Raw genomic sequence first — 57,671 nt, forward strand, 5'->3', positions numbered from 1 at the left:
GTCTGGGCTGGCGTCATCGCTGGCAAGCCAGCTCCCACAATGGATCTTTGTTAATTCACAGTTTTGTGAGCGACATCAAACCCTGTGGGAGCTGGCTTGCCAGCGATCGAGCGCGCAGCGCTCGCATACACGCTACCGCTTGCGTTTATCGTACAACTTGGGCGCCCCCGGAGGCCGCGACTTGAAGCGCCGATGCGCCCACAGGTACTGCTCCGGGCACTCGCTGATCGCCGCCTCGACCCACTGATTGATCCGCAGGCAATCGGCCTCTTCGGTTTCGCCCGGAAAGTTTTCGAGCGGCGCATGGATAACCAAACGATAGCCGCTGCCGTCGGCCAGGCGCTGCTGGGTGAACGGAATTACCCGCGCCTTGCCCAGGCGGGCGAACTTGCTGGTCGCGGTCACCGTCGCCGCCTGGATGCCGAACAGCGGCACGAACAGGCTTTGCTTGGCGCCATAGTCCTGGTCCGGCGCGTACCAGATTGCCCGTCCCGCCCGCAGCAGCTTGAGCATGCCGCGCACATCCTCGCGCTCGACCGCCAGGGATTCGAGGTTGTGCCGCTCGCGGCCCGTGCGCTGGATGTAGTCGAACAGCGGATTCTTGTGCTCGCGGTACATGCCGTCGATGGTGTGCCGCTGGCCAAGCAGGGCCGCACCGATTTCCAGGGTGGTGAAGTGCACGGCCATCAGGATTGCGCCCTGCCCGTCGCGCGCAGCAGCCTGCAGATGCTCGAGCCCTTCGATGTGGGCCAGGCGGGCAAGACGGGCCTTTGGCCACCACCAGCTCATGGCCATTTCAAAGAAGGCAATGCCGGTCGAGGCGAAGTTTTCCTTGAGCAGGCGTTGCCGCTCGACGGACGGTAGCTGCGGGAAACACAACTCCAGATTGCGGGCAGCGATGCGCCGCCGCTCGCCGGCCACGCAAAACATCAGCGCGCCCAGACCACGGCCGATACGCAGCAAAACCCTGTAAGGCAGCTGGACAATCAGCCAAAGCAAGCCCAGCCCCAGCAACAGCGGCCAGAAACGCGGGTGAAGAAATGAACGTTTGAAACGCGGGCGATCCATTACAGATTCCGGACAGACTACTTGGCCGCGCATTCTACATCGGTTCGAGCGGGTTGCGGCTTGAGGGCGTTCTCGTTATAAGTCTCGGCACTTTTTCGTTACAAGCCGCTAGTGCCGACCATGAGCCAAACCGAATCGCTAGACCAAGATCCCGTGTTCCAGCTCAAGGGCAGCATGCTCGCCATTACCGTGCTGGAGCTGGCACGAAACAACCTTGAAGGCCTTGATCGCCAGTTGGCGGCCAAGGTCGCCCAGGCACCGAACTTTTTCAGCAACACCCCGCTGGTGCTGGCGCTGGACAAGCTGCCGGCCAGCGAGGGCGCCATCGATCTGCCCGGCCTGATGCGCGTTTGTCGCCAGCATGGCCTGCGCACCCTGGCGATCCGTGCCAGCCGTATCGAAGATATCGCCGCCGCCATTGCCATCGACCTTCCCGTGCTGCCGCCGTCCGGCGCCCGCGAGCGTACGCTGGAGCTGCAGGAAAGCGAAGTCGTCAAGAAAAAGCCGGAAAAACCGCCTGAGCCGCTGGTCAAGCCGACCAAAATCATCACTTCGCCTGTGCGCGGCGGCCAACAGATCTATGCTCAGGGTGGGGATCTGGTGGTGGTGTCTTCGGTCAGCCCCGGTGCGGAACTTCTCGCCGATGGCAACATCCATGTGTATGGCCCCATGCGTGGTCGTGCCCTGGCCGGAATAAAGGGCGACGGCAAGGCACGTATTTTTTGCCAGCAATTGAGCGCTGAGCTGGTGTCGATTGCCGGGCAGTACAAAGTGTCCGAAGACCTGCGCCGCGACCCGCTGTGGGGGGCCGGGGTACAGGTCAGCTTGTCTGGAGATGTGTTGAACATCACTCGTCTTTAACGGATACTGCGCCATTTTACATGCAACTTACAAAACATGGCGGATTGGGGTCCATGTTGTCGGAAGTTAGCAGCGGGCAGGCTTTACCGGGAGTAAAACTGCTCAATTGCAAGACTTTCAGCAGGTTTCTCCCGCTGTAGTTGTTTTTAAGTTTGTTTTTTTAGGGACTAGCAATCCTTTTTCTTTAGGGGTGATACACCTTGGCCAAGATTCTCGTGGTTACATCCGGCAAGGGTGGTGTGGGTAAGACCACCACCAGCGCCGCTATCGGTACCGGCCTCGCACTGCGCGGCCACAAGACAGTCATCGTCGACTTCGACGTCGGTTTGCGTAACCTCGACCTGATCATGGGCTGCGAACGCCGCGTGGTGTACGACTTCGTCAACGTCGTCAACGGTGAAGCGAGCCTCTCCCAGGCCCTGATCAAAGACAAGCGCCTGGAAAACCTTTACGTCCTGGCCGCCAGCCAGACCCGCGATAAAGACGCGCTGACCCAGGAAGGCGTGGGGAAAGTCCTCAACGAACTGAAAGAAACCTTCGAATACGTTATCTGCGACTCGCCAGCGGGCATCGAGAAAGGCGCGAGCCTGGCCATGTACTTTGCTGACGAAGCCATTGTCGTGACCAACCCGGAAGTATCCTCGGTACGTGACTCCGACCGCATGCTGGGCCTGTTGGCGAGCAAGTCGCTGCGCTCGGTGAACGGCGCAGACCCGATCAGGGAACACCTGCTGCTGACCCGCTACAATCCCGAGCGCGTCAGCAAAGGCGAAATGCTTGGCGTTGAAGATGTCACAGACATCCTGGCCATCAAGTTGCTGGGCGTGATTCCAGAATCCCAGGCCGTGCTCAAGGCATCGAACCAGGGTGTACCGGTAATTCTCGACGACCAGAGCGACGCCGGCCAGGCGTACAGCGACGCCGTCGACCGACTGTTGGGCAAGGAAGTGATCCATCGCTTCCTCGATGTGAAAAAGAAAGGATTCTTTGAGCGCCTGTTTGGAGGCAATTGATCAATGAACATTTTTGACTTCTTTCGGGACCGCAAGAAAAGCAACACCGCGTCGGTAGCGAAAGAGCGTCTACAGATCATCGTGGCGCACGAGCGCGGCCAACGCAGCACCCCGGACTACTTGCCAGCCTTGCAGAAGGAGTTGGTTGAGGTGATCCGCAAGTACGTCAATATCGGCAACGATGACGTGCAAGTGGCACTGGAAAACCAGGGCAGCTGCTCGATTCTGGAACTCAATATCACCCTGCCCGATCGCTGATCCAACGCAGGCTGCCACGGCGACTCACAGCCCTTTGTAGTTAAAAGGGGCTGCGAGTCGCCGTTGGCGTTTCAAGAGAATACTCAATGCCGTTGTCGAACATCCGCATCATTCACCAGGATGCCGCCGTCCTGGTGGTCGATAAACCGACCCTGCTCCTGTCCGTCCCGGGTCGCGCCGACGACAACAAGGACTGCCTGATCACCCGCCTGCAAGAAAACGGCTACCCCGAGGCGCGGATCGTTCATCGCCTGGACTGGGAAACCTCCGGGATCATTCTGCTGGCCCGTGATGCCGACAGCCATCGCGAACTGTCGCGTCAGTTCCATGACCGCGAGACCGAAAAGGCCTACACCGCCCTGTGTTGGGGCCAACCTGAATTGGACAGCGGCAGTATCGACCTGCCTTTGCGCTACGACCCGCCGACCAAGCCGCGGCATGTGGTCGATCACGAGTTCGGCAAACACGCGCTGACGTTCTGGCGCATTCTCGAGCGCTGTGGCGATTACTGCCGGGTAGAGCTGACGCCGATTACCGGGCGCTCGCACCAGTTGCGCGTGCACATGCTTTCGATCGGGCATCCGTTGCTGGGCGATGGGCTCTATGCGCATCCAGAGGCGCTGGCGGCGTATCCGCGGCTTTGCCTGCATGCGAGCATGCTCGGTTTTACTCATCCGGTCAGTGGTGAGCGATTGCGATTTGAGTGTCCGGCACCGTTCTAGGCGTTGGACCGCGTCGACTTCATCGCTGGCAAGCCAGCTCCCACAGGGTTTTGCAGGGTATTCACTATCCATGTGGGAGATGGCCGGGCGGCGCTCCGCTTGCCAGCGATAGGGCCACCCCCAATCCCAAGCCAATACGGTAAACTCCCGCCACTGCTGTCTGGAGTTACTTATGCGCGATGCTCTGAACCAAGGCCTGCTCGACTTCCTCAAGGCCTCCCCTACCCCTTTCCACGCCACCGCCGCCATGGCACAACGACTCGAGGCCGCTGGTTACCAGCGCCTGGACGAGCGCGACAGCTGGGCTACCGTCGCTGGCGGCCGTTACTACCTCACCCGTAACGACTCCTCGATCATCGCCTTCAAGCTCGGCCGCCATTCACCGCTGCTCGATGGCATCCGCATGGTCGGTGCCCACACTGACAGCCCGTGCCTGCGGGTCAAGCCGCAGCCCGAGTTGCAACGCCAGGGTTTCTGGCAATTGGGCGTGGAGGTTTACGGCGGCGCGCTGCTCGCGCCCTGGTTCGACCGCGATCTATCGCTGGCCGGCCGCGTGACCTTCCGCCGCGACGGCAAGGTCGAAAGCCAGCTGATCGACTTCAAACTGCCGATTGCGGTGATCCCCAACCTGGCGATCCACCTCAATCGCACCGCCAATGAAGGCTGGATGATCAACCCGCAAACCGAGTTGCCACCGGTCCTGGCCCAGGTGGCCGGCGACGAGCGTGTCGATTTCCGTGCGTTGCTGACCGACCAACTGGCCCGCGAGCACGGCCTCAACGCCGATGTGGTGCTCGACTACGAGTTGAGTTTCTACGATACCCAAAGTGCCGCCATCGTCGGCCTGCACGGCGATTTCATCGCCGGGGCGCGGCTGGACAACCTGCTCTCGTGTTACGCCGGCCTGCAGGCACTGCTCACCGCCGACAGCGAGGAAACCTGCGTCCTGGTCTGCAACGACCATGAAGAAGTCGGTTCGTGCTCGGCCTGCGGTGCCGACGGCCCGATGCTCGAACAGACCCTGCGCCGCCTGCTGCCTGAAGGCGACGACTTTGTCCGGACCATCCAGCGCTCGTTGCTGGTTTCGGCCGACAACGCCCATGGCGTTCACCCCAACTATGCCGACAAGCACGACGCCAACCATGGCCCCAAACTCAACGCCGGCCCGGTGATCAAGGTCAACACCAACCAGCGCTATGCCACCAACAGCGAAACGGCGGGGTTCTTCCGTCACCTGTGCATGGCCGAAGAAGTGCCGGTGCAAAGCTTCGTGGTGCGCAGCGACATGGGGTGCGGTTCGACCATCGGCCCGATCACCGCCAGCCAGCTCGGTGTGCGCACTGTCGATATCGGCTTGCCGACCTTCGCCATGCACTCGATTCGCGAGCTGTGCGGCAGCCATGACCTGGCGCACCTGGTCAAGGTGCTCGGCGCCTTCTACACCAGCCGCGATTTGCCGTAACGTTGAGTTGACTCGAAATCCTGCGGCCGCTTTGCGGCCGAGCGCAGCCTGGCGGCAGCGGCTACACCGACCCAGTGATGCCGATACTATGTAGCCGCTGCCGCAGGCTGCGCTCGGCCGCGAAGCGGTCGCAGGGGCTCAAAGCAAGCACGATGTGATTCGTATCAAGCCGCTTCTTTTCAATTCAACCTATGCTCATGGGCACGACTGTCGAACAGGGCACCACTCCATGTCTGATTTTCAATCCATGTTCCTCCCGGTCATCGCCGGCCTGACCCTGCTGACTGTCGGCTTCACGCTGCGCGAACGCAATGTCGGGGTTTTCCTGATCTGGATAGGCATGCTTTGCATACTCGGCATCATGGTTTACAAAATCCTGCAAAAACTGACATGAGGTTGTCTGTCCAGGACGAGCCGGCCAAGGGCTAACCGGCGCTGACATCGGCGCTCAGGCGAATCGCGTCATGGCGCCAGAACTCCAGGTCGCAATCGATCAAGCGCCCGTACTGATCATGGTTGACCCGGGTAATGCGCAAGCCCGGGCTGCCCAGCGACACCTTCAGGGCTGCTGCGGCCGCCGCCGGCAATGCGGTCGGGAGCATCTCGAAGCGGACCCGGCCATATTCGATCTGGTAGTGACTGCCATACAGCTCGGTCAATGACTGACTGAGGTCGTGCTGCAGGATTTCGGGAAAGTATTGCGGGTTGAGGTAGTGCTCGGCGTACAGCACCAGGCGCTCATCGATGCGCCGGGCCCGGCAGATCTGGATCACGCTGGACAGCGCCGGCAGCTGCAGCCACTCGCAAACCGCCGCCGACGCCGGCTGCAGGCGCGCCGATATCAATTGGGTCGAGGGTACCCGCCCCTGCTCGCGAACCATGGCGTGAAAGTGGCTGCGCTTCATCAAGTCATAGGTCAAGCGCGCCGGCGAGACAAACCAGCCGCGCCGCTCCTCGCGGTAGATCAGCCCCCTGGCTTCCAGCTGCACCAACGCTTCGCGCAAGGTGATGCGGGTGGTGGCAAACACTTCACTGAGTTTGCGCTCGGCCGGCAGCTTGCAGGCGGCCGGCAGGAGACCGTGTTCGATCTGCTCCTGCAGGGCATTGCAGATTGCCGTTACCGCTCGAGGTGCATTTTCGCGCATCAGTGTTTCCTGATTGGACTAGTCCAGCCCCACATACGGGCACAAGCCGCTGGCAGCGGCCTTCGGGAGAATGTTGCAAGCCTAGGCAATGCAAATGACGTGCAGATGACAAAACCGCCCAACGGTCCTTCCCGGAGCCTTGGCCAGAGCGCTCTAGCCGTTTCAGATCAAGCACTTGAAACTGGTCTACGCTTATCCCTCAGAGTCGACGAAAGGCCTGTAACAGGGCCTGGCGTGTCGGGCTGGACATCAAATTGTCATCCGGCGGGCCTAGATTGGCTCAGGTATTGCTGACCTAGACCAGACGCAAACAACCCCCATAACAACACCAGCGTTTTGCAAAGCATCCAAAGGAGCTTCGGATGAAACAGCTTTTCCTGGCATCACTGTTAGGCTCGACCATCGCCCTGTGCACCTCTGCCATGGCCGCCGATGTTGATCTGAAAACCCTTGAAGCCGCAGCCAAGGCCGAAGGCGCCGTCAACAGCGTCGGCATGCCCGATGCCTGGGCAAACTGGAAAGGCACCTGGGAAGACCTGGCGAACAAATACGGTCTCAAGCACATGGACACCGACATGAGCTCGGCCCAGGAAATAGCCAAGTTCGCGGCGGAAAAAGACAACGCCAGCGCCGACATCGGCGACGTCGGCGCCGCCTTCGGCCCCATCGCCGTCAAGCAGGGCGTGACCCAGCCCTACAAGCCAAGCACCTGGGAGCAGATCCCGGCGTGGGCCAAGGACAAGGACGGCCACTGGGCGCTGGCTTATACCGGCTCTATTGCTTTCATCATCAACAAGCAACTGGTCAAGGATGCCGACTCACCCAAGAGCTGGGCGGACCTGGAGAAAGGCAAATACAAGGTTGCCATCGGTGACGTAGGCACGGCCGCCCAGGCTGCCAACGGCGTGCTGGCTGCGGCGATTGCAAAAGGTGGCAATGAGAAGAACATTCAGCCAGCACTGCTGATGTTCGCCGAGATTGCCAAACAAGGACGCCTGTCCATGGCCAACCCGACCATCCAGACCCTGGAAAAAGGCGAAATCGAAGTGGGTGTGGTCTGGGACTTCAACGGCCTGAGCTACCGCGAGCAGATCGACCCGAAACGCTTTGACGTGCTGATCCCTTCCGATGGCTCGGTGATCTCTGGTTACACCACCATCATCAATAAATACGCCAAGCATCCGAACGCCGCCAAACTGACCCGCGAATACATCTTCAGCGATGCCGGCCAGACCAACCTGGCACGCGGCAATGCCCGGCCGATCCGTGCCGAGCACCTGTCGCTGCCTGCCGATGTCCAGGGCAAGCTGCTGCCTAACGAACAGTACAAGAACGTGAAGCCGATCCAGGATGCCGATGCCTGGGAAGCGACCTCGAAAGCCTTGCCGCAGAAGTGGCAAGAAGAAGTGATTATTGAGATGAAGTGAGGCTTGGGTTGGGTCAGTTGCCTTTGCGGTGGCTGGCCTGGCCTCATCGCGGGCAAGCCCGCTCCCACAGTAGATAGAGACAACACTGACTATCTCTGTGGGAGCTGGCTTGCCAGCGATGAGGCCCTCTCAAACCCCACAACTTCCAATCAAGGAACCCATATCCCATGCCCAACAACGTCATCCTGGTCCTGCTCGATGGCCTCAACTACCAGGTGGCGCAGCATGCGATGGGCCACTTGCAGGCCTACGTCGAGGCTGGCAGGGCAGCACTGTACAAGCTCGAATGCGAACTACCGTCACTCTCAAGGCCCCTGTACGAATGCATTCTCACGGGCGTACCCCCTATCGACAGCGGCATCGTGCACAACAATGTCTCGCGCCTGTCCAACCAGCGCAGCGTGTTTCACTATGCGACCGATGCGGGCCTCTGCACCGCTGCCGCGGCCTATCACTGGGTCAGTGAGCTGTATAACCGCTCGCCCTTCATCGCAGCCCGCGACCGCCATACCGACGCGCCGGACCTGCCGATCCAGCACGGCCACTTCTACTACGTCGACCATTATCCCGATTCGCACCTGTTCGCCGACGCCGAAAGCCTGCGCCTGCGTCATGCCCCGAACTTCCTGTTGGTGCACCCCATGAACATCGACGACGCCGGGCACAGGCACGGCCTCGACACGCCCCAATACCGCAACAGCGCACGCTCGGCCGATGTCATCCTCGCCGATTACCTGCAAGGCTGGCTCGAGGCCGGCTATCAGGTGCTGGTCACCGCCGATCACGGCATGAACAACGACCGCTCGCACAACGGCATGCTGCGCGAGGAACGCGAAGTGCCCTTGTTCGTCCTCGGCGACGCCTTCAGCCTCGATGGCAATGCCCATCCAAAACAGACCGAACTGTGCGGCACGGTTTGCCAATTGCTGGGCGTGCCTCACGACAAACCCGTCTGCCGGGAGCTGTTGAAGTGAACTCAGTCACCCGTGGCAAATGGCTGGCACTGCTGTGTCTGCTGCCGTTCGCCGTGTTCTTCATCGTCTTTCAGATCGCCCCGCTGGCCTGGGTGGCGATCAACAGCCTGCAGTCCGAAAGCGGCTGGGGCCTGGATAACTTCAGCAAGATCTTCGCCTCGAAATTCTTCCGCCAGTCGATCCAGTACAGCCTGGAGATCAGTTTCTGGTCGAGCCTGTTTGGCATCATCATCGCCATTCTCGGCAGCTATTCGCTGCGCAATGTCGACTCGCGGCTGCGTGACTTCGTCAACGCCTTCGCCAACATGACCAGCAACTTCAGCGGGGTGCCGCTGGCTTTTGCCTTCATCATTCTGCTCGGTTTCAACGGCGCGATCACGATGATCCTCAAGCAGTCCGGGATCATTGAAGACTTCAATATCTATTCCAAGACTGGCCTGATCATTCTCTATACCTATTTCCAGATTCCGCTCGGTGTATTGCTGCTGTACCCGGCGTTCGACGCGTTGCGCGAAGACTGGCGCGAATCCAGCGCGCTGCTCGGCGCCAGCAGCTGGCAATACTGGCGGCATATCGGCCTGCCGGTGATGACACCGGCCCTGCTCGGGACCTTCGTCATCCTGCTGGCCAATGCCCTGGGCGCCTACGCCACTGTGTATGCGCTGACCACCGGCAACTTCAACGTGATGACCATCCGTATCGCGGCGCTGGTCGCCGGCGATATCAGCCTCGACCCGAACCTTGCCAGTGCCCTGGCGGTGATTCTGGTGGGCTTGATGACGCTGGTGACCGTCGTGCACCAGTGGCTATTGAAGAGGAGCTACCATGTCTCGCGCTGAAACGGGCACCAGCAACCTCTACCATCGGATCATGGTGTATTTACTGTTCATCATTATGCTGCTGCCACTGGCCGGAACGCTGCTCTACTCGATCGCGACCAGCTGGTCGGCGAGCATCCTGCCCAGCGGCTTGACCTTGAAATGGTACGTGGCGCTGTGGAGCGACCCGCGTTTCCTGACCGCGTTCGGCCAGTCGCTGCTGGTCTGTTTCGGCGCCCTGGTGTTGTCGGTGGTGTTGATTCTGCCGCTGTTGTTCGTGGTGCATTACCACTTTCCCAGGCTCGATGCGCTGATGAACATCCTGATCCTGCTGCCCTTCGCCGTGCCGCCCGTGGTGTCCTCGGTAGGCTTGCTGCAGCTTTATGGCTCCGGCCCCATGGCCATGGTCGGTACGCCGTGGATTCTGATCGGTTGCTACTTCACCGTAGCCCTGCCGTTCATGTACCGGGCAATCACCAACAACCTGCAGGCCATCAACCTGCGCGACTTGATGGACGCCGCCCAACTGCTCGGCGCCAACACTTGGCAGGCGGCCATTCTGGTGGTGCTGCCCAACCTGCGCAAAGGCCTGCTGGTCGCCCTGTTGTTGTCGTTCTCGTTCCTGTTCGGCGAGTTCGTCTTCGCCAACCTGCTGGTCGGTACTCGCTACGAGACCCTGCAGGTCTACCTCAACAACATGCGCAACAGCAGCGGCCACTTCAATAGCGCCCTGGTGATTTCCTATTTCTTCTTCGTGCTGGTGCTGACCTGGGCCGCCAATCGATTGAACAAGGACAAAGACTGAAATGAGTTTCGTCAGCGTCGAACATTTGCAAAAGAACTACGCCAGCACACCGGTGTTCAGCGACATCAACTGTCGCATCGAACGGGGCGAATTCGTCACCCTGCTCGGCCCTTCCGGTTGCGGCAAATCCACCCTGCTGCGCTGTATTGCCGGGCTGACCTCGGTCAACAGCGGCAAGATCCTCCTGGACGGCCAGGACCTGGTGCCCCTCAGCCCGCAAAAGCGCGGGATCGGCATGGTATTCCAGAGCTATGCCCTGTTCCCCAACATGACCGTGGAGCAGAACGTTGCCTTCGGCCTGCGCATGCAGAAGGTCAACGGCGACGACAGCCACAAGCGCACCGGCGAAGTGCTGGCGCTGGTCGAATTGCAAGAGTTCGCCAAACGCTATCCGCACCAGCTTTCCGGCGGCCAATGCCAGCGCGTGGCCCTGGCTCGCTCGCTGGTCACCCGGCCGCGCCTGCTGCTGCTCGACGAACCGCTGTCGGCGCTCGACGCGCGCATCCGCAAACACCTGCGCGAGCAGATCCGGCAGATTCAGCGCGAGCTGGGCCTGACCACGATTTTCGTGACCCATGACCAGGAAGAAGCCCTGACCATGTCCGACCGGATCTTCCTGATGAACCAGGGCCGTATCGTCCAGAGCGGTGACGCCGAAACCCTCTACACCGCGCCGGTCGATGTGTTCGCCGCCGGTTTCATCGGCAACTACAATCTGCTCGATGCCGACAGTGCCAGCCGCCTGCTGCAGCGCCCGATCCACTCGCGCCTGGCGATCCGCCCGGAAGCCATCGTGTTGGGCCTGAGCGGCGAGCTCGACGGTGAAGTGCGCAGTCACACCCTACTGGGCAATGTGATCCGCTACCGGGTCGAAGCCCGTGGCGTAGAGTTGATCGTCGATGTACTGAACCGTTCGGCGGCCGACCTGCACCCCAATGGTCAGCGCGTGTCGCTTTCCATCGATCCCACTGCCCTTTGTGAGGTAGCCTGAGGGCTTTCAAGGAGTGTTTCCTAAATGGCTCTAGCGATTTTCGATTTGGACGAAACCCTGATTCACGGCGACTGCGCGTCGCTCTGGAGTGCACAGATGGGCCGGTTGGGCTGGGTTGACAGCGAGTCCTTCCTGCGCCGTGACCTCCAACTGATGGACGCCTACGGCAAGGGCCACCTGGCCATGGAAGACTATATGGCCTTCAGCCTGGAGCCGATTGCCGGGCGTACACCGGAAGAGGTCGAGCATCTGGTCGGGCCTTGGGTCGAGGACTTCATCGAACCGATCATTTTCAGCGACGCCTGCAAAAAAATTGCCGAGCACCGCAAGGCTGGCGACCGGATCCTGATTATCTCGGCGTCCGGTACGCACCTGGTCAAACCCATCGCCGAACGCCTGGGCGTGGATGAAATTCTCGGGATCGAGCTGGAGATCAAGGGCGGGGTGTATACCGGCAATACCGTCGGCACCCTCACCTACCGCGAAGGCAAGATCACTCGGTTGATGGATTGGCTGGATGCTGAAGAGGAGAACCTCGAAGGCGCGTATTTCTATTCCGATTCGCGCAATGATTTGCCGTTGTTGCGCAAGGTCGACAACCCGCGGGTGGTGAACCCGGATCCGGTGTTACTTGCTGAAGCCGAGAAGGCGGGGTGGCCGATACATCAGTGGAGTTGAGACCTGGCGACCGCTACGCGGTCGATCGCGGGCAAGCCCGCTCCCACAGGGATAGTGGTGTTTTCACTATCTACTGTGGGAGCTGGCTTGCCAGCGATGAGGGCTTCACAGGCAAACGCCGACTTAAACCAAACTCTCGTCAATCACCAACACCAACTTGCCCGACACCTGATTGCCCGCCAGCTCGGCAAACGCCGCCTCGGCATCGCGCACCGGGAACGTCTTGGCCAGCTGCGGCTTCAAGCGCCCCTCCACAAACAACGGCCACACCTGCTGCCCCAGATCGCTGAGCAGGTCGGCCTTGAACTGATCGTCGCGGTTGCGCAGGGTCGAACCCAGCACCTGCACACGCTTGGCCAGCACCTGGGCCAGGTCAAGATGCGCCTCGCGCCCGCCCATCAGGCCGATGATCACCCAACGGCCATCACGGGCCAGCAGCTTGAGGTTCAACTGGGCATAGTTGGCCCCGACCGGATCCAGGATCACATCGAAGGGGGCAAAGTCATTCAAGGCCTCCAGACCCTCCGTGCGTACCACGCCACCGACAGCGCCCAACTCCTGGCAATAGGCCAGTCGATCCGCCGAGCCGACACTGACCCAGCACGGGTTGCCGAACGCCTTGCACAACTGGATGGCCGCCGAACCGACGCCACTGGCACCGGCATGCAGCAAGACCTTTTCACCGGGCTTGAGCGCGGCAAGCTGGAACAGGTTCAGCCAGGCCGTGCTGTAGACCTCCGGCAGGGCTGCCGCCTCGACCAGGCTCAACCCTTCGGGCACCGGCAGTATATGCCGGGCATCGACCACCACCTCCTCGGCCATGCCACCGCCGGCCAGCAGCGCGCAAACCCGGTCGCCGACCTGCCAGGACGACCCGGGCCCGACTTCACTGATGATCCCGGCGCATTCGAGCCCGAGGATTTCACTGGCCCCCGGTGGCGGCGGATAAAGGCCCGCACGCTGCAGCAGATCGGCGCGGTTGAGCCCCGCTGCAGCCACCCGAATGCGCACCTGCCCCACGTCACAGGTCGGGCCAGGTGCCTGAACCCACTCCACATGTCCGTCAACGCCTTGCAATGCCTTCACAGTGCCTCCATAGTTGAGTCATGACTGAGCCCGGAGCTGTAGCCCCGGGCTTTTTGCATTATGCGACCGGTTTCGATGGAACCGGCGAATTCAAAGACGGCCTAATATGCGTGAACAATTGCCCCCACGTCGAATCAGCATGAAGCATTTCTTGCCAAGCACTGCCCTGGCCCTGTTCATTGGCCTGGCCGCACTACCGCTGTCGGGCAATGTGTTCGCCGCCAATAGCTGGGACAAACTCCAGCCGGACCGTGACGAAGTCGTCGCCAGCCTGAATGTGGTCGAACTGCTCAAGCGCCACCACTACAGCAAGCCGCCGCTCAATGACGCCCGCTCGGTGATCATTTACGACAGCTATATCAAACTGCTCGATCCCTCGCGCAGCTATTTCCTGGCCAGCGACATCGCCGAGTTCGACAAGTGGAAGACTCAGTTCGATGACTTCCTCAAGAGCGGTGACCTGGACCCTGGCTTCATCATCTACAAGCGCTACCTGGACCGGGTCAAATCGCGTCTGGACTTCGCCCTGGCGGAGCTGAACAAGGGTGTCGAGACCATCGATTTCACCGTCAAGGAATCCTTGCTGGTAGAGCGCAAGGATGCCCCCTGGCTGAAGAACAAGGCTGAACTGGACGACCTGTGGCGCAAGCGCGTCAAGGACGAAGTCCTGCGCCTGAAAATCGCCGGCAAGGAACCCAAGGCGATCCAGGAACTGCTGACCAAGCGCTACAAGAATCAACTCTCGCGCCTGGACCAGACCCGCGCCGAAGATATCTTCCAGGCGTACATCAACACCTTCGCCCAGTCCTACGACCCGCACACCAACTACCTGTCGCCGGACAATGCGGAAAACTTCGATATCAACATGAGCCTGTCGCTCGAAGGTATCGGTGCCGTGCTGCAGAGCGATAACGATCAGGTCAAGATCGTCCGCCTGGTGCCCGCAGGCCCGGCCGCCAAGACCAAACAGGTTGCACCGGCCGACAAGATCATCGGTGTCGCCCAGGGCGACAAGGAAATGGTCGACGTGATCGGCTGGCGCCTGGACGAAGTGGTCAAGCTTATCCGTGGTCCGAAGGGCTCGGTGGTCCGTCTTGAAGTGATTCCGGCCAGCAATGCGCCGAACGACCAGACCAGCAAGATCGTGCCGATCACCCGCGAAGCGGTGAAGCTCGAGGAACAAGCCGCGAAAAAATCGGTACTCAACCTCAAGCAGGATGGCCGCGACTACAAGCTGGGCATCATCGAGATCCCGGCGTTCTACCTGGACTTCAAAGCGTTCCGTGCCGGTGATCCGGAGTACAAGAGCACCACGCGCGACGTGAAGAAACTGCTGACCGAACTGCAGAAAGACAAAGTCGACGGCGTGGTCATCGACCTGCGCAACAATGGCGGCGGTTCCCTGCAGGAAGCCACCGAGCTGACCAGCCTGTTCATCGACAAGGGCCCGACGGTCCTGGTACGCAACAGCGATGGCCGGGTCGATGTGCTCGAAGACGAAAACCCGGGCGCCTTCTACAAAGGCCCGCTGGCGTTGCTGGTCAACCGCCTGTCGGCATCGGCCTCGGAGATCTTCGCCGGTGCCATGCAGGATTACCACCGCGCGCTGGTCATCGGTGGCCAGACCTTCGGCAAAGGCACCGTGCAGACCATCCAGCCGCTCAACCACGGCGAGCTGAAGCTGACCCTGGCCAAGTTCTACCGGGTTTCCGGGCAGAGCACCCAGCACCAGGGCGTACTGCCGGATATCGACTACCCGTCAATGATCGACACCAAGGAAATCGGCGAAAGCGCGCTGCCTGAAGCCATGCCATGGGACACCATCCGCCCGGCCATCAAACCGGCCTCGGACCCGTTCAAGCCGTTCCTGGCGCAGCTCAAGGCTAGCCACGATGCCCGCTCGGCCAAGGACCCGGAGTTCATTTACATCCGCGATCGCCTGTCCCTGACCGAGAAACTGATGAACGAGAAGACCGTCAGCCTCAATGAAGTGGAACGACGTGCCCAGCACACCGATATCGAAAGCAAACAGTTGGCTCTTGAGAACACCCGGCGCAAGGCCAAGGGCGAAGAGCCGCTCAAGGAGCTGAAGAAAGAAGACGAGGACGCACTGCCGGTCGAAGACGATACCAAGCCGGAAGACGACGCCTACCTCAGCGAAACCGGGCGCATTCTGCTCGATTACCTGGGGATGAATTCGGCGGTGGCGAAACACTGAGTGGCAAGGCGTCGATGATGGCCAAATAATGTGTGCCTGAACGGCGCAGCGTCATTAAACAGTCATCATTCTGTCGTGAAATACGGGGCTGAGCGCCATGGGCGCCCAGCCCTTTTTTTCAAGGTAGCCCTCGCCATGACCGTCACCGAACAGCTCAGCGCCTTGAGTAGCATACTGGCTCAAAGCGGCTTGCACAGCCTGTTCCAACCCATCATCTGCCTGTCCGAGCGACGCATCCTGGGCTATGAAGCCTTGAGCCGGGGGCCGTCCAACAGCCCGCTGCACTCTCCGATCAACCTGTTCGCCATTGCGCGTCAGGCCGGTCGCCTCAGCGAGCTGGAAATCGCCTGCCGGGAAAGCGCTTGCCGCCGTTTCAGCGCGCAGCAGCTCGAGGGCAAGCTGTTTCTCAACGTCTCGCCCGAATCCCTGCTCGAACCCACCCATCAACCGGGGCGTACCCTGCAGCTGTTGCAACACTATGGTATTGCGCCCAGCCAGGTGGTGATCGAGCTGACCGAGCAGACACCGACCGATGATTTCCAGCTGCTCTACAATGCCCTGCACCACTACCGCGCCATGGGTTTCTCCATCGCCCTGGACGACCTGGGTGCCGGCTACTCAAGCCTGCGCCTGTGGTCGGAGTTGCGCCCGGATTACGTCAAGATCGACCGGCATTTCATCGATGGCATCCATCAGGACGCGGTCAAGCGCGAGTTCGTCGGCTCCATCCTGCAGATCGCCAAGGCGTCGCGGGCGCAGGTGATTGCCGAAGGCATCGAGCTGGCCGAAGAGCTTTCGGTGCTCACCGAAATGGGCGTGGACCTGGTGCAGGGCTACCTGCTCTGCCGCCCGCAGGAGCAGCCCCCGCGCGAAGCCCGCGCCATGCTGCCCAGGCAACCGGATGCGGCTGTCCCGGCGCTCAATGACGATGGCTGCGACCTTGGTGCGCTGCTGATCGAACACCCCGCCGTCTCCTGCGACACGCCCACGGCCGATGTCCTGGAAGCCTTTCGGCGCCAGGCCAACCTCAACTCGCTGGCAGTGCTCGATGCCCAGGATCATCCCTGCGGGATCATCCATCGCCACTCGCTCTCCGATGCGCTGCTCAAGCCCTTCGGCACCGACCTGTTCGCCCGCAAGCCGATCAGCCGGCTGATGAGTGACGACTTCCTCGCGGTCGAACTGAATCAGTCGTTGCAGCAGGTCAGCCGGCTGCTGACCAGCCGTGCCCGGCAGCGCATCGAAGAGGACTTCATCATCACCGTCAATGGCTGCTACCTGGGGCTGGGACGGGTCATTGACGTGCTCAAGCTGATCACCGAACTGAAGATCCAGCAGGCCCGGCATGCCAACCCCTTGACCTTGCTGCCGGGCAATGTGCCGATCCAGCAATGCCTGACCCGGCTATTGCAACAAGGGCGTGAGTCGGTGATCTGCTATGTGGATATCGACAGTTTCAAACCCTTCAATGACATCCATGGCTATGCCCGGGGCGACGAGGTGTTGCTGTGTCTGGCCCAATGCCTGAACGAACGGGTCGACCCCAGCCGCGATTTTGTCGGGCATATCGGCGGGGACGACTTCCTGCTGGTGTTGGGCTGCGACGACTGGCGCAAACACCTGCAACAGTTGCTTGAAGACTTCCAGAGCCAGTGTCGACGCCTCTATCGCGCCGAGGATCTGGAGCAAGGCTTTTTCGTTTCCCACAACCGTCAGGGGCAGCGCCAGGAATTCCCGCTGCTGTCACTCTCCATCGGCGTGGTGCATCTGCGTGAGCAGGCCTGCGCCCACCTCGATGCCGGTCAACTGGCCGAGCTGGCCTCGCGGGCCAAGCACCACGCCAAGGAGATACCGGGCTACAGCCTGCACCTGATCGATACCCTCAACCTTGATAGCGTTGCGCCAGCTCAGGGTCCGGCGCCAGGCAAAGGTGGCAAGGCTTACCCCTCCTCGGGATAGCTGTACTCGAACACCCGAACCACTTCCGAAGCGTGCCAGGAAGCGGCAGCGACGCCATCGGAGGGGCCGGAAAACCGCCCCAGGCGCTCAACACATTCAAAGAAACCGGTGCGCGGCAATCGGCTGGCGCCCTGGCTGATCACCAGTGAACTGCGCAAGGGTTGTTCGGCGCGGGCATCGAGTACCGCCAGGTACTCCAGCGCCGCCGTCAGGGTCTGCATGGCAGGCGTGGGAAACTGCAACCGCTCGAGCAACGCCCGGTACGTCAGCAAATGGCGTTGGCGACGGGCATGATCAAGTTCGCTCAGCAGCCCTTCCCACTGTTGGCGGCTGATGCGCACGGTAGTCACGAGGCATCCCTCCAGCCAGGAACCCCCAGCTCCCAGGCAAGGCTTCGTCGGATCGCCGCATCGGGCAGGCGCTCGCCGCTTTCAATCATCGACAGATAGGACGGGCTGATACCAACGGTCCGCGCCAGGGCCTCGAGCGCCAGGCCCTTGGCCTCGCGCAACACCCGCAAAGACTCAAGACCAGGCAACTCGGTGGCCGCTGGTGCAGTTGACGGTTTGGTGGAAGGTTCATTGAAACTGTGTTCGGACTGCCCTGCTGCACGCAGCAAAGCCTGGTACTGAGCCCATGGCACAACCGCATATTCCGGTTGACCATCACGGCTGATGACCTGAATCCCCATTACGACCCCCTGTAGGATTACGATATGTAATCCGTTTACTACGCACAAAAGCCTTATGTATCTGATACTTAGGCTTAGAGCACGGCATCGGTATCCCTATTTCTATCCCAGTTGGCAGCGGCAGGCCGGGCCCCCTCTACGATCTGGTTGGCTAACTGTACCACCGGAAGGGGGGCAGCTACCAAGCGTCGAGTGCTGAGCCCCCCAGGAAAATACCCCCTGCCCGGAAATCACCCCCTGAGCAAAGCAGAAGGCATAATTAGACGAACGGTATTTATATCAAGTCCTTGATTTCTCAAGCCTTCTCTTAATTTTAATTACAGCCAGCTAATTAGCCGCTTAATTTTAAGCTCCTAATAAATAGCGACTAATCTCCCCCAAGTACTTGATTTCTCAAACCTTCTCTTAATTTTAGCTCCATAATAAATAGCCCTACTAATTAACCACTTAATTTTAAGCCCCTAATAAATAGCGGCTAATTATTTTTAAGGCCATAGCCTGTGCCCCCAAGTCTTTGATTTTCAAACCTTCTCTTAATTTTAATTGGTTAATTCCTTAAAATTAATTAATTAAAAGCTAAAGGTAAAAAACTTCGACTTTTGTTCTTGCCCAACTTCCAAAAATCGGTTGTATACTATCGCCCATGTTCAAAGTTCACTAAGGTATCCCAATCATGGCCGCCATGAAGTTGCCAACCACTGAACCCCAACTGCTGACCGTCAATCAACTGTGTGCCGCGTTGTGCATGGGCCGCACGAAGGCTTATCAGTTGATGGACACTGGCGTTATCGCTTACCTGATGCTGGGCGGCGTGCGCCGCGTACCAATTTCCGAAGTTGCGCGCATTGTTGGCGAAGCCAAGCGGGCAGCCAAACAGGCGCTGATCGCGGAACTGCTGTAAGGGCCGGGAGAATCTGGCGGAATAAAAAACCCTCTCAGCGAAGACGTTTAACCGAGAGGGTTTCGAGGGTTTACTATCAATGCAACACCGCCACTAGGAGACACTAGGAGCAAACACATTATGGCTGATACCACTGAAGTTGTACACACCAAGTCAGCCCTGGCTTTCCTGGAAAAGTTCACGGTCGGGCTGACCGGCTTCCTGCAAGTTGAAGCTATCACGCCCAAGATGTTCGAAGGCGACAAGCCAGATATCAAACGGAAAACAGTGTCAATCGACAACATCGACGACTTGGCCGGGTTCGTTGAAGAACACCAAAACCGTAACTTACACTTCACTTTCCTGAAAAACTCACAGGGTAGCGGCGCGGACGGTGCCGCCTGTAGGGACGACATTACCGGGTGTTATTACCAGGTGAATCTGATTGCTACAGATCCGCCAGAGGGCGCGACCCTGGACGAGCAACACACGCACCTGGCCAAAGAGCACGAGCGCCTGTGCCGGCGGGTCGATGCCTTCCGGTTGGTGCCGACCTTCGTTATCGACACGGGCGATGGGGGCCTCCAATGTTTCTGGGAGGCGGACAAGCCCGTATCGGTGGCCGAAGTCGAGGCTGTCAACAAGCGACTGTGCCGGCACTTCAAGGCATCTGACGCCTGTTGGCGCGCGCGGCTGCCGTACACGACCAACTGGCCCGGCTACGTAGAGCTGGCGAAAGGCAGGACGGCGGTGGAGTCCTGTCTGATCGAGCAGAACGATAACGTCTATGGTCCCGTTGCCTTCAGGTTCCTGACGGCCAAGGCCGGCACCGCCGGTTTGCAACCTTTTCCCGGCGACATGCTGGACGCGGTTCAAGCCTGCCTCGAAGTCGCCCGCAAACCGCAACCGGAAATGGCTATCGGGGCTGCGCTTAGTGGTATGGCTGCTGCCTGCGGCAGTTTCTATAAACTGGAAGATGGTACGCGGCTGAACGCATACATCCTGTGCATCGCGAAAACGGGACTCGGTAAGGATAAGCCGTTAAAGCTCGCCGAGAAGATCGGCAAGCTGGCGCAGGCGAAACTCATCGATGCACCGGGATCGGGTCAAGGCCTGGAAGACGTACTGGTCAGCAATATCGCGACCTATTGCGTCGCGGACGAAATCGCCCATTTCTTTTCGGTCAACAACGAGGAAAAAGCCGCGCCCTATTTACGCGAAAACAACCGCAAGATACTCGCGCTTTACTCGGCGGGTAGCGGTGAAGTACGGCAACGGGCGTTAGCGGGCAAGGAACCCAACACCATCCCGCATCCAGCCTTTAACCTGTTCGGGGTCACCACGCCGGAGAAATTCGGCACGGCGTTTACGCCCGATAATTTTGCCGATGGGTTGGCAGGTCGAATCTCCTACGTCTTCACCGACAGCAACCCGGCGATACGGCGGATCAAGAAGGAATTAACCCTGCCGGATTCGTTCAAGGCTAAAGCGCTTAAAATTTCCAAGAAGGCTGTATTCATGATGCTGATGGACGGGATCACCGTTCACGTTACCGATGCAGCGGACGCGATCATTGACGGGTTGACCCAGGAATTCGACCAGCATAGCCGGGTTGAAAATTCACCTTATGAAAGCGCGGTGTGCATGCGCAGCATGGAAAGGACCGAACGCATCGCGGGCGTGTTGGCCGTATGGGACAACCCGGATAAACCGGTGATCGACGTGGCCCATATTCAATGGGCCGCACAGTTCGTTCGTGCGTCCAATACGATGTTGTTACGCCTTATCAATCAGTACATGCAGCCACCGGGCGAACAGGCCGACGCGGCCAGATTGATGGCGATGCTGGATAGGGGTGGATTCAAAGGCCGCAACGCTAACGAAGTGGCGGCACTGAAGGAAGGCTTCGTGCCAAGGACTACGCTGATGCGCTTGTCCAACCTGCGGAAAAAAGCCTTCGATGCGGCCATCGATTACTTGGTGGGCCGCGATGATCTGGCCCAGAGCAGCTACGGGAACAAGGGCATGCGGGTACTGGGGCTGCCGGGCGAGGACTAGGAAAAGGGCTTACGATCACGGAAAGGCCCGGAATAGACGTGTTCCACCGGCATTGATCGTAATGATCGTACGTGATCGTAACGGGTTTACGATCACCGAAAGGCCCGGAATAGACGTGTTCTTTCTATATAGAGAGAGAGTGATAGTAGAACACACACACACGACGGTTTTTTATTAGCGTCGGTGGATAAATTGATTAGCGCCGGTGGCTAAATTTATTTTTTATCCATTTTTGGGTCCGTGGGCGTGTGTGGTTACGATCATACGATCAAAGGCCAAAAAAGGCCCTGTAGCCGCTCTGGCACGCGGGTTTCCGTGATCGTAAAAAAGTTACGATCAAAGCCGTGATCGTAAACGATCAGACACTTTTTTGGAGGCTCTGTGATGAAGGCGACAAAAATGATTCATCCGAGTCATGCCCGCGAAATCTTGAGCGAAGTAGACGCCGCCCGGTTGCGGCAGAGTGGCTGGCTCGAACTTGACCAAACAAAACCTGTCAGCAAGGGTGCCGCCTTTCAGCGGCGCTATCGCAAACGGCAGTTGATGCTGGGATTCAAGCAGTTTTCCGTTTGGCTGCCCGAGTCGGTATTTAATGCGTTGGCAGCTATGAAAAAACCGAAAGAAAGTTTTGCGGAATTGGTTGAGCGTCTAATTAATTCACCGAATAACACTGGCGAATATGATAGTGGAGAACACACAAAGTAGAAAATCCCAAGCATATATTGGTGTGTGGTCGAACGGCTCTATGGTGCGCCCGACAGGCTACTCAATTACAAAAAGACGAAGCGTAATGGAGTGGTAGAGCGTGTGCCTGGGATCGAAGCCGCCATCCGCTAGACGCTGGTGATCGACGAGCTCGTGGATCAGGTAACCGCCATGCCGCTCAACGGGTAGCTCCGCCAATTGGCGGAGCTTGACGTGGATCTGAAGCAGGAGGGCTATACCGATATGGGTATACCCCAGCGAATACCACTTATCGGGTACTCCAGCCCGTACCGAAAATGCCGCTTTCCAACCTATACGAGTACAGCTATATTGAGTACAGGTATAACGGTACAGGAGGATTCGCCATGTTCATCCGAGCCTATCTCAGAGCTTCGACCGACGATCAGGACGCCAGCCGCGCCAAGGATGTGCTGATCCAGTTCGCTGCCGACAACGACCATAAGATCGCGGCCTTCTACACCGAGAACGAATCAGGCACCAAGCTCGAAAGGCCAGAGCTGTTCCGGTTGCTGGACGATAGCCAGGAAGACGATGTACTGCTGATCGAGCAGGTGGATAGGTTGTCCCGGCTATCTCAGGATGACTGGACCAAGCTCAAGGCTCAGATCGCGGCACGGAAGGTCACAGTGGTATCCATGGACTTGAGCACCAGTCACGCGGTGCTGAAGCCTGTCAAGGATCAGGATGACTTCACCAAGGGTATGATTGCAGCCGTCAACGGCATGCTGCTCGACATGCTGGCCGTGGTCGCCCGCAAGGATTATGACGATCGTCGTCGTCGTCAGGCTGAAGGGATCAAGCAGGCACAGGCCAGAAAGGTCTACAAAGGACGCCCGGTTGACCAGGATCTGCACAAGCGCATCAAGGATTGCCTCGACAGTGGTATGAGCCTGCGCAAGACTGCCACGTCTGTAGGCTGCGCCTTGAGCACGGTGCAACGTGTGATGCGCTAGGAGACGCGCAGACCGCGAGTCCGCCCAAATCCCAATGGACCACGGTGCTAAAACGTCCCACACGCGATCCTGCGAGGTCGGGTTGGGCTTGGAGGGGAATAGTCAGATGAAAACTGCACGACTACTGACGATCCTTGACCTGGCCGACCGCAGCTACGACTTCCCATACCGTCCACCCGGTCACAAAGTCTTCAATGGATATCGGCAACACGAGATGAGGGGATTCAGGTTATGAACGCTATTGAGCCAACCCCTTGCGGCTGAGTGGCCGCGCCTTGTCCACGAAATTCATGTCCAGCCCTCCAGGTGAATGGCGGACCAAGGGGGGCGGACAGGGATTATGGCTCTGTGCGCCCGCCTTAGCCGACGATTGCTTTTCCTGTTTGTCGGTGGCGGCCAGGATCAGGCCGGTGGTAAGCCTCGCCCGCCCCACAGTTCCCATGAAGAACTTGTCCTCGTTCACCACCGGCAGTCTTTCGATGTCGAGATCTTCCATGCGCGCCAGCGCATCGCGCTTGGAGGTGATGTTGGTTACCGCCATGTCGACGCCGACGAACCCAGGTAGCTTGCTCAGTTGCGCCCTGTCGGCCTCGCTGTTGCTTTTCAACCGCTGCTGGAACTGCACGTAACCCGAGTCGCCGGCGAGGCGCAGATAGTCGATCAGACTGGTCGCTTTGTAAGTGCCGAACAACTTACTGTTCGGTTCATTGACCACCACCACCCGCAGATAGGAGCTGCCATACAGCGCTTCGAAATAGGCCTTGATCGCCGGACCGGTGTAACCGTCGTGACCGAGCTTGAATTCCAAGTCTTTGATGCACCGCTCTTTCAGCTCCCGCAGTTCCTCACTACCGACCTTGCCACCGTTCTTCATCACCTCCTCCGCATTCTTCACGTTCAACTGTTCGGAGTTGTGGAGGACATGACCCTCGATCCCGGTGTTCGCCGCATTCACCAATTGCTCGGAGAGATTGACCTTCACCCCGAAAAGGTCGATGTCCTTGAGATTGCCGGTGGCGAGCGACCAAACCATCAGCGGAACGATTAGGAACACCAGATCGAGGGTCTTGACCTCGTACTTACCGACCGTACGAACCCGCATCAGGATTGAAAGGACCACCAGCGCCACGCCGGCTACTAGCAGCTTTATGGTCATCGCGTTATCCATCGTCACCCTCCTCGCCTGGCCTCCTCCGCTCAAGGCCCGTCAAAGTGGCTGACGAGCTCGAGCCTCTGGCTACCTGGCTGGTCAATCACTCGGCCTGTCGCTATGGCCTAACAGGCAGGCCGGTCGATAGCTCGGGTCCGCTTTCCAACGCAACCAGACCGATTCATCGATGGTTTCATTGACCCCCAGGCCAAAGGGGCGGTTGAACTCATTTTTCAAATTCTTGTACAGGCCCAACATGAACTGGGAGTAGGAGTCGGCCATCGGCGCACGGTGATCGCTGGTCCCCACCGTCACTGTTGAGGAGAGCGTCAAACCGCAGGCCTCGGCCTTGTCCTGCAGCCAGCGCAAGGAAATACTGGGCAGGCGGTCATTCTTATAGCCACCGCCCACATTGGCGTGGGCGCCGATGAACCAGCGCTGCTCCACCTCTATATTCTCGGCCTTCTTCTGCCCGTCCTGGGTCACCCAGACCGCCGCCTGATAGTCCTTGCGATGCTCGTCGAGGGCGAGGGCATGGTAGGCATAATCGACGATCCGGCTGAGCTCGGTATCGTGCCACTGGTAATAGTCGCGGCTGAAGGGCACGCCGGAAACCGGGATCCCCAGGGCCCCGACCGTGTCCCAGACGCCGATGAACTTCACCCGCACCTCCCGCGCGAAGGACTGGCGGAAGGAGCGGGCCGGCGCGCTATCCGGGGCTACGGCCTTGTCGCGATAGAGATCGTAGGCCTGGGCCACCAGACTGGCGGACGCCAGGTGCAACAGACCGCACTTGCGGATCAGGCCGACCAGGCTGCGCGCGGTATAGGCACCGCGGCTGAAGCCAAACACGAAGATGTCGTCGCCTGGCTGGTAGTGCTCGGATAGCCACCGATAGCCCTGGCGGATATTCGCCGAAAGGCCGTGGCCGAAGGCGCCGCCGGTCAGCACCTCATGCCACTCGGTCCCCACGCCAGGGTCATAGAAGCAGGGTTGCTGGCCGTCATGGGCCCCCGCCGAGGCGAACGACTGCAGCATCTGGCAGACATTGGTCTTGTCTTGCTGTTTGTTCCAAGTGCCATCGAACAGCAGTATCAGATTCCGCGGCATAGCCATCTCCCCTTGGGCAGAGCCCTGAGTCGCAGACCTAGCGCCCCTGCCCGCGCCCTCGAGCCACGCAGGCTGACAATAATTAATGCTAGGTCGGGGCTCGGCGACCGCTAGAGGGGTTCGCGATAAGCCTTATATCCGCTGCCACCTCGGCGGGGATGACGGCTGTCCCGCTCTGAGTTGCGCCCGCCTAGCGCCGCTGGCTCAGATGGCGATTCAGCACCCAGGCATAGACCAAGCTATTGATCAGCAGCAGCAGCAAAGCCCGCGAATGCAACAATTGATGCGGGATTTCAATGCACCCGTACCTGTTAATGACTTTCGGCAAATTCCACCTGTTCAAAAACTATCACCGCCAACCGAAGTACTTCAACGCGACGAGTTTGGCAGGGTTGCCGTCGTGAGTATCGGGAATTTACGCTTGACGGTGCAGAGGGATGAACTAGGTAGGACGGTCAGAATGATCCCGGCTCTGCGGCCTGACCCGCCAGCCCACTGATAAGGAGTACACATCATGGCAACCACAGTGATTTTTAGCGGCAACGACCGCATATCCGAGGCGCATGCACTGCTTGAGGCGCTCGCTGAATGGTTACAAGCGCAGCCCGAGCAACCGCTACGCCCAGCCTCGGCACACTTGGACTACACCGACGATGGCAGCCTGCGCGGTGTCGTCGTTACGGTGGATGAGGCTGATTGAATGGCTACCCGTGGCCGAAAACCGGGAACGCCAAAAGTCCCAGGAAGCGGACGCAAGCGTGGTTCACTCGACAAAGCTGCGCGCCAGCTAATCAGCGGCGAAGTCGCCAACGATATTTTGTCTGTGTACCGGGCCTTGGGCGGTGCGGCTTTTCTCCTCGACTACGCCAAGGCCCAACCCGGTAGCTTCATCCGCGACTGCCTTGCTCGACTGATGCCACCGATGCCGAAGGAAGATGTTGATGTGCTCAACCAGAACCTGACTATAAATGCCAGCAACCTGAGCGATTTTGAGGCAGCCCGACGCGTTGCTTTTTGTCTGGCAAAAGCTGCCTATGAGCAGGGCCTTGAGATGACCCCGCAGCAGGCCTGCAACGCCCACTGGCAGTCGCCAGCTACCCAGCCCGACCGTGCCCCTGCTCCAACCTCTACCTGTCGAAAACGCCGATCAGGAGCGGTGGGCCAGTGAGCTACACCTGACCGATGAACAGCGCGCAGATCAGGCCCTAGCGCGACGGGAACACGTCAATTTGGATGAGCAAGGCTTGCGCCGCAGGAAGCATCCGCTGTTGTAATCAGGGATCTAGGCGTCGCTCCGTGAAATCCAGTCCGGTCGCAGGGCTATGCTGCTGTACATTTCGCGCAGCGTCGTCTGCGAAAAAGTCCAGTTCTAACTGAACCCATTCAGCAACCGCCAGTACCCTTGGCTGAAACGATTTTGGTAGTTCGACGATTTGGCCGGTGTGGAGGTCGATTGCCGGATGGATGTAGCCTGACAGGTCGATCTCGACATAGATGTGCATGGTGACGGTTCCGCATTTAGCAGTGTTAGCACCCTGCAATCTGGATCAAATCGGCGCTGTTGTTGAGTGTAGCGCACGCTGTATAGGCTCCGTGATTTGATGCAGAAACGCCTATCCCATCGGATCACAGAAGGGCAATGTACCAAAACCAGCCCATACCAAAAACTCCAGTGAAATACACGATCGCAAGAATTAAAGGGTTATTCCACATTGCACCAATCTCCGATAACCGCCGTTTTTTTATGGTTGGTTTGCAATCGGCGCACCGTTGAGTGTAGACCAGTACCATCACCATCGGCCAAGGAGCCCGGTCCTAGGCGCTTCCGACCAGTATGGGCAATATGTAAGGCGACACCTTACACTCTCCAATTCACGGAACGAATGGCAGGACGCTATGATCAAGAGCTTTCGGCATAAGGGATTAGAGAAGCTGCACAAGGACGGTGACACTTCAGCCGTGCAAGCCGAGCACGTCGAGCGCTTGCGGCGCCTGCTGGCCTCGCTGGAAGAGGCGCAAGAACCGGATGACATGTTGCGCCCAGGCAACCGCCTATACCTGATGAAGAAGGGCAAGCACGCCGGCTTTTGGGCGGTCAACGTGTCGGGCAACTGGTGGGTCATTTTTCGTTTCGTCGGCTCCGACGTGGAGTTGGTCAGCTAACCTCGATTATCACTGAACAGGAGGGCACCCTATGCCGATGTACAATCCGCCCCACCCTGGGGAAGCGTTGCGTGAGGACGTGCTGCCCGCGCTCGATTTGACGGTCAGCGAACTGGCCGGGCACCTGGGCTATTCGCGCGGCCACCTATCGGCCGTGCTCAACGGTCGTGCCGCGATCAGCGCCGATATGGCTTACCGCTTTGAGCTGGCCGGACTGGGCAAGGCGCGCATGTGGCTCGCACAACAGGGTGCTTATTACCTGTGGCAATTCGAGCACGGCGAACAGTCGGTCGCTGGCAGAAGTGGCGGTGTGATCCTAGAGTAACCCCGACCCGAAACGCCAAGGGGCCTGCGATCATGTCTACTGGAGATTGACTACAACAATTCCCGCTTGAGCGCCGAAATCCGCAGTTCGTCCAGGTAATTCGCATAGCGCTGGGCCGCTTCCCGCCGTTGGTCCAGCAGTTGTGCCCGTGCGTAGGTGTCACTCAACGCGCCCGGCATCTTGTGGCTCAGCATCAACTCCAAGACCACCGGGTCGATGCCTAGCTGCTCATGCGCGATGGTTCGAAATGTGGACCTCAGTCCGTGCGCCGAGATTGTGCCGCGTTGGTAGCCCAGGCCATTGACCAGCCCGGCCAACAAGCTGTCGCGGGAAATGTGCCTGGCAGCGTGCATGGGCGACGGGAACACCCACCCCCTGCCCTCCTTGCCGGCCAACCGCTGTGCCCGCACTGAACGCAGTAGGGCGAGCGCCTGTGAGGGCAACGCGACGATGTGATCCTTGCCGGTTTTGCTGATGACGAATGACCACTCTGCCCTGTCCAGGTCCAGGTGTTCCCAGCGCATCGCCACCATTTCCATCGGGCGCACTGGCAGCAAGGCCAGCAACCGCAGTGCCGACGCTACGCTGGCTGTCGGTGGCGTGTAGCCGTCGAGCCTGACCAGGAAGTCACCCAGTGCCGTCGGGTCAGTGATCGCCTTGCGGCTGGTTTTCTCGTGTTTCGGTAGAAGCCCGCGACGGCCAGCGGCGGCATTCCGTTCGACGTACTCATTCAACTCTGCGAAATCGAGCACCATCTTGACCACGCCCAAGGCGTATCTGGCCATGACCGGTGTCGTGCCTTCCTGATCGATCACCCGCTTGACGTCGCTGAGTTTGATCTCAGCCACGGGCAATCGGCCGATCACGCCCACTATGTGGTTCTTGAGGGCGCCGCGATAGCCAGCCAGGGTCTTGGCTGCCAGCCCGGACTTGACCTTGTGCTGGATGAACTCGTCGGCCACCGCCGCGAAAGTGCAGGCCTCCGTAGCCCGCTGTGCTGCAATCCCGGCCTTCCTGGCTTCAAGTGGATGCACACCTTTGGCGATAAGTTTGCGCGCATCCCGCGCCGCATCCCGGACCTCAGCCAGTGAAGTTTCGGGGAAGCTGCCCAAACTCAGAACGCATTCCCTCTTGTCGAGGAAAAACTTCATGCGCCAGAGCCGTGAACCGTTTTTGCCATGCAGCAGGTACAGACCCGCCACAGTGCCGTCAGCCTGCTTGCCGAGCGGTTCGCCCTTCGCGTTTTTGAATGACCTGATGGCCAAATCGTTGAGTCGTTTCATGGGGATATCAGTTCGGATTACAGGAGCGATATCCCCAATCGTATCCCCAGATATCCCGAATAGCAACGAACAGAAGCGAACAGCAGCGCACAACAATCAGCCTGAAACCCTTGTATTTACTGGACTTAAGCCCCATGGACAGTGACTTACTTTCTAGCCAGGGGCTTTCGATATGTAATCGGTCGGCATAATCCTTATGCCAATTATATTACCAGCCGGCAAGGGCTTGAGGGGGTTCTCTGTAGTAATGCGAATGCCGGCTCGTCGAGCTCAGCCCTTGTGATGCTCCAGTTGCAAGGCATCCGGGCTGTCCGGCAGGCGTTCGACGACCCGAAGTTTCTCCGGTGTTTGCCGGGCCCGCCAGGCACGAAACGCATCGAGTTCATCGCTGATGGCCTTCATCACCCAGGCCAGCACGGCGATATCATCGAGCATGCCGACGCCCAGCAACAGGTCGGGGATCGCATCCAGTGGGCTGACGAAATATAACAACCCCGCCACCACCGCAACGATCGCCCTGGGGCTGATGGCGCGGTACTCGCCTCGCCACCAGGCCAGGCACAGTGCCTGTAACACACCGACATCCTCCTTGAGCTTACCGAGTCGATGCCCCTGCCCCCGGCCTTTGCGCGCCACCGCGAAGATCAATGCTGGCAACCGGCCGCGAATGAGCAGCCGTTCGGCAAGAGGCAGAAACCTCGCGAAATTCCAGGGTGCTTTCATAAGCCCTCCAGAGGAAATACCGGGTGAAGGTTATCCACAGTAATTGTGGATAACCTTGTGAACAGAGCCACTTTTGCTTCACAAGAGCCCCGTTTTACAAGGGCCTCGCTTAGATCGGGCGTTTTTTACACACATAAAAGAACGCCGGTAATTCGTTGACTGGATGGCCAGGAACGATTACCGCCACAGGACTTGTTGATAAGACTACACCACGACGTTGCAATTGGGTTACCCAGGCCCGAAAACGACAACGCCCCGTCGAGACGGGGCGTTGGAGTATCACGGGCTGCCGATCAGTCGGCGGCGTCCTGATCCTGGTCCTGGTCCTGGCCTTGTTCCATCTTGGCTGGATCCTTGATAGCCAGCAGTTCCAGTTCGAAGACCAGAACCGAGTTGGCAGGGATGGTCGGGCTCGGGCTCTGTGCGCCGTAAGCCAGGTCCGCCGGGATGAACAGCTTGTATTTCTCGCCGACGTGCATCAGTTGCAGGCCTTCGACCCAACCCGGGATCACACCGCTGACCGGCAGGTCGATCGGAGCGCCGCGCTCGACGGAGCTGTCGAAGACCTTGCCGTCGATCAGCTTGCCTTCGTAGTGAACGGTAACGACGTCAGTCGCCTTTGGCTGAGCGCCATCGGCCTTCTTGATCACTTCGTACTGCAGGCCGGAAGCGGTGGTGACAACGCCAGCTTTCTTGCCGTTTTCTTCCAGGAATTTCTTGCCGGCAGCAGCCGACTCTTCGCTCATCTTGGCCAGACGCTCTTCAGCACGCTTCTGCAGTGCGGCGAAGGCTTCTACCAGTTCTTCGTCCTTGAGCTTCTGTTCTTTCTTGCCGATAGCATCTTCGATGCCTTGAGCAACGGCTTTGGAATCCAGGTCATCCATGCCTTCCTGCGCCAGGCTCTTGCCCATGTTCAGGCCGATGCCGTAGGAGGCTTTCTGCGCCGGGGTTTTCAGCTCTACGCCGGTCTGCGAATCGCAACCCGCCAGAACCAGGCCAACCAGGGCAACCGCCGCCGCCAACCGATGCTGTTTCATGCTATTTCCTTGTTCATCCGCCAATAGGGCATTCGAGTAAAGCCGCGAGCTTATCAGGCGGCCACGACCAATGGCTACCGGCATGAGAGCGAGAAAGTTCCGATAAGTTCAGGTCTGCAAACGCTTTTCGGCCCACAAAGGCTTAACGATAGACCATCTTCGGGTAATCAGGGATAGCTGCCTTCACGGTATTGTCCGGCCACTTCGCGCAACACTTCGCACAGCCACTGAGCCGGCAATGGCAGTGGCAGTGCGGCATTGCTGCAAATACCCACCGAACCGCCCGGCTCCTGTACACCCAGGTCCAGCTCGCATAACTCACCGCTGTTGATGTCCACGTGCACCGCGTCATGGGGCGCGACCCAGACCGCATCGCTGCCCAGGACATAACGCCGGCTCAGTGCCGGCGACAATGTTTCCAGTCGTTGCGAAGAGGGCTCGATGGCGCATTGCACGAACAGGCTGTCGGCATGCTTGCGGATCGTCGTGCCGGCCAACGGCAGCACCAGCGGGTAGCGATTGACCTGGCTGCGCTCGGTGGGCTGACGCGCCAGCAAGGGGTGACCGGGGCGCACCACCAGCGACATCGATTCGCTGTACAAATGTTCGAACATCAAGCCCTGGATTTGCGGGCTGTCGGTCATGCGGCCGATCACCAGGTCCAGTTCACCGACATGCAGTTGAGCCAGCAAGTGCGCGCTCGGCCCGGTGACGACACTGACCACCAGGGCGCTGTGGCGTTGATGCAGGCGGCAGAGCACCTCGGGCATCAGCAGACTCTCGACGGTAGACAGCACGCCGACCTTGACCTGCGGCGGCGCGTGTTCTTCGCCGCGCAAGGTCGTCACGCCATCGCGCAGGGCTTGTACACAGGGCCCGGCATAACGCATGAAGCGAACGCCGGCCGGGGTCAGCTCGACGCCGTTCCTGTCGCGCTCGAACAGCCGCGTCTGCAGCAGGTCTTCGAGTTCCTTGAGGGTCTTGGAGATGGCCGGCGGGCTGATCGCCACGACGTCGGCCGCCTTGGCAAAGCTGCCTTGGCGGGCGATTTCGAGAAAGCACAGCAAGTGCCGGAATTTGATGCGGGTATCCAGGTTCATGGGGCAAGCCTATGCCATGCCTGCGACTGATACAAACCTGGAGCGTGGGAACGAGAACCCTGGAGGCCCTACGGGCCTCAGCGCAGCCTGCGGCAGCGGCTACATGAGGTGTTTCGTGGCGCCTGGTGTAGCCGCCGCAGGCTGCGCTGAGGCCCGTAGCAGTCGCCGGTTACATCAGCCCCAGACCGATCTCCACCTCATCACCGTTCAAGCGCACCGGCCACACTCGCAAGCGCTGCTGCGGATCTTCCAGGCAAGTACCATCGGCCAGACTGAAATGCTGCTTGTACAGCGGCGAAGCAATCACCAGCTCGCCCTTGAGGCTGCCAACGATTCCCCGCCCGATCACATTGGCCCCCGACTGCGGGTCGTGATTGTCGACCGCGTGCAAGGTTCGCCCCTGCTGTTCACCCGGCAGGTAGAACAGCGCGACCTGGGCGCCGTCGAGCCAGACCACCACGCCGGAGTCGGCGATCAAGTCCTGGCGTTTGCAGACCGATTGCCAGAGCTCGGCCTCTTGCTTGGGTTCGGGCGCACGTACTGCGTTGCTGGACGGGGCCATCAGAGCACCTCCTCGGTGACAGGGATAAGATTGAGTTCGGCGGCGGCAATAGGCCGGCGTTGCCCGCGCTCCTTGACGAAATGAATGTCCGGGTCAGCGCGCTTGTCGTTGACGAAGGTGCGGAAGCGCTTGAGTTTTTCCGGGTCTTTCAGGGCGTTGGCCCATTCGCATTCGTAGCGATCGACCACCAGTTGCATCTGCGCCTCCAGTTCGGCGGCCAGGCCCAGGCTGTCTTCGATGATCACCTGCTTGAGGTAGTCCAGCCCGCCCTCCAGGCTTTCGCGCCAGACCGAGGTGCGCTGCAATTTGTCGGCGGTGCGGATGTAGAACATCAGGAAGCGGTCGATGTAACGGATCAGGGTCTCGTCATCCAGGTCGGTGGCGAACAGTTCCGCGTGCCGCGGGCGCATGCCGCCGTTGCCGCTGATGTAGAGGTTCCAGCCCTTCTCCGTGGCGATCACGCCCACGTCCTTGCTCTGCGCCTCGGCACACTCGCGAGTGCAGCCCGATACCGCGAACTTGAGCTTGTGCGGCGAGCGCAGACCCTTGTAGCGGTCCTCGATGGTCAGGGCCATCTGCACGCTGTCCTGTACGCCATAACGGCACCAGGTGCTGCCCACGCAGGATTTCACCGTGCGGGTCGACTTACCGTAGGCATGCCCGGTCTCGAAACCGGCCTCGATCAACTCGCTCCAGATATCCGGCAGCTCATGCAACTGAGCGCCGAACAGGTCGATGCGCTGGCCGCCGGTGATCTTGGTGTAGAGGTCGTATTTCTTCGCCACCGCACCGATGGCGATCAGCTTGTCCGGGGTGATTTCGCCACCGGGTATACGCGGCACTACCGAGTAGGTGCCGTTCTTCTGCATGTTGGCCATGAAGGTGTCGTTGGTGTCCTGCAACGGCACCAGCGATGGGTCCATGATCGGCTGGTTCCAGCACGAGGCAAGGATCGAACCGACCGCAGGCTTGCAGATGTCGCAGCCGACATGCCCGCGGCCGTGTTTGGCGAGCATTTCTTCGAAAGTGATGATCCCTTCCACGCGCACCAGCGCATACAGCTCCTGGCGGGTGTAGGCGAAGTGTTCGCAAAGGCTCTTGTCCACGGCCACGCCGCGGGCCACCAGTTCATGCTCGAATACTTGCTTGAGCAGTGCCGCGCAACCACCACAACCGGTACAGGCCTTGGTCTGGGACTTGAGCATCGGCAAGTCGCTGCAACCGCTGTCGATGGCCGAACAGATCGAGCCCTTGGTGACGTTGTGGCACGAACAGATGGTGGCCGTCTCGGGCAAGGCATCGGCCCCAAGGCTTGGGGCACCATCAGAGATCGGCAGGATCAGGGCCGACGGATCTGCCGGCAAGGCGATGCCGTTCTGTACGTACTGCAGCAGGGTGTCGTAGTAGCTGTTATCACCCACCAGCACGGCACCGATGACATGTTTGCCGCTGGCGTCGACCACCAGGCGCCGGTAGCTGGCGTTGGCTTCGTCGATGAAACGGTAGCTCTTGGCACCCGGCGTGGCGGCGTGGGCATCGCCAATGGAACCGACGTCGACCCCAAGCAGCTTGAGCTTGGTCGACATGTCGGCGCCGGTGAAGGTGGCTGCCACTTCCCCGGCCAGGGCACTGGCGACGTTGCGGGCCATGCTGTAACCCGGCGCCACCAGGCCGAAGATGCTGCCATTCCACGAGGCACATTCGCCGATGGCAAAGATGCGCGCATCACTGGTGCGGCAGTGCTCATCGATCACCACGCCGCCGCGCGGGGCGATTTCCAGGCCGCTGCTGCGACCCAGTGCGTCCTGAGGGCGAATGCCGGCAGAGAACACGATCAGATCGGTCTCGAGAAACTCGCCACCGTCGAAGTTCATGCGGTAGCGGTAGTCCTCGCCGGCAACGATGGCCTGGGTGGCCCGCGACAGGTGCACACCCACGCCCAGCGCTTCGATCTGAGCGCGCAGGGCAGCACCGCCATCGGCATCAAGCTGCACAGGCATCAAGCGTGGCGCGAACTCCACCACATGGGCTTCCAGGCCAAGGGACTTGAGCGCGTTGGCCGCTTCCAGCCCGAGCAAGCCACCGCCGACCACCACACCACGGCGAGCGTTGGCGGCGGCCGCGCGGATGGCGTCGAGGTCATCGAGGGTGCGATAGACCAGCCGCGCCTCGGCTTCGGAGCCAGGAATCGGTGGTACAAATGGATAGGAACCGGTGGCCAGGATCAGTTGGTCATAAGGATGACGCCCCTGGGCCGTGACCACTTCGCGGCGTTCACGGTCGATCTCCAGCACCGCCTCCCCCAAGTGCAGGCGCACACCATGGTTGGCATACAACTGCGCATCACCCAGGGCCAGGGTTTCGGCATCGCTGCCGCTGAAGTATTCCGAAAGGTGCACCCGGTCGTAAGCGCGCTGGTGCTCTTCACCGAACACATGCACTTCGAAACGCGCAAGCGCGCCCCGCTCGATCAACTGCTCGACACAATGATGGCCGACCATGCCGTTGCCCACGATGACCAGTCTTTCACGCTGCGCGATCGTCACTATCGAATTCATACAGGTTCCTCACTCCAGGCCATTCACGGTGGCCGCTGCCAAGCGGGGTGCGAGCCCCCTAAATAAACAAAAAAAAAGGCGCCTGGAGCCGAAGCTCCAGGCGCCTTTGCCTGGTATTCATCTGTGTAAGGTTGCGCGGGTACGATGCCCGGCTCACCTGTCCTGTTGTGTGATCGACATTGACCACCGCGGACTGTCTGCCAATGCGTCTTGGCTGACCTGAATAGGTAAAAGCAGGTTACGTGCCAACTACTCCAATGCTTGAAACTCGGCCTTTACAGGCCACCTTTAACGGCAAAATCGAACTCTCTTGGTGCGTTGCGGTGCAAATCTCACACTAATGGGGCGCCGTTTCAGTACACGTCGCGCAGATAACGCTTGTCGCGAGCCATGCCCGCCACATAGGCCTCGGCATCCTCGGCACTGAACCGGCCATGTTCGCGTACCACTGTCTTGAGCGCGGCATCGACATCCCTGGCCATGCGGCTGGCGTCGCCGCAGATATAGAAGTGCCCGCCTTCCTGCAACCAGCTCCAGAGTTGCGCGCCCTGTTCGAGCATGCGTTGCTGGACATAGATCTTCTGCTCCTGATCGCGGGAGAACGCCGTATCAAGACGCTCCAGGTGCCCGTCGCGGTGCCAGGCCTGCAGCTCATCGCGGTAGTAGAAGTCACTGGAGGCACGCTGCTCCCCGAACAGCAGCCAGTTCTTGCCGGTCGCCCCGGTGGCTTGACGCTCCTGCAGGAAGGCGCGGAATGGCGCCACCCCGGTGCCTGGGCCCACCATGATCATCGGTGCCTGCGGGTCCCGCGGCACGCGAAATTGTGCGGATTTCTGCGTGAAGATCGGCACCAGGCCATGCTCGGCACGGTCCGCCAGAAAGGCCGAGCAGACGCCGCTGCGCGCCCGGTCGTTGTGGCGGTAGCGCACCGTCGAAACGGTCAGGTGCACTTCATTCGGCGTCACCTTGGGGCTCGAGCTGATGGAGTACAGCCGCGGTTGCAAAGGCTTGAGCTGGGCGAGCATTTCTTCGACCGAAAGCTCCAGCGGGAACTCATTGAGCAGGTCGATCAACTGCCGGCCCCACAGCCAATCCTTCAATTCAGCCTTGCGTTCTGGCGCCAGCAGTTCGCGCAAGCGCGGGCTGCCATTGCGCTCGGCAACGAAGTTCAGCCAGTCGGGCGTGATGCGGGTGATCTCCAGGTGCTTTTGCAGCGCCACGGCCAAAGGCAGTTCGCCCTTCCCTTTGAGCTGGACATGTTGGCCACTGTCGAGCCCGAGCGTGCCGAGCAGATCTTCCACCAGGGTCAGGCAGTTGCTGGGCCAGACACCAAGGGCATCGCCAGCCTGATAATCAAACCCGGAATCCTTGAGGTCGAAGACAATTTGCCGGGTTTCTTTCACAGCACCTGGACTGTTGAGCAGGCGGTTGTGCAACAGCCGCGCCTGCCAGGGGCGCTGTTTGCTGTAAAGGCTGGCAGGCGCCTCGATGGCGCCCGTGTCCGAGCGAACCGGCTGTGCGGCAGGTTGCCGGACGGGGTTACCCACCAGGGCCGAACTGACCGTATCGAGCCATTGATCCGCCAACTCTTGGTACTCCGGCTCGCAATCGACTCGCTCGGCCAAGCGCTGTGCGCCGAGCTCGACCAGTCGCTGATCGAGCTTGCGCCCAAAGCCGCAGAACTGATCGTAACTGGAGTCACCCAACGCCAGCACGGCGAAACGCAGCCCCGCACAGCGAGCTGCCGCCTCCCCCTGCAAGGCTTGCCACAACGCCGAGCCATTGTCCGGCGCATCACCATCACCAAAGGTACTGGCGATCAGCAAGACGCTGGAGGCTGTGCACAACTCATCCAGGGTCACCGCATCCATACTGCTCAATTGCACGTTGTGATCGGCCTGGCGCAAGCGTTCGGCACACAGGTTGGCCACGGTTTCGGCATTGCCGGTCTGCGAGGCCCAGAGCACCAGATGCCGCTCCGCAGGTGCCTCCAGGACAGTCGCAGTACTCCCCGGGGAGCGAGAGAACAAACCGGCCAGCAATCCGTCGACCAACAAGCGCTTGGCCGGTGTCAGCGGCGCACTGGACGGCAGCGTCGGTACGCCGCCCACAGGCTTTGCCCCTTCACTGCGCAGGCCCATCAGGAAACCCTGCATATACAGCTGCTCATTGGCGGCCAGGGTCAGTTCAAACGGGCCATCGAGGCCCAGCAGACGTGCCAGCGTTTGGGTCGCCATGGTGCCCTGCTCCTGAGAATCAAGTATCGGTTGTTCGGCCCCCGCCTCGATCTGTTGTGCCGGAATTCGAGCGCCACTGACACGAGTCAGGGCGACCGCACAGAACTTGAACGCCGGTTGCAGCGAGATCGGGTCGATCGCATCGCTGGTGACGGCATTGATCGCCAGCGCTTCGCCAAACACGTCATTCCAGTGGAAGGGCGCGAAGCAGGTACCGGGGCGCACCCGGTCGCTGATCTGCGCCGGCAGTACTGCCTGGCCACGCCGCGAACGCACTTGTACCTGGTCGTGCTCGGCAATGCCCAGGCGGTTGGCGTCCTGCGGATGAATCTCGATAAAAGGCCCGGGGTTGAGCTTGTTCAGCGCGGGGACTTTGCCGGTCTTGGTCAGGGTGTGCCACTGGTGCTGCAGGCGGCCGGTGTTGAGCACCAGCGGGAACGTTTCATCGGGCATCTCGGCCGGCGGCAGGTGGGGACGGGCGAAAAAGCGCCCCTTGCCGCTGGCAGTGGCGAAGGCGATCGCCGGGCGCTGGCCGTCGGCATCGAGCTTGAGGGTCTGGCTGATGCCATCGTTGAGGTAGCGGATCGGGCTACGGTCGGCGCTGCTGCCCGGTGCGCTGGGCCATTGCCGAGGGGTCTGGCGCAGCTCCGAATAACTGATACCGCGAATGTCATAGCCGGTGGCGGGGTTCCAGGCGCGCTTGATCTCCTCGAACACCTCTTCGGCGCTGCGGTAATCGAAGGCCTCGGCGAAACCCATTTCACAGGCCACGCGGGCGATGATCTGCCAATCGGGCAAGGTTTCACCCGGCGCCTCGACGGCCTTGGCCATCAACGTCAGATTGCGCTCGGAATTGATCATCACCCCTTCGGCCTCGGCCCACAGGGCACCCGGCAAGAGGATGTCGGCATAGCGATTGGTTTCGGTATCGAGGAAGGCGTCCTGGGTGATCACCAGTTCGGCCGCCTGCAGCCCTTCGATGACTTGCTGGCGGTTCGGCACACTGGCCACCGGGTTGGTGCAGATGATCCAGCAGGCTTTGATGCTGCCGGTGCGCATGGCCTCGAACATGGCCACGGTGCCCTCACCCGACTCGGCCCGCAGGCTGCCGTGGGGGATCTGCCAGAGCGCTTCGACAAAGCGTCGGTCTGCCTCGACCAATGCCGAACGCTGGCCAGGCAAGCCAGGGCCCATGTAGCCCATTTCGCGTCCGCCCATGGCATTGGGCTGGCCGGTCAATGAAAACGGGCCGCTGCCCGGCCGGCAGATCGCTGCGGTGGCCAGGTGCAGGTTGCACAGCGCATTGGTGTTCCAGGTGCCGTGGATACTCTGGTTCAGGCCCATGGTCCAGCAGCTCATCCATTCCGGTGCCTGGCCGATCCAGTCGGCCGCCTGGCGGATATCGCTTTCAGCCAGCCCGGTAATCGCCGCCACTTGCTCAGGTGCATAGTCTTCGAGAAAAGCCGGCATTTCTTCCCAGCCTTCGGTGTAGCGGGCGATGAAATCGGTATCGACGTCGCCATTTTTCAGCAACAGATGCAGCAAGCCATTAAGCAATGCCAGATCGGTGCCCGGCTTGATCTGCAGGAACAGGTCGGCCTTGTCGGCGGTGGCGCTGCGTCGCGGGTCCACGACGATCAGTTTGGCCCCGGCCTTGACCCGGTCCATCATGCGCAGGAACAAAATCGGGTGACAGTCGGCCATGTTGGCGCCGGTCACGAAAAACAGATCGGCCCGGTCGAAATCCTGATAACCGCCGGGTGGCCCATCGGCGCCCAGCGACAGCTTGTAGCCACTGCCGGCACTGGCCATGCACAGGCGCGAATTGGACTCGATGTGACGGCTGCGGACATACCCCTTGGCCAGCTTGTTCACCAGGTACTGGGCTTCCAGCGACATTTGCCCGGAGACATAGAAGGACAAGGCATCGGGACCGTGCTGGTCGAGCAATCCCCGCAGCTTTTGCGCTGTCGCTCTGATCGCTTCGTCCATGCCGACCCGCACCGGGTCGCGCTGACGCTCGTGACGCATGAAGGCATGCTCCATGCGACCAGACTCGGCAATAGCCTGGCCGCTGGTGCTGCCCTTGGTGCACAGGCGGCCGAAATTGCTCGGGTGCTGCTTGTCGCCACTCACCTTGATCACCCGGTTATCCGCCACGGTCATGACGATGCCGCAACCCACACCGCAATAAGGACAGACACTGCGAACCGTTGTGCTGGTCATCCGCGTACCTCATGGCCTTTTGGCCTTAAAACAAAAAGGCGCCTTGCTGCCATCCGCTCTTGAGCGGGGCAACACGGCGCCTTTGTCGTGAAATGTGCAGTCAGCGTTGACTGCTGGATACGCAGGTTATTGCAAGGCACGCGCCAAAAAGCATGCACCCTTGTAAAACAGGGGTTGTAGCTGCCTGGAAGGGATCAATCAGCTTCCCGGGTGCACCGCCAGAGTGCCGAGCGCCCCAAACCGATGCAATCAGGAGATTTCTGCTGCCGGATCGGAAAAATGACTGGAGAAGATAAGACGTAGCCACTTGCCACTCAGGCAGGCCCTGAGGCATAAGACGGCATTCATTTGACAAGGACGTTAACCTTGCGCGTTTTCTACCGCACTCTGCTGTTGTTGGCAGTTCTGATCGCTCTCGGCCTGGCCGTGGCGCTCTACTACATCGCCCGGCCGAATCTGCCCCAATACACGGCGGCCCAGAGCCTGGCATATCTTGAGCAGTGGAGCGAGGCGGATCGCCAGGCCTATTACTACACACCTCAGGGAACCCAGGTCAAAGGCCTGCAATACGAGTGGTTCACCGCCCTGGAACTGCCCTTCTCCAGCGAGCGTTTCGCCGCCCCCGAGCACCTTGGGCGCTTCGGCTTCCTGCTCGATCCGGCGCAACAGGCCAGCCCGCAGAACCCCGGCAACCTGCCGGTTGGCTTTACCCGCCATCAAAACAGCGGCGACAACGCCCAATACCTGGACATCACCTGCGCTGCCTGCCACACCGGCGAGCTGCGCTACAAGGGCCACGCCGTGCGCATCGACGGCGGCACCGCCCAGCATGTGCTGCCTTCGAGCGTACCGACCTTGCGCGGCGGCAGCTTCGGGCAAGCACTGGTGGCGAGCCTGGCGGCTACCTATTACCTGCCATGGAAGTACGAGCGCTTTGCCCGCACGGTGCTGGGCGAGCGTTATGAGACCGACCAGCGCGAATTGCGCCTGGCCCTGGACACGTTCATCAAGGTCGCCTGGAACGACACCCATCGCGGCCTCTACCCGACACTGGAAGGGCCGGGCCGTACCGATGCCTTCGGCCGCATCGCCAACGCGTCGTTCGGCGATGCCATTTCCCCGGAGAATTACCGTGTTGCCAATGCCCCGGTCGATTACCCGCAGCTCTGGGATATCTGGACCTTCGACTGGGTCCAGTGGAACGGCTCGGCGCAGCAACCGATGGCGCGCAACATCGGTGAAGCCCTGGGAGTCGGTGCGACCTTTAAGTTCTTTGACACCGATGGTCAGCCGCTCACCGGCGATGCCCGCTACCCTTCCAGCGTGCGGGTCCGCGACCTGAACCTGATCGAGGAAACCCTGCAACGGCTCAAGCCGCCTGTCTGGCCAGAGGCATTGTTTGGCCAGATCGATCCGGCGCTGGCTAGCCATGGCCGCGCCCTGTTCAAGGAAAACTGTGCCGGCTGCCACGTGCCCGACGTGCAGACCGGTGGCCCGCGCCCGGTGCAACAGCTGAAAATGCTGCCGGTGCAGGCCATCGGCACCGACCCGACGGCGGCCAACAATATTGCCGACCACCGCTTCGACCTGAGCGAACTGCAATGGGATCCGGCGGAACTGGCCAACCTCAACGTCGACCTGCATCCCGCGGGCGGCGAACTGGACATGAAGCAATTGTCAGTGGCCAAGGGCCTGGCTTATGTCACCGCCTTCGTCGAAGCCAGCGCCTATCGCAACGCCAATGTAACTCCAACCGAACGAGCACGGCTGGACGGCTACGGCCTGCCGATCGGCGTGCGTGAGTTGCGTGCTTACAAGGCGCGACCGCTGGAAGGGGTCTGGGCCACCCCGCCCTTCCTGCACAACGGCTCGGTACCGAGTCTCTACCAATTGCTGTCGCCTCAGGATGAGCGCGCAACGACCTTCTATAAAGGCAGTTTCGAATACGACCCAAGGCACCTGGGATACCGCACGGAAGCCTTCCCTGGCGGCTTCCTGTTCGATACGCGGATCACCGGCAACCACAACAGCGGTCACGAATTCCGCGCAGGCCCCCGTGGCAATGGAGTCATCGGGCGCTTGCTGCAACCGGAGGAGCGCTGGGCGCTGCTCGAATACCTGAAAGTGCTCGGTAGCCCGCGAGAGGTGCAATTGCCATGATGAGATCACGCCAACCGGGATTGCCCGGCCGCCTGCTGTCGTACCTGGGTGCGTTCCTGTTCAACACCCTGCTGGCACTGACCGTGCTCGGTTTGCTCGGCTGGTTGCTGGCCAGCACCTGGTACGCCTGGAAGCATTCCGGCCCGGTGCCTGCCGAAGAGCAGATCCCGCCCGGCGAAGCGGCCATGACCCAGGACATTATTCAGACCGCCATCCGCATCGTCGACCAGCACCGCAGCGACACCCGCTACCTGCGTGACGCCCATGCCAAGGCCCATGGCTGCGTGCGGGCCGAAGTAAAGGTGCCGCAGGATCTGCGAGAAGCCATGCGCCAGGGCGTCTTCGCCGAGCCCGGCAAGACGTGGCAGGCCTGGATACGCCTGTCCAACGGCAATGCCTACCCGCAGTTCGACAGCATCCGTGATGCACGTGGCATGGCCATCAAACTGCTCGGCGTACCGGGCAAGCAATTGATGAGCAGCCAACAGGGGCGCGGCGAGCAGGATTTCGTGATGTTCAACCATCCGAACTTTTTCGTCAGCGACGTGGCCGAGTATCGCCAGAACATCGCCGCCCAGGCCGACGGCAAGAAAGCCATGGCGTTCTTCCCGAGCAAGGACCCACGCACCTGGGAGCCTCGCCATCTGTTCATCGCCCTGGGCACTCTTGCGCCGGCACCGGACAGCCCGACACAGGCCACCTACCACTCGGTCTCACCGTACAAGTTCGGCAGTGCCAACGCGAAATTCCGCGTTGTTCCAGACCCGGCCAGCTGCCCGGCCTACACCCTGCCAGCGCTGAATCAAGACCTGCCGAACTTCCTGCGCACGGCCTTGTACCAGCAGCTGTCCACCGACCGCAGCCCGGCCTGTTTCGCTTTGCAGTTCCAGCGGCAGAACGCCAACAAATACATGCCCATCGAAGACACCAGCATTGAATGGCGAGAAGCCGATGCGCCCTTCGAAACCGTCGCGCACATCCGCATCCCAGCACAGGACTTCGATACGCCGGAGCAGAACCTGATGTGTGACAACCTGTCGTTCAACCCGTGGCAGGGGCTGGAAGCGCATCGGCCGATTGGTGGTATCAACCGGTTGCGCAAGGCGGTGTATGAGGCGGTGAGCGAATACCGGCATGCGCGCAATGGCGTGTCGCAATAGGTGCGTGAGCCACATGCGGCAACAGTTTGCAGGGCCCAAGGCAATGCAAACGATCTAGGGTTGTTGACGAGTGAAGTGCGCAGCCTCACGGGGCTGTCGCCTTAACTTATAAAATCTTTAAAAAACCCTGAAAGACTTATATATTGCTTATTAAAACCTCATGAATCAGATAAACTGGACCCGGAAGGCCGTAAAGCAATTGCTGAGGCTACACACCCAGCATCAGGTTCAGATTCGTGATGCCGTCCCTGAGCTTGAGCGTATGCCCGACGTGGCGAACGTCAAATCGCTGGTGCAACACGCCTGCGGCTACAGGCTTCGAGTCGGCAATTACAGAGTTCTGTTCGACTGGCACGGCACGATCCAGGTCGTCAGCATTCAAGAGGTAAAAAAACGTGACGAACGCACCTACTGAAGTGCAAATCATCAACGGACCGGATGGCAAACCGGCATTTGTCGTCATTCCCTATGAGCAGTACATCGCCCAGCACGTCGAAGCCGATCTGATTCCGCACCAAGTGGTCAGTCGGATCGTTGATGGCGCGACACCCATTCGCGCCTGGCGCGAACACTTGAACCTCACGCAAGAGGAAGTTGCCACGCGCATGGGGATTTCCCAGCCAGCTTTCGCTCAGCAAGAAGCGGTGAATAAACCACGCAGGACCACCCGCGAGAAAATTGCGCGCGCGTTTGGCATCAGGGCTGATCAGCTGGAGTTGTGAGCGGGACGCAGAGCGTCGGGGTGAGGCATTCCCACGCTGGAGCGTGGGAATAAGGGGGAACATAAACCCCAGACAGCAAAAAGCCCGCACTAGGCGGGCTTTCCGGTGGATCACAGGCGTTCAGTGGTCCTGTGTTCCTAATATGGCGCAGCGGACGGGACTCGAACCCGCGACCCCCGGCGTGACAGGCCGGTATTCTAACCGACTGAACTACCGCTGCGCATAACACTGAGAAGGATTGGTGGGTGATGACGGGATCGAACCGCCGACCCTCTGCTTGTAAGGCAGATGCTCTCCCGGCTGAGCTAATCACCCTTCACTCTCGGTGTGGCGCGCATTCTACGGAGCGACCTGACCTCTGGCAAGCACTTTCTTTAAAATTTTTTCCAGCCCTTCCAAACACTTAGCGCAGGGTTGGCCTCGGGCACCGGCTCGGAGAATAATGCCCGCCTTATGTGTGTAAGGAGAGCTTCACCCCATGTGGTTCAAAAACCTGCTTATCTATCGCCTGACCCAAGATATCCCTTTTGATGCCGAGGCGCTGGAAACCGCACTGGCCACCAAGCCGGCGCGCCCTTGTGCAAGCCAGGAGTTGACCACCTACGGTTTCGTCGCCCCTTTCGGCAAAGGCGAAGATGCGCCACTGGTTCACGTCAGCCAGGATTTCCTGCTGATCGCCGCCCGCAAGGAAGAGCGTATTCTGCCGGGTAGCGTCGTGCGCGATGCGGTCAAGGAGAAGATCGAAGAAATCGAAGCCGAACAGATGCGCAAGGTCTATAAGAAGGAGCGCGATCAGATCAAGGATGAAATCATCCAGGCTTTCCTCCCACGTGCCTTTATCCGTCGCTCGGCCACTTTCGCTGCCATTGCACCGAAACAAGGCCTGATCCTGGTCAACGCCTCCAGCCCCAAGCGGGCCGAAGACCTGCTCTCGACCCTGCGCGAAGTGATCGGCTCGCTGCCAGTGCGCCCGTTGACCGTCAAAATCGCCCCAACCGCCACCATGACCGAGTGGGTCAAGACCCAGCAAGCAGCCCCTGATTTCTTCGTGCTCGACGAATGCGAGCTGCGCGACACCCACGAAGACGGCGGTATAGTGCGTTGCAAGCGCCAGGACCTGACCAGCGACGAAATCCAGTTGCACTTGAGCACCGGCAAGCAAGTGACGCAACTGTCGCTGGCCTGGCAGGACAAATTGTCCTTCGTGCTCGATGACAAGATGGTGATCAAGCGCCTGAAGTTCGAAGAGCTGTTGCAGGACCAGGCCGAAGAAGACGGTGGCGACGAGGCACTGGGCCAGCTCGATGCCAGCTTTACCTTGATGATGCTGACCTTTGGCGAGTTCTTGCCGGTAATGTTCGAAGCCTTGGGTGGCGAAGAGATTCCGCAGGGGATCTGATTTTTTTTGAAGGCCCTTTGGGCCTTATCGCGGGCAAGACCCGCTCCTACAAGGTCCGCGCTGTGCCTGTAGGAGCGGGTCTTGCCCGCGATAAGGCCCAGCACGCACCAAAACCGTGCTTGATTCCGGCAGCGTTTTTGTGCACTATATTGCACATAGTGAGGACGACCTCACGACTCTATGAGTGACCATTCTGGGGACGACCCCGTCAGTTGATGGAGGTCATCATGCCTTGGATCATTCTCTTTTTTGCAGGCCTGTTTGAAGTCGGTTGGGCCGTTGGCCTGAAATATACCGACGGCTTCAGCCGCCCTCTTCCCACTGCCCTGACCGTTACCGCCATGCTGATCAGCCTTGGCTTGCTCGGCCTTGCCATGAAGGATCTGCCACTGGGCACCGCCTATGCGATCTGGACCGGTGTGGGTGCCGTGGGCACGGTGATTGCCGGGGTCATTCTGTTTGGTGAGTCCATGGCGCTGGTCCGGTTGGCCAGCGTGGGGTTGATCGTGGCAGGGCTGGTTGGGCTTAAGGTTAGCGCCAGCTAGCACCGCGTTATCGTTCATCGCTGGCCAGCGGAGTACCGTCCGGCCAGCTCCCACAGGGTGTGTGCGCCTGGAAGCAGACCTAACGTGTCACCCCACGCAACTCGCTCACCCGCTCGCGTAACAGCCCAGGCTCCGCTGCCTCCATCGGCACCGGAGCCCCCGCCACAATCGTCACCCGTGACCACAGCCGACGAAACAACCCTTTGCGCGGGTCACGGCTGAAAAAGCTGCCCCACAATCCTTGCAACGCCAGCGGGATGACCGGCACCGGGGTCTCTTCCAGCATCCGGGTCAAGCCACTCTTGAAGGCATCGATTTCGCCGTCGGTGGTGAGCTTGCCCTCGGGAAAGATACACACCAGTTCACCGCTCTTGAGGCTCTCGGCGATTTTCCTGAAGGCCTTCTCGTAGATCTGCAGGTCTTCGTTGCGCCCCGCAATCGGGATCGCGCCGGCGGTGTGGAAGATGAAGTTCAGCACCGGCAGCCGGTAGATCTTGTAATACATCACGAAACGGATCGGCCGGCGCACTGCGCCACCGATCAACAGCGCATCGACGAAAGACACGTGATTGCAGACCAGCAATGCGGCGCCTTCGTCAGGAATCTGCTCCAGGTCCCGGTGCTCGACGCGGTACATCGAGTGGCTGAGCAGCCAGATCATGAAGCGCATGCTGAATTCAGGAACGATCTTGAAGATATAGGCGTTGACCGCGATGTTCATCAGCGACACCACCAAAAACAACTGCGGAATCGACAGCTTCGCCACGCTCAGCAGCACGATGGTGACAATCGCCGACACCACCATGAACAATGCATTGAGAATATTGTTCGCGGCGATCACCCGCGCCCGCTCGTTTTCAACGGTACGCGACTGGATCAGCGCATACAGCGGCACGATATAGAAGCCGCCGAACACGCCCAGGCCGAGAATATCCAGCAAGACCCACCAGGCCTGGGCATGCCCCAGGACAGTCAGCCAATCGTTGGCCTGGACGCTCTGGGGAAAGCTGCCCGAATGCCACCACAGCAACAGGCCGAACAGGGTCAGGCCAAAGGAGCCGAACGGCACCAGACCGATCTCGACCTTGCGCCCGGACAAGCGCTCACAAAGCATCGAGCCCAGGGCGATACCGACCGAGAACACCGTGAGAATCAACGTCACGACGGTTTCATCGCCGTACAGCCACTCCTTGGCATAGGCCGGGATCTGCGTCAGGTAAATCGCCCCGATGAACCAGAACCAGGAGTTGCCGACGATCGAGCGCGACACCGCCGGCGTCTGCCCAAGGCCCAGGCGCAAGGTAGCCCAGGACTGGCTGAAGATGTTCCAGTCGATTTTCATTTCCGGCGACGCCGCTGCCGCACGCGGAATGCCCCGGCTGGCCAGGTAGCCCAGGGTCGCCACCAGCACGACCGCCGTGGCGACCACCGGCGCATAGTGCGTGGACGACATCATCATGCCGGCGCCAATGGTGCCCGCAAGAATGGCCAGGAAGGTGCCCATTTCCACCAGCCCGTTGCCGCCGACCAGCTCTTCTTCACGCAAGGCCTGCGGCAGGATCGAGTACTTCACCGGGCCGAACAGGGCCGAATGGGTGCCCATGGCGAACAGCGCCAGCAGCATCATCCCCAAGTGGTTGAACAGAAAGCCGGCAGCGCCGACCAGCATGATCGCGATCTCGCCCAGTTTGATCAGGCGGATCAACGCATCCTTGGCGAATTTTTCGCCGAACTGCCCGGCCAACGCCGAGAACAGGAAGAACGGCAGGATGAACAACAAGGCGCAGAGGTTGACCCAGATTGAACGGTCGCCCTCGATGCTCAGTTTGTAGAGAATGGCCAGGATCAGCGACTGCTTGAAAATATTGTCGTTGAACGCCCCCAGCGACTGCGTAATGAAAAACGGCAGGAAGCGCCGCTTGCCCAGCAAACTGAATTGCGACGGGTGACTCATCGTCCGTGTACCTGCATGGCGCCGAGAACGGCTAAGGCTTTGTCATTGGAATGCCGGTGACAGCGCAAAAGCCACATCGACGCCGTAGATTACCTGAACGCTCCAGCGGCATCTGTAGGCGCTTTCGCACATTTTTCACTCAGCCCACGCAGGTTGGCGATGCATGGCGAAACGAACAACTCCCCGCGCCAGGCGCCCTGCACAGTCCGGCTCGCGACGATCAGCCACATGGCCGCCAATGCCGCCACCAGCACCACCCCTACCCCATTGAAGAAGCCCAGGTGCAAGGTGCTGCCCAGCCTGAGCGTTGCCAGCGCGTAGACCCCCAACGGAAAGGTAAAACCCCACCAGCCCAGGTTGAAAGGAATACCACTGCGCAGGTAACGCAGCGTGATCAACACCGCGATCAACATCCACCACAGGCCGAAACCCCACAAGGCGATAGCCGCGACCAGGCCGATACCCGCGGCGATTTCACCCAGGCCAGGCAAGCCATTGGCCGCGAATACCGCAGGCGCTTCAGCACCCAGCACCAGCATGCCCAGCGCACCGGTACCGATCGGGCCCAGCGCCAGCCAGCTCGACGCCGCCATGCTGGCGTGCGGCAACTTGTGCAGGGCCATGCGCAGCAACAGGATGGTCAGAATGCTGAACGCAACTGGCAGGGAAAACGCCCAGAGCACATAGCCGGTGATCAAGACATGAAACTGCTGATGAGCGTCGACCAGGTGCGGTGCCAGCAAGCCACCGCTGGCAGCCGCCACCTCGGCGGCGACCACAGGCAACAGCCATACGGCGGTCATCTGATCGATGCTGTGCTCCTGGCGGGTAAACATCAGAAACGGAATGGCCACCCCGCACAGCAGCGCCATGGCCACGTCCAGCCACCACAGGGCTTCGACGAAGGGCACGATCTGCACGCCCCAGCGCGGCACGCCAAACAGTAGAAAGCCATTGATGATGGTGGCCAGGCCCATGGGAATGGTGCCGAAGAACATCGACACGGTCGAATGCCCGAAAATTCGCCGCGCCTCATGGAAAAACAAGACCCAGCGAGCGACGTACAACACGCTGAACAGCATGAACAACGCAATGGTCAGCAGCCACAAGGCTTCGGCCAATGCCGTGAGCATGGGCACTGCCAGTTGGTTCAGGGCAAGGGCTAGCACGCCCGTACCCATGGTGGCGGCGAACCAGTTGGGGGTGAACTGGCGAATGACTTCGCGGGGGTGTTGCAGGTGGCTCAAGGGCCGGAAACGCTGTATCGGTGTCGTGGGGCACGGCATGTTTTCGCTCCTGTCCTCAGGTGAGGTCATGCCATCGTAAGGTGACATCTAATATCTATAAAACGGGTAATTTCTCTAACTGTTATCTGTTTTACCTATATTTAGGTTTATTCAGTCTTCAGCGGATGCCTGACGTATGCTCTTACCGCACTCAAGAAAACAAAAAATTGCCTACAAGGAAGTACGGTGTGTTGAGGTCAATCAAAGCCTGCTCCCCCAGCGTGCGCATGCTGCTGTGGGCTACCTTCACATTGACGCTGGCCCGGGCGATCACCCTGCCCTACCTGGTGGTCTACCTCGCCGACAACTTCGCCCTGAGTATCAGCGACATCGGCCTGGTGGTCGGCAGTGCCCTGTTCGTCGGCTCGCTGCTGAGCCTGTATGGCGGTTACCTGATCGACAAACTGCGCAGTTACAGCGTGATTTCGAGCTCGACACTGATCTTCGCCGCGGCCTTTGTCGGCGCCGTTGCCAGCCGCTCGCTGCTTCTCTTCTTTGTGTTTCTGGTACTGATCAACCTGACCCTGGCCGTGGTGGACATCGCCGCCAAGTCGGGCTTCTGTGCGTTGTTGCCGGAGAATGCGCGCAGCGAGGTGTTTTCCATCAAATACACCTTGAGCAACGTCGCTTATGCAGTCGGGCCTTTCATGGGGGCCGGGCTGTTCAAGCTGGATACCCATTGGCCCTTTATCGTCTCGGCGGGCTTGGGGTTGGCCATGTTCCTGGCCTATTGGCGCTGGGGCGATCGCTCGCCGCAAACGGGACTGGCCGGCATGCAAAAGCAGGCCTTTGTCGCCGTGGGGCGTCTTTTGCTCAAGGATTACCGGCTGGTGTGCTTTACCCTCGGTGGCGTGCTCAGCGCCGTGGTGTTCGGCCAGTTCACGGCCTTTCTGTCGCAGTATCTTGTGGTCACCACCACGCCCGAACATACCTACCGGGTCATCAGCTACGTGGTGGCAACCAATGCCGTGACCGTGATCGCGCTGCAGTACCTGATCGGTCGGCGCATCAGCAGCCGCCGGCTGTTCCCCTGGCTGCTGGCCGGCATGGCCATGTTTCTGGTCGGCCTGCTCGGCTTTTCGCTGGCGCAAACGCTGCTGGTCTGGTGCCTGGCGATGCTGGTGTTCACCCTCGGCGAAATCATCGTGATCCCGGCCGAATACATGTTCATCGATGCCATCGCCCCCGAGCATCTGCGCGGCATGTACTACGGCGCCCAGAACCTGTCGAACCTGGGCGCTGCACTGGGGCCGGTCATCTGTGGCTTCGCCCTGGCGGCCCTGGCGCCGCAAGTGATGTTCTACCTGTTGATTATCTGCGTCGTCGCCGCCACCTTGTTCTACTATCTGGGTGCATCAGGGCTGGGGCGCCGCCTCTGAGGGCTGCGACGTTGTGCCACTGCTACCTTGGTCGACGCTGACGGGCCTTGGGCATTCTGCGAGACTGTTTGATCGGGGTTATGCTGGTGACGGCCGCTGTGCGGCCGATCGCTGGCAAGCCAGCTCCCACAGGTTTTGTCCAATCCCAGCGGGTGGACCTATACCTGTGGGAGCTGGCTTGCCAGCGATAAGGCCTGAAGGACCTTCAAGGGCCCCCGCTTTTTTTTGGGAATTCGGAGTACGCATGTCGCTGTCCAACGGGCTGATCGCAGCGGTCGCCCTGGTCTATATGGCCATCCTGTTCGCCATCGCCTTCTACGGCGATCGTCGCAGCACGCCCTTGCCGCCGCGTCTGCGTGCCTGGGTGTACAGCCTTTCGCTGGCAGTCTACTGCACCAGCTGGACCTTCTTCGGCGCGGTCGGCCAGGCTGCCGAGCAGCTCTGGTCATTCCTGCCGATCTACCTGGGCCCCGTGCTGTTGCTGGTCTTCGCACCCAGGGTCTTGCAGAAGATGGTGCTGATCAGCAAACAGGAGAACATTACCTCCATCGCCGACTTTATCGCCGCCCGCTACGGCAAGTCGCAGACGCTGGCCGTTGTCATCGCAATGATCTGCCTGGTCGGGGTCCTGCCTTACATTGCCCTGCAACTGAAGGGCATCGTCCTGGGCGTGAACCTGCTGATCGGTGCCAGTGCCGATGCCGGCGGCACCCGGGCTCAGGACACGGCGCTGGTGGTGTCGCTGATTCTGGCGCTGTTCACCATTGTGTTCGGCACGCGCAGCCTGGACGTCACCGAGCACCACCGCGGCATGGTGATGGCCATTGCATTCGAGTCGCTGGTCAAGCTGCTGGCCTTCCTTGCCGTGGGCGCATTCGTCACGTTCCATCTGTATGACGGTTTCGACGACCTGTTCAGCCAGGCCCAGCTTGCCCCGCGCCTGGAGCTCTATTGGCAGGAAACCATCAACTGGCCGTCGATGGTGGTACAGACCGGCGTCGCCATGATGGCGATCATCTGCCTACCGCGGCAGTTCCATGTCACCGTCGTCGAGAACATCGAACCCCAGGACCTGCGCCTGGCACGCTGGGTGTTCCCCGCCTACCTGATCCTGGCCGCCTTGTTCGTGGTACCGATTGCCCTGGCCGGGCAACTGCGCCTGCCAGGTTCGGTGATTCCCGACTCGTTCGTGATCAGCCTGCCACTGGCCGAGGCACACCCGGCGCTGGCCTTGCTGGCATTCATCGGTGGCGCCTCGGCTGCCACCGGCATGGTGATCGTCGCCAGCGTCGCGCTTTCGACCATGGTCTCCAACGACATGCTCCTGCCCTGGCTGCTGCGGCGCAAGAATGCCGAGCGCCCCTTCGAACTGTTCCGCCACTGGATGCTGACCGTACGCCGGGTGAGCATCGTGGCGATTCTGCTGCTGGCGTACGTGAGTTACCGGCTGCTGGGCTCCACTGCGAGCCTGGCGACCATTGGCCAGATTGCCTTTGCCGCCGTTACCCAGTTGGCGCCGGCCATGCTCGGTGCGCTGTACTGGAAGCAAGCCAACCGCCGTGGCGTGTTCGCCGGGCTGGCTGCCGGCACCTTCCTCTGGTTCTACACCCTGGTGCTGCCGGTTGCAGCCCAGGGCCTGGGCTGGTCGCTGCAGACATTCCCGGGGCTGGCCTGGCTGCATGGCAACCCGCTGAACCTGCCGATCACCCCGCTGACCCAAGGCGTCGTGCTGTCACTGGCGGGCAACTTCACGCTGTTCGCCTGGGTTTCGATCCTTTCCCGCACCCGCGTCTCGGAACATTGGCAAGCCGGGCGCTTTATCGGCCAGGAAACCAGTGCCCGGCCCAACAGCCGCTCGATGCTGGCGGTGCAGATCGACGACTTGCTGACCCTGGCATCGCGTTTCGTCGGCGAAGAACGCGCCCGCCAGAGCTTCATCCGCTTCGCCTACCGCCAGGGCAAGGGCTTCAACCCGAACCAGAATGCCGATGGCGAATGGATCGCCCATACCGAACGCCTGCTGGCCGGTGTATTGGGAAGCTCGTCGACCCGCGCCGTGGTCAAGGCCGCCATCGAAGGCCGCGACATGCAGCTCGAGGACGTGGTGCGCATCGCCGACGAAGCCTCCGAGGTGCTGCAGTTCAACCGTGCGCTGCTGCAAGGCGCCATCGAAAACATTACCCAGGGCATCAGCGTGGTCGACCAGTCGCTCAAGCTGGTGGCCTGGAACCGTCGTTACCTGGAACTGTTCAATTATCCGGATGGCTTGATCAGCGTCGGTCGGCCGATTGCCGACATCATCCGCTACAACGCCGAACGCGGCCTCTGCGGGCCAGGCGAGGCCCAGGTGCATGTGGCCCGCCGCCTGCACTGGATGCGCCAGGGGCGTGCGCATACCTCCGAGCGACTGTTCCCCAACGGCCGCGTCATCGAGCTGATCGGCAACCCCATGCCCGGCGGCGGCTTCGTCATGAGTTTTACCGACATTACCGCCTTCCGCGAAGCCGAGCAGGCGCTCAAGGAATCCAACGAAGGCCTTGAGCAGCGTGTGGCCGATCGGACCCACGAGTTGTCGCAGCTGAACCTGGCGCTGACCGAGGCCAAAGGCAATGCCGAGGCTGCCAACCAATCCAAGACCCGCTTCCTCACGGCCGTCAGCCATGACCTGATGCAACCGTTGAATGCCGCACGGCTGTTTTCTGCCGCCCTGTCCCATCAGGACGAAGGGCTCTCCGAAGATGCCCAGCAACTGGTCCAGCACATGGACAGCTCGCTGCGTTCGGCGGAAGACCTGATCAGCGACCTGCTGGACATCTCGCGCCTGGAGAACCGCAAGATCACGCCCGACTGCAAACCCTTCGCCCTCGGCGAACTGTTCGACACCCTCGGCGCCGAGTTCAAGGTACTGGCACGCAAGCAGGGCCTGGACTTCCGCTTGCGCGGCAGCCAGCTGCGGGTCGATAGCGACATGAAGTTACTGCGGCGCGTCCTGCAAAACTTTCTGACCAATGCCTTCCGCTATGGCAAAGGCCCTATCCTGCTCGGTGTGCGCCGTAAACAAGGGCGCCTGCTGCTGGAAGTCTGGGACCGTGGGCCGGGAATCGCGCCCGATAAACTGCAGGTGATCTTTGAAGAGTTCAAGCGCCTGGACAGCCACCAGACCCGTGCCGAAAAAGGCCTGGGCCTGGGGCTGGCGATTGCCGATGGCCTGTGCCGGGTGCTCGGGCATCCCTTGCATGTGCGCTCCTGGCCGGGCAAGGGCAGTGTCTTCAGCGTCAGCGTGCCAGTGGCCAGCGCATCGGCCTCGGCGCCGGCCAGGGCGATCGAACAAAACGGCCAGCCGCTGGCCGGCATGCAAGTGCTGTGCATCGATAACGAAGACAGCATTTTGATCGGCATGAACAGCCTGCTCAGCCGCTGGGGTTGCCAGGTCTGGACCGCACGCAACCGCACCGAATGCGATACCTTGCTCAAGGACGGCATGCGTCCGCACCTGGCGCTGGTGGACTACCACCTCGATGACGGTGAAACCGGCACCGAATTGATGGCATGGCTACGCACGCGCATGGGCGAACCGGTACCGGGTGTCGTGATCAGCGCCGACGGGCGCACCGAGATGGTCGCCCAGGTCCACGCCGCCGGCCTGGACTACCTGCCCAAACCGGTCAAGCCGGCGGCGCTTCGCGCGCTGCTCAATCGCCATTTGAGCCTGGCCAGGTAAGCACTCACTCAGGCATTTCAGTCAGGCCTTCGGCATCGGTCATGGCCCGCTCGAGCAAATCGGCGGGCAGGCTCTTGCTGGCGCGGGCGCCGAGCAGCCTCAACTGCTCGCTGCGGCTGACCAGGTTGCCACGCCCTTCGGTGAGCTTGTTGCGGGCAGCGCCGTAGGCCTTGTCCAACTGCTGCAAGCGGCTGCCGACTTCGTCCAGGTCCTGGATGAACAACACGAACTTGTCATACAGCCAACCGGCGCGTTCGGCGATTTCACGGGCGTTCTGGCTTTGCCGCTCCTGCTTCCACAGGCTGTCGATGACCCGCAGGGTCGCCAGCAGCGTGGTTGGGCTGACAATCACGATGTGCCTGTCCCAGGCTTCCTGAAACAGGTTCGGCTCTGCCTGCAGGGCCGCTGAAAATGCCGCTTCGATCGGCACGAACAGCAGGACGAAATCCAGGCTGTGCAAGCCTTCCAGGCGTTTGTAATCCTTGCCCGACAACCCCTTGACGTGGTTACGCAGCGACAGCACATGCTGGCGCAATGCAGCCTGGGCGATCACGCTGTCGTCGGCGGCCACATATTGCTGATAAGCGGTGAGGCTGACCTTGGAGTCAACCACCACTTGTTTGTCGCCAGGCAGCATGATCAGCACGTCCGGCTGGAAACGCTCCCCGTCGGGCCCCTTGAGGCTGACCTGGGTCTGGTATTCGCGGCCCTTCTCCAGGCCCGCGTGTTCGAGCACCCGTTCCAGTATCAGCTCACCCCAGTTACCCTGGGTCTTCTGGCCCTTGAGGGCCTGGGTCAGGTTGGTTGCCTCATCGCTCAAGCGCTGGTTCAACTGCTGCAGGCGTTCAAGCTCCTTGCCCAGCGAAAAGCGCTCGCGGGCCTCTTGCTGATAGCTTTCCTCGACCCGTTTTTCGAAGGACTGAATGCGCTCTTTCAAGGGGTCGAGCAACTGCCCCAGATGTTGCTGGCTGGTTTGCGCAAAACGCTGTTCACGCTCATCGAAGATCTTCCCCGCCAGTTCCGCGAATTGCGCCCGCAGTTCGTCTCGCGAGCCCTGCAGGTCGGCCAGACGTTGCTGGTGGCTATCCTGTTGCTCCCGCAATTCGGCATTCAAGCCTGCGCATTGCGCATCCAGGCGCCGTAGCTCGGTCTCCTTGGCCGACCGTTCGAGGTTCCAGGCATGTGCGGCATCCCGGGCGTTGTCGCGCTCGATCTGCAGCAATTCAAGCTCACGCCCCAGGGCTGCAAGTTCAGCCTGCTTGGCCGAATTGGCCTGGCCAAGATCGCTGATTTCGTCGCGGCTGGCATCGAGCTGGGCAACCAGGCCATCCTGGGCAAGCTGCGCCGTAGTGAGGCGCTCATCGAGCAGCACACGCTCGGCCTGCAGGTTCGACAGGCGCCGTTGCAGTGTCCAGGCCAATGCCAGACACGGCACAGCGGCCACCAACAACCCCAGCAGAACGCTGGTCATGTCCAATGTCATAGCCACTCCATATGAGCCAAACGGGAAGACAGTGTCAGGGTATCAGCCATGGGCCGATAAGCTATCGTGCCGGCAACAGCTTGAGTAACCGGTGAGCTTCGTGAGATCCCTGGGCGGCCGCCTGTTCCAACCAGTGCCTGGCGAGTTCCGGCTCATTGACCTGGGGCTGGCTGCACAATCGTCCGAACTCGAGTTGCGCGCGCCTGTCACCGGCACGAGCCGCCTGGCGCAACAGTTCATGGCCGATGCGGCGGTCACGGGTGTTGCCGCAATCGCGGCAGAGCATCAACCCCAAGCGGCTTTGCGCCTCCACCACGCCCTGACGGGCAGGCTGCTTGAGCAAACGCCCGGCAAAATGCTTGACGTTGGGGTTGTCGCCCAAGCGCGGATTATCGAGCAACCACAAGGCAACCTTCAGCGAAAGACGCTTGGGTTCGTTGGTCGGGGCCACGGCAGCGATATTTGAGGAAATTCTTGCACGAAACTTCATAAAAAACTGTGGGGTAAATCGAGAGGCGCGCGACTCTACTCCTTTTTTTGTCAGGAGACCCGTTCGATAGCTTCTCTATTTTTCATGGCTTGTAGGCAATTTTTTTGACGGAAAAATTCCGATCTCCAAACGGAGAATTGCCGAGTGCATAACTCCGAGACAGTTGTATGAATGATGAAAAATGCCTGCACACCCGTCCTAGAGCAAGCGCTCGGGACAATCCACAGAAGCTGTGGATAACTCAGTGGACAACCTTCCTCCGACCCGCGTAAACCCCCACGGAATGGGGCCTGCAATCAAACTGACGATTTTTTCACCAGTAAAAAAAAACGTTTTTTTTCATTGACTTAAAATTTCAAACAAGCCAATGGCGCGTTGTGAGGGTGGCGTTACAAGGATGTGACACCCGTCGCATTCAATGTGCACAACCGCCCTAAAGCAAGGCAGTGACCCGCACCATTTTTGCTCTTGGCGTCAAACACCCCCTAATTAAATAGTGCCAAAGGGCTTCCCACATGGGCCAAGACGAGAGACACTGGCCGGCTTCGGAGCAGAAAATACGCCCTTCGCCCCGCCACTTTCCGGGTTCGGTGGTCACAGCGCATGGCGATGAACACTGAAAAAAAACTTGCAAAGCCACCTAAACATCGTTAGTCTCTCCGGTGTTAGTACCAAGCTGAAAGTCAATTTTTGCCGACACAGTCCTCCAGCACACCTTCTACCGCTCGTAGAACCTGCGCTGATAAAAAGGGACCGGCCTTCTCGATGGTTTCCAGGTAACCACCCCTCAGCCTAAAAAGACCGTTGTCGGGCTCAGTTACTCTGACCGAACCAACCTGCAGATTGATCAGGATCTTCACCCAGCGGCATAGAACCTTTGCCCTGATGTGCTGCCTGCCCTCCTAAGTACCTACCGGCCAGCCCAGGCGCCACATGAAAATGCGCTTCAAACTGGCTGCTTTGTTCCAGCCGGGTTCTTCGTCAGGCCAATGGTGGCCGGCGTTACTGGAACGTTTTCATTTTGCACAGTTCTTATCTGTGTTTATTGCAGGAACACCAGTCATGATGTCTCATCAAATCCATACACAGGATGCCATTCGCACCCTCACCAACGCCTTTGCCCCGATGGACTGCCTGATAATGGCCGCCCGCAAAGGCTGCTTCAGCTTCACGATCGTCAACGAGCACGGTATTGCCCGTCATACCGAACGCCTGTACCCGGAGCAATACTCAAGCGCCGAGCCCCTCCAGGCAGTGATCGATCGTACGCGTCAGGCCTTGACCGCCTAAGGCTTGCCACAAGCCCGAAACGCCAGCCCCGCCCATGCAGCGGGGCTTTTTTATGCTCAAAAAACCACAAAAAACACGGCGCTCATTAAGCACTGGACGGAATATGCTTAATAACTGGAAGCCTAAAATATTTTAAAAACAGCCCTTTACAGCACGAATATGACACTACACTTCAACTCAAGCGGCGCGATCCGCTTCCGGCGGGCCTGACCGATTCACTCAGCTGCCAAGTACCACGGCCCCGCCGGCCATTTACCAGTGCGAGGGCCTTATGGGTATCGCCGCGAGTGAGTTGTGCCAATTCGTGATCCGCCCCACGCTGATCTACCTGGGGCGCCACTGTGAAACTGCCGAGGCGCTTCTACTAGGAATCGCCGCCAGCCAATCGGCACTGGGTTCGGCACTTCACGATCGACGTGGTCACGGCTTGTATCGTATTGGTGAAATGCGCCACCAGGCGCTCTGGGACCAGCACCTGGCGCGCGACCCGGAACTCGCCAGCCTGGTGCGCGGCCTGGCCAGCCAGCATGCGTTTCTCAGTGGCCCGCACCTGGAACTGACCGTCAACCTGCGCTACGCCACCGCCATCGCCTGGATGCTGGTTGAAGAACAGCAAACCCCTTTGCCTGCCGCCGATGACCTGCTCGGCTTGGCCAGGATCTGGCGTCAGACCTTTCAACCCCAAGGTCGTCTGCGTGATTTCACCCGCGCCTGGCGCACCTGCATCGCCCCGCTCGCCCAACAAGCCTGCTAAAACTCCTTGGTCCTACACGGTGATTCGCTAAATCACGCGAATCTGGTCGGATTGTCCTACA

At 60.2% G+C, this 57,671-nt stretch carries 51 protein-coding genes and 2 tRNA genes; 32 read left to right on the forward strand and 21 right to left on the reverse strand.

Annotation, left to right across the window (positions count from 1 at the left end; all coding sequences use genetic code 11):
* Window positions 1-132: 132 nt before the first annotated feature.
* Window positions 133-1,068, reverse strand: coding sequence for a lipid A biosynthesis lauroyl acyltransferase (locus NVV94_RS19870; protein ID WP_258444080.1), 936 nt, complete (start codon window positions 1,066-1,068; stop codon window positions 133-135).
* A 120-nt stretch (window positions 1,069-1,188) separates the two neighbouring features.
* Between NVV94_RS19870 and minC the strand changes: the two genes are divergently transcribed.
* The 6 genes from minC to NVV94_RS19900 all read left to right on the forward strand — a co-directional run bounded on the left by minC (window position 1,189) and on the right by NVV94_RS19900 (window position 5,778).
* Window positions 1,189-1,929: a septum site-determining protein MinC gene (gene minC, locus NVV94_RS19875; RefSeq protein ID WP_258444081.1), complete on the forward strand. Its 741-nt coding sequence runs from the start codon at window positions 1,189-1,191 to the stop codon at window positions 1,927-1,929.
* 200 nt (window positions 1,930-2,129) lie between these two features.
* Entirely contained in the window at window positions 2,130-2,942 is an 813-nt protein-coding gene (gene minD, locus NVV94_RS19880) for a septum site-determining protein MinD (RefSeq protein WP_258444083.1), read from the forward strand.
* 3 nt (window positions 2,943-2,945) lie between these two features.
* The gene (minE, locus tag NVV94_RS19885; RefSeq protein ID WP_166359068.1) at window positions 2,946-3,200 is read left to right on the forward strand and encodes a cell division topological specificity factor MinE; all 255 of its coding nucleotides are present in this window, start codon (window positions 2,946-2,948) and stop codon (window positions 3,198-3,200) included.
* 86 nt (window positions 3,201-3,286) lie between these two features.
* Window positions 3,287-3,922, forward strand: coding sequence for an RluA family pseudouridine synthase (locus tag NVV94_RS19890; protein WP_258444084.1), 636 nt, complete (start codon window positions 3,287-3,289; stop codon window positions 3,920-3,922).
* Between the two features lie 172 nt (window positions 3,923-4,094).
* Complete coding sequence (locus NVV94_RS19895; RefSeq protein ID WP_258444085.1) at window positions 4,095-5,384, forward strand: M18 family aminopeptidase; 1,290 nt, start codon at window positions 4,095-4,097, stop codon at window positions 5,382-5,384.
* A gap of 229 nt (window positions 5,385-5,613) precedes the next feature.
* The gene (locus NVV94_RS19900; RefSeq protein WP_258444086.1) at window positions 5,614-5,778 is read left to right on the forward strand and encodes a hypothetical protein; all 165 of its coding nucleotides are present in this window, start codon (window positions 5,614-5,616) and stop codon (window positions 5,776-5,778) included.
* Between the two features lie 31 nt (window positions 5,779-5,809).
* On the opposite strand, the gene NVV94_RS19905 is transcribed toward NVV94_RS19900, so the two are convergent.
* A complete protein-coding gene (locus NVV94_RS19905; protein ID WP_258444087.1) occupies window positions 5,810-6,529 on the reverse strand; it encodes a UTRA domain-containing protein in 720 nt (239 codons plus the stop codon).
* A gap of 362 nt (window positions 6,530-6,891) precedes the next feature.
* On the opposite strand from NVV94_RS19905, the gene NVV94_RS19910 reads away from it, so the two are divergent.
* The 6 genes from NVV94_RS19910 to NVV94_RS19935 all read left to right on the forward strand — a co-directional run bounded on the left by NVV94_RS19910 (window position 6,892) and on the right by NVV94_RS19935 (window position 12,222).
* Window positions 6,892-7,956, forward strand: coding sequence for an ABC transporter substrate-binding protein (locus NVV94_RS19910; protein ID WP_258444088.1), 1,065 nt, complete (start codon window positions 6,892-6,894; stop codon window positions 7,954-7,956).
* 167 nt (window positions 7,957-8,123) lie between these two features.
* The gene (locus NVV94_RS19915) at window positions 8,124-8,930 is read left to right on the forward strand and encodes an alkaline phosphatase family protein (RefSeq protein WP_258444089.1); all 807 of its coding nucleotides are present in this window, start codon (window positions 8,124-8,126) and stop codon (window positions 8,928-8,930) included.
* Entirely contained in the window at window positions 8,927-9,769 is an 843-nt protein-coding gene (locus NVV94_RS19920) for an ABC transporter permease subunit (RefSeq protein WP_258444091.1), read from the forward strand. Before NVV94_RS19915 ends, NVV94_RS19920 begins: the two co-directional genes overlap by 4 nt.
* A complete protein-coding gene (locus tag NVV94_RS19925) occupies window positions 9,756-10,553 on the forward strand; it encodes an ABC transporter permease (RefSeq protein ID WP_258444092.1) in 798 nt (265 codons plus the stop codon). The genes NVV94_RS19920 and NVV94_RS19925 overlap by 14 nt, the downstream gene beginning before the upstream one ends.
* 1 nt (window position 10,554) lies before the next feature.
* Window positions 10,555-11,544 (forward strand): ABC transporter ATP-binding protein, encoded by a 990-nt coding sequence (locus NVV94_RS19930; RefSeq protein WP_258444093.1) that lies wholly within the window; start codon window positions 10,555-10,557, stop codon window positions 11,542-11,544.
* 24 nt (window positions 11,545-11,568) lie between these two features.
* The gene (locus tag NVV94_RS19935) at window positions 11,569-12,222 is read left to right on the forward strand and encodes an HAD family phosphatase (RefSeq protein WP_258444094.1); all 654 of its coding nucleotides are present in this window, start codon (window positions 11,569-11,571) and stop codon (window positions 12,220-12,222) included.
* A gap of 123 nt (window positions 12,223-12,345) precedes the next feature.
* Here NVV94_RS19935 and NVV94_RS19940 read toward each other — a convergent pair whose 3' ends face one another.
* On the reverse strand, window positions 12,346-13,308 hold the full coding sequence (locus NVV94_RS19940) for a zinc-binding dehydrogenase (protein WP_258444095.1): 963 nt from the start codon (window positions 13,306-13,308) through the stop codon (window positions 12,346-12,348).
* Window positions 13,309-13,447: 139 nt separating this feature from the next.
* On the opposite strand from NVV94_RS19940, the gene NVV94_RS19945 reads away from it, so the two are divergent.
* Entirely contained in the window at window positions 13,448-15,526 is a 2,079-nt protein-coding gene (locus NVV94_RS19945; RefSeq protein ID WP_258444096.1) for a carboxy terminal-processing peptidase, read from the forward strand.
* 135 nt (window positions 15,527-15,661) lie between these two features.
* A complete protein-coding gene (locus tag NVV94_RS19950) occupies window positions 15,662-17,485 on the forward strand; it encodes a bifunctional diguanylate cyclase/phosphodiesterase (RefSeq protein WP_258444097.1) in 1,824 nt (607 codons plus the stop codon).
* Here NVV94_RS19950 and NVV94_RS19955 read toward each other — a convergent pair.
* Together NVV94_RS19955 and NVV94_RS19960 are read right to left on the reverse strand one after the other, a co-directional pair.
* Window positions 17,467-17,835, reverse strand: coding sequence for a hypothetical protein (locus NVV94_RS19955; protein ID WP_258444098.1), 369 nt, complete (start codon window positions 17,833-17,835; stop codon window positions 17,467-17,469). The genes NVV94_RS19950 and NVV94_RS19955 overlap by 19 nt on opposite strands.
* The gene (locus NVV94_RS19960) at window positions 17,832-18,176 is read right to left on the reverse strand and encodes a helix-turn-helix domain-containing protein (protein WP_258444099.1); all 345 of its coding nucleotides are present in this window, start codon (window positions 18,174-18,176) and stop codon (window positions 17,832-17,834) included. The genes NVV94_RS19955 and NVV94_RS19960 overlap by 4 nt, the downstream gene beginning before the upstream one ends.
* 673 nt (window positions 18,177-18,849) lie before the next feature.
* Between NVV94_RS19960 and NVV94_RS19965 the strand changes: the two genes are divergently transcribed.
* From NVV94_RS19965 to NVV94_RS19980, 4 genes are all read left to right on the forward strand, one after another.
* Complete coding sequence (locus NVV94_RS19965; RefSeq protein WP_258444100.1) at window positions 18,850-19,077, forward strand: helix-turn-helix domain-containing protein; 228 nt, start codon at window positions 18,850-18,852, stop codon at window positions 19,075-19,077.
* A gap of 120 nt (window positions 19,078-19,197) precedes the next feature.
* Window positions 19,198-21,114 carry a YfjI family protein gene (locus tag NVV94_RS19970; RefSeq protein WP_258444101.1) on the forward strand — a complete coding sequence of 639 codons (1,917 nt, stop codon included), beginning with the start codon at window positions 19,198-19,200 and terminating at the stop codon, window positions 21,112-21,114.
* A 384-nt stretch (window positions 21,115-21,498) separates the two neighbouring features.
* Entirely contained in the window at window positions 21,499-21,819 is a 321-nt protein-coding gene (locus NVV94_RS19975) for an antitoxin VapB family protein (protein WP_258444102.1), read from the forward strand.
* 365 nt (window positions 21,820-22,184) lie between these two features.
* Window positions 22,185-22,793, forward strand: a complete 609-nt coding sequence (locus NVV94_RS19980) for a recombinase family protein (protein ID WP_258444103.1) — start codon at window positions 22,185-22,187, stop codon at window positions 22,791-22,793.
* A 238-nt stretch (window positions 22,794-23,031) separates the two neighbouring features.
* Here NVV94_RS19980 and NVV94_RS19985 read toward each other — a convergent pair whose 3' ends face one another.
* Window positions 23,032-23,961: a hypothetical protein gene (locus NVV94_RS19985; protein ID WP_258444104.1), complete on the reverse strand. Its 930-nt coding sequence runs from the start codon at window positions 23,959-23,961 to the stop codon at window positions 23,032-23,034.
* An 81-nt stretch (window positions 23,962-24,042) separates the two neighbouring features.
* A complete protein-coding gene (locus NVV94_RS19990; RefSeq protein ID WP_258444105.1) occupies window positions 24,043-25,053 on the reverse strand; it encodes a DUF2235 domain-containing protein in 1,011 nt (336 codons plus the stop codon).
* A 514-nt stretch (window positions 25,054-25,567) separates the two neighbouring features.
* On the opposite strand from NVV94_RS19990, the gene NVV94_RS19995 reads away from it, so the two are divergent.
* Together NVV94_RS19995 and NVV94_RS20000 are read left to right on the forward strand one after the other, a co-directional pair.
* On the forward strand, window positions 25,568-25,753 hold the full coding sequence (locus NVV94_RS19995) for a hypothetical protein (protein WP_258444106.1): 186 nt from the start codon (window positions 25,568-25,570) through the stop codon (window positions 25,751-25,753).
* Window positions 25,754-26,221, forward strand: coding sequence for a hypothetical protein (locus NVV94_RS20000; RefSeq protein ID WP_258444107.1), 468 nt, complete (start codon window positions 25,754-25,756; stop codon window positions 26,219-26,221). It abuts the gene before it with no gap.
* 106 nt (window positions 26,222-26,327) lie between these two features.
* On the opposite strand, the gene NVV94_RS20005 is transcribed toward NVV94_RS20000, so the two are convergent.
* Window positions 26,328-26,555, reverse strand: coding sequence for a hypothetical protein (locus NVV94_RS20005; RefSeq protein ID WP_258444108.1), 228 nt, complete (start codon window positions 26,553-26,555; stop codon window positions 26,328-26,330).
* Between the two features lie 394 nt (window positions 26,556-26,949).
* Between NVV94_RS20005 and NVV94_RS20010 the strand changes: the two genes are divergently transcribed.
* On the forward strand, window positions 26,950-27,216 hold the full coding sequence (locus tag NVV94_RS20010) for a type II toxin-antitoxin system RelE/ParE family toxin (RefSeq protein ID WP_309304261.1): 267 nt from the start codon (window positions 26,950-26,952) through the stop codon (window positions 27,214-27,216).
* A gap of 31 nt (window positions 27,217-27,247) precedes the next feature.
* Window positions 27,248-27,541, forward strand: a complete 294-nt coding sequence (locus NVV94_RS20015; RefSeq protein ID WP_258444109.1) for a HigA family addiction module antitoxin — start codon at window positions 27,248-27,250, stop codon at window positions 27,539-27,541.
* A 50-nt stretch (window positions 27,542-27,591) separates the two neighbouring features.
* Here NVV94_RS20015 and NVV94_RS20020 read toward each other — a convergent pair whose 3' ends face one another.
* The 7 genes from NVV94_RS20020 to NVV94_RS20050 all read right to left on the reverse strand — a co-directional run bounded on the left by NVV94_RS20020 (window position 27,592) and on the right by NVV94_RS20050 (window position 39,267).
* Window positions 27,592-28,824, reverse strand: a complete 1,233-nt coding sequence (locus NVV94_RS20020) for a site-specific integrase (RefSeq protein WP_258444110.1) — start codon at window positions 28,822-28,824, stop codon at window positions 27,592-27,594.
* Window positions 28,825-29,094: 270 nt separating this feature from the next.
* Window positions 29,095-29,547 (reverse strand): YkvA family protein, encoded by a 453-nt coding sequence (locus NVV94_RS20025; RefSeq protein ID WP_258444111.1) that lies wholly within the window; start codon window positions 29,545-29,547, stop codon window positions 29,095-29,097.
* Window positions 29,548-29,840: 293 nt separating this feature from the next.
* Window positions 29,841-30,584: an FKBP-type peptidyl-prolyl cis-trans isomerase gene (locus NVV94_RS20030; protein WP_258444112.1), complete on the reverse strand. Its 744-nt coding sequence runs from the start codon at window positions 30,582-30,584 to the stop codon at window positions 29,841-29,843.
* Window positions 30,585-30,751: 167 nt separating this feature from the next.
* Window positions 30,752-31,684 (reverse strand): pca operon transcription factor PcaQ, encoded by a 933-nt coding sequence (gene pcaQ, locus NVV94_RS20035; RefSeq protein ID WP_258444113.1) that lies wholly within the window; start codon window positions 31,682-31,684, stop codon window positions 30,752-30,754.
* A gap of 169 nt (window positions 31,685-31,853) precedes the next feature.
* A complete protein-coding gene (gene nirD, locus NVV94_RS20040) occupies window positions 31,854-32,246 on the reverse strand; it encodes a nitrite reductase small subunit NirD (RefSeq protein ID WP_258444114.1) in 393 nt (130 codons plus the stop codon).
* Window positions 32,246-34,804 (reverse strand): nitrite reductase large subunit NirB, encoded by a 2,559-nt coding sequence (gene nirB / locus NVV94_RS20045; RefSeq protein WP_258444115.1) that lies wholly within the window; start codon window positions 34,802-34,804, stop codon window positions 32,246-32,248. The genes nirD and nirB overlap by 1 nt, the downstream gene beginning before the upstream one ends.
* A 353-nt stretch (window positions 34,805-35,157) precedes the next feature.
* On the reverse strand, window positions 35,158-39,267 hold the full coding sequence (locus NVV94_RS20050; protein ID WP_258444116.1) for a bifunctional nitrate reductase/sulfite reductase flavoprotein subunit alpha: 4,110 nt from the start codon (window positions 39,265-39,267) through the stop codon (window positions 35,158-35,160).
* 366 nt (window positions 39,268-39,633) lie between these two features.
* Here NVV94_RS20050 and NVV94_RS20055 point away from each other — a divergent pair, with 366 nt between their 5' ends.
* The 4 genes from NVV94_RS20055 (at window position 39,634) to NVV94_RS20070 (ending at window position 43,309) form a co-directional block, all read left to right on the forward strand.
* Window positions 39,634-41,427 (forward strand): cytochrome c, encoded by a 1,794-nt coding sequence (locus NVV94_RS20055; RefSeq protein ID WP_258444117.1) that lies wholly within the window; start codon window positions 39,634-39,636, stop codon window positions 41,425-41,427.
* On the forward strand, window positions 41,424-42,587 hold the full coding sequence (locus NVV94_RS20060; RefSeq protein ID WP_258444118.1) for a catalase family protein: 1,164 nt from the start codon (window positions 41,424-41,426) through the stop codon (window positions 42,585-42,587). The genes NVV94_RS20055 and NVV94_RS20060 overlap by 4 nt, the downstream gene beginning before the upstream one ends.
* A gap of 160 nt (window positions 42,588-42,747) precedes the next feature.
* Window positions 42,748-43,002, forward strand: coding sequence for a type II toxin-antitoxin system RelE/ParE family toxin (locus NVV94_RS20065; RefSeq protein ID WP_258444119.1), 255 nt, complete (start codon window positions 42,748-42,750; stop codon window positions 43,000-43,002).
* On the forward strand, window positions 42,983-43,309 hold the full coding sequence (locus NVV94_RS20070; protein ID WP_258444120.1) for a helix-turn-helix domain-containing protein: 327 nt from the start codon (window positions 42,983-42,985) through the stop codon (window positions 43,307-43,309). The genes NVV94_RS20065 and NVV94_RS20070 overlap by 20 nt, the downstream gene beginning before the upstream one ends.
* A gap of 143 nt (window positions 43,310-43,452) precedes the next feature.
* Here the strand turns inward: NVV94_RS20070 and NVV94_RS20075 are convergent.
* Together NVV94_RS20075 and NVV94_RS20080 are read right to left on the reverse strand one after the other, a co-directional pair.
* A tRNA-Asp gene (locus NVV94_RS20075) sits at window positions 43,453-43,529 on the reverse strand.
* A 19-nt stretch (window positions 43,530-43,548) separates the two neighbouring features.
* Window positions 43,549-43,624: transfer RNA gene (locus NVV94_RS20080), tRNA-Val, on the reverse strand.
* A gap of 163 nt (window positions 43,625-43,787) precedes the next feature.
* Here NVV94_RS20080 and rdgC point away from each other — a divergent pair.
* The gene (rdgC, locus tag NVV94_RS20085; RefSeq protein WP_258444121.1) at window positions 43,788-44,708 is read left to right on the forward strand and encodes a recombination-associated protein RdgC; all 921 of its coding nucleotides are present in this window, start codon (window positions 43,788-43,790) and stop codon (window positions 44,706-44,708) included.
* Window positions 44,709-44,935: 227 nt separating this feature from the next.
* Window positions 44,936-45,253: a quaternary ammonium compound efflux SMR transporter SugE gene (sugE, locus tag NVV94_RS20090; protein WP_258444122.1), complete on the forward strand. Its 318-nt coding sequence runs from the start codon at window positions 44,936-44,938 to the stop codon at window positions 45,251-45,253.
* 79 nt (window positions 45,254-45,332) lie between these two features.
* Here the strand turns inward: sugE and NVV94_RS20095 are convergent, their stop codons facing one another.
* A complete protein-coding gene (locus tag NVV94_RS20095; RefSeq protein WP_258444123.1) occupies window positions 45,333-47,207 on the reverse strand; it encodes an MFS transporter in 1,875 nt (624 codons plus the stop codon).
* A gap of 89 nt (window positions 47,208-47,296) precedes the next feature.
* On the reverse strand, window positions 47,297-48,493 hold the full coding sequence (locus NVV94_RS20100; protein WP_258444124.1) for a TDT family transporter: 1,197 nt from the start codon (window positions 48,491-48,493) through the stop codon (window positions 47,297-47,299).
* A gap of 188 nt (window positions 48,494-48,681) precedes the next feature.
* Here NVV94_RS20100 and NVV94_RS20105 point away from each other — a divergent pair, with 188 nt between their 5' ends.
* Together NVV94_RS20105 and NVV94_RS20110 are read left to right on the forward strand one after the other, a co-directional pair.
* On the forward strand, window positions 48,682-49,872 hold the full coding sequence (locus tag NVV94_RS20105) for an MFS transporter (RefSeq protein WP_258444125.1): 1,191 nt from the start codon (window positions 48,682-48,684) through the stop codon (window positions 49,870-49,872).
* A 244-nt stretch (window positions 49,873-50,116) separates the two neighbouring features.
* Entirely contained in the window at window positions 50,117-53,593 is a 3,477-nt protein-coding gene (locus tag NVV94_RS20110; RefSeq protein ID WP_258444126.1) for a PAS domain-containing hybrid sensor histidine kinase/response regulator, read from the forward strand.
* 4 nt (window positions 53,594-53,597) lie between these two features.
* On the opposite strand, the gene rmuC is transcribed toward NVV94_RS20110, so the two are convergent.
* Window positions 53,598-54,962, reverse strand: coding sequence for a DNA recombination protein RmuC (gene rmuC, locus NVV94_RS20115; protein WP_258447758.1), 1,365 nt, complete (start codon window positions 54,960-54,962; stop codon window positions 53,598-53,600).
* 175 nt (window positions 54,963-55,137) lie between these two features.
* Complete coding sequence (locus NVV94_RS20120; RefSeq protein ID WP_258444127.1) at window positions 55,138-55,566, reverse strand: tetratricopeptide repeat protein; 429 nt, start codon at window positions 55,564-55,566, stop codon at window positions 55,138-55,140.
* 1,065 nt (window positions 55,567-56,631) lie between these two features.
* Here NVV94_RS20120 and NVV94_RS20125 point away from each other — a divergent pair.
* Both NVV94_RS20125 and NVV94_RS20130 read left to right on the forward strand, forming a co-directional pair.
* Window positions 56,632-56,856, forward strand: a complete 225-nt coding sequence (locus NVV94_RS20125; protein ID WP_258447759.1) for a hypothetical protein — start codon at window positions 56,632-56,634, stop codon at window positions 56,854-56,856.
* 271 nt (window positions 56,857-57,127) lie between these two features.
* Window positions 57,128-57,610, forward strand: coding sequence for a hypothetical protein (locus tag NVV94_RS20130; protein WP_258444128.1), 483 nt, complete (start codon window positions 57,128-57,130; stop codon window positions 57,608-57,610).
* The last annotated feature ends 61 nt before the right edge of the window (window positions 57,611-57,671 follow it).

The organism is Pseudomonas sp. LS1212 (assembly GCF_024741815.1).
Classification (GTDB): Bacteria; Pseudomonadota; Gammaproteobacteria; order Pseudomonadales; family Pseudomonadaceae; genus Aquipseudomonas.

Bases quoted from the DNA above. Each gene is read 5' to 3' on its own strand.
- NVV94_RS20065 (WP_258444119.1), top strand. From the start codon at position 42,748: ATGAATCAGATAAACTGGACCCGGAAGGCCGTAAAGCAATTGCTGAGG.
- NVV94_RS19970 (WP_258444101.1), top strand. From the start codon at position 19,198: ATGGCTGATACCACTGAAGTTGTACACACCAAGTCAGCCCTGGCTTTC.
- NVV94_RS20005 (WP_258444108.1), bottom strand. From the start codon at position 26,555: ATGCACATCTATGTCGAGATCGACCTGTCAGGCTACATCCATCCGGCA.
- NVV94_RS19990 (WP_258444105.1), bottom strand. From the start codon at position 25,053: ATGCCGCGGAATCTGATACTGCTGTTCGATGGCACTTGGAACAAACAG.
- NVV94_RS20025 (WP_258444111.1), bottom strand. From the start codon at position 29,547: ATGAAAGCACCCTGGAATTTCGCGAGGTTTCTGCCTCTTGCCGAACGG.
- NVV94_RS20125 (WP_258447759.1), top strand. From the start codon at position 56,632: ATGTCTCATCAAATCCATACACAGGATGCCATTCGCACCCTCACCAAC.
- NVV94_RS19980 (WP_258444103.1), top strand. From the start codon at position 22,185: ATGTTCATCCGAGCCTATCTCAGAGCTTCGACCGACGATCAGGACGCC.
- NVV94_RS19870 (WP_258444080.1), bottom strand. From the start codon at position 1,068: ATGGATCGCCCGCGTTTCAAACGTTCATTTCTTCACCCGCGTTTCTGG.
- NVV94_RS19930 (WP_258444093.1), top strand. From the start codon at position 10,555: ATGAGTTTCGTCAGCGTCGAACATTTGCAAAAGAACTACGCCAGCACA.
- NVV94_RS19950 (WP_258444097.1), top strand. From the start codon at position 15,662: ATGACCGTCACCGAACAGCTCAGCGCCTTGAGTAGCATACTGGCTCAA.
- nirD (WP_258444114.1), bottom strand. From the start codon at position 32,246: ATGGCCCCGTCCAGCAACGCAGTACGTGCGCCCGAACCCAAGCAAGAG.
- NVV94_RS19935 (WP_258444094.1), top strand. From the start codon at position 11,569: ATGGCTCTAGCGATTTTCGATTTGGACGAAACCCTGATTCACGGCGAC.
- NVV94_RS20000 (WP_258444107.1), top strand. From the start codon at position 25,754: ATGGCTACCCGTGGCCGAAAACCGGGAACGCCAAAAGTCCCAGGAAGC.
- nirB (WP_258444115.1), bottom strand. From the start codon at position 34,804: ATGAATTCGATAGTGACGATCGCGCAGCGTGAAAGACTGGTCATCGTG.
- NVV94_RS19985 (WP_258444104.1), bottom strand. From the start codon at position 23,961: ATGGATAACGCGATGACCATAAAGCTGCTAGTAGCCGGCGTGGCGCTG.
- NVV94_RS19890 (WP_258444084.1), top strand. From the start codon at position 3,287: ATGCCGTTGTCGAACATCCGCATCATTCACCAGGATGCCGCCGTCCTG.
- NVV94_RS20110 (WP_258444126.1), top strand. From the start codon at position 50,117: ATGTCGCTGTCCAACGGGCTGATCGCAGCGGTCGCCCTGGTCTATATG.
- NVV94_RS20020 (WP_258444110.1), bottom strand. From the start codon at position 28,824: ATGAAACGACTCAACGATTTGGCCATCAGGTCATTCAAAAACGCGAAG.
- sugE (WP_258444122.1), top strand. From the start codon at position 44,936: ATGCCTTGGATCATTCTCTTTTTTGCAGGCCTGTTTGAAGTCGGTTGG.
- NVV94_RS20060 (WP_258444118.1), top strand. From the start codon at position 41,424: ATGATGAGATCACGCCAACCGGGATTGCCCGGCCGCCTGCTGTCGTAC.
- minC (WP_258444081.1), top strand. From the start codon at position 1,189: ATGAGCCAAACCGAATCGCTAGACCAAGATCCCGTGTTCCAGCTCAAG.
- NVV94_RS19965 (WP_258444100.1), top strand. From the start codon at position 18,850: ATGGCCGCCATGAAGTTGCCAACCACTGAACCCCAACTGCTGACCGTC.
- NVV94_RS20015 (WP_258444109.1), top strand. From the start codon at position 27,248: ATGCCGATGTACAATCCGCCCCACCCTGGGGAAGCGTTGCGTGAGGAC.
- NVV94_RS20095 (WP_258444123.1), bottom strand. From the start codon at position 47,207: ATGAGTCACCCGTCGCAATTCAGTTTGCTGGGCAAGCGGCGCTTCCTG.
- NVV94_RS19995 (WP_258444106.1), top strand. From the start codon at position 25,568: ATGGCAACCACAGTGATTTTTAGCGGCAACGACCGCATATCCGAGGCG.
- rdgC (WP_258444121.1), top strand. From the start codon at position 43,788: ATGTGGTTCAAAAACCTGCTTATCTATCGCCTGACCCAAGATATCCCT.
- NVV94_RS19905 (WP_258444087.1), bottom strand. From the start codon at position 6,529: ATGCGCGAAAATGCACCTCGAGCGGTAACGGCAATCTGCAATGCCCTG.
- NVV94_RS19975 (WP_258444102.1), top strand. From the start codon at position 21,499: ATGAAGGCGACAAAAATGATTCATCCGAGTCATGCCCGCGAAATCTTG.
- NVV94_RS20030 (WP_258444112.1), bottom strand. From the start codon at position 30,584: ATGAAACAGCATCGGTTGGCGGCGGCGGTTGCCCTGGTTGGCCTGGTT.
- NVV94_RS20010 (WP_309304261.1), top strand. From the start codon at position 26,950: ATGATCAAGAGCTTTCGGCATAAGGGATTAGAGAAGCTGCACAAGGAC.
- NVV94_RS19900 (WP_258444086.1), top strand. From the start codon at position 5,614: ATGTCTGATTTTCAATCCATGTTCCTCCCGGTCATCGCCGGCCTGACC.
- NVV94_RS19915 (WP_258444089.1), top strand. From the start codon at position 8,124: ATGCCCAACAACGTCATCCTGGTCCTGCTCGATGGCCTCAACTACCAG.
- NVV94_RS19945 (WP_258444096.1), top strand. From the start codon at position 13,448: ATGAAGCATTTCTTGCCAAGCACTGCCCTGGCCCTGTTCATTGGCCTG.
- minE (WP_166359068.1), top strand. From the start codon at position 2,946: ATGAACATTTTTGACTTCTTTCGGGACCGCAAGAAAAGCAACACCGCG.
- NVV94_RS20130 (WP_258444128.1), top strand. From the start codon at position 57,128: ATGGGTATCGCCGCGAGTGAGTTGTGCCAATTCGTGATCCGCCCCACG.
- NVV94_RS19910 (WP_258444088.1), top strand. From the start codon at position 6,892: ATGAAACAGCTTTTCCTGGCATCACTGTTAGGCTCGACCATCGCCCTG.
- pcaQ (WP_258444113.1), bottom strand. From the start codon at position 31,684: ATGAACCTGGATACCCGCATCAAATTCCGGCACTTGCTGTGCTTTCTC.
- NVV94_RS20100 (WP_258444124.1), bottom strand. From the start codon at position 48,493: ATGCCGTGCCCCACGACACCGATACAGCGTTTCCGGCCCTTGAGCCAC.
- NVV94_RS19960 (WP_258444099.1), bottom strand. From the start codon at position 18,176: ATGGGGATTCAGGTCATCAGCCGTGATGGTCAACCGGAATATGCGGTT.
- NVV94_RS20050 (WP_258444116.1), bottom strand. From the start codon at position 39,267: ATGACCAGCACAACGGTTCGCAGTGTCTGTCCTTATTGCGGTGTGGGT.
- NVV94_RS20120 (WP_258444127.1), bottom strand. From the start codon at position 55,566: ATGAAGTTTCGTGCAAGAATTTCCTCAAATATCGCTGCCGTGGCCCCG.
- NVV94_RS19925 (WP_258444092.1), top strand. From the start codon at position 9,756: ATGTCTCGCGCTGAAACGGGCACCAGCAACCTCTACCATCGGATCATG.
- NVV94_RS19895 (WP_258444085.1), top strand. From the start codon at position 4,095: ATGCGCGATGCTCTGAACCAAGGCCTGCTCGACTTCCTCAAGGCCTCC.